Source organism: Bradyrhizobium sp. SBR1B, from assembly GCF_014198205.1.
Classification (GTDB): domain Bacteria; phylum Pseudomonadota; class Alphaproteobacteria; order Rhizobiales; family Xanthobacteraceae; genus Bradyrhizobium.
This window is the reverse complement of the sequence record NZ_JACIHC010000017.1, coordinates 1-57086: the sequence shown is the minus strand read 5'-3', so window position 1 is coordinate 57086 and position 57086 is coordinate 1. Positions and strand designations below refer to the sequence as shown.

Here is a 57086-nt window from a genome sequence, read left to right as displayed (position 1 = left end):
GGGCAGATCGCGGCGAAGTCTTCATGACGCAGAACGAATGGGCCAAGGCCGCAAATCTCGGCGAACGCTATTGGCTTTACGTTGTTCTCGGCTGTGCCTCACCTAAACCGAGTCTATTTCGGGTGCAGGATCCCTTCACTCGACTTCTTGGTGCAGCTAAGAGCGGCATGACATTTACTGCCGGGGACATTCGCGCCCTCGCGGAACAGGATTGAGACGAGCCAATGTCAGACAAACGATTGATCGAAACCGCGTTCCCGCTGGCGGAGGCATCGGCCGCTTCTCTGCATGAGAAGAATATGCGGCATGGCCACATTTCCACGCTGCATCTATGGCCGGCTCGAAGGCCGTTGGCGGCATCACGCGCGGCAATCGCTGCATCGCTACTTCCCGATCCTGTTGATGACGAGGCACGAAATCAACTGGTCCGTCGGCTAGGCGGCCGACTCAAGCTGAAGAAGCAAACCAAGACTGAAGCCGCCGGTAAGGTTGAGGCTGCGAAGGTCGAAGCGGATGGTGGAATTTTATGGTGGGGGCAGGAATTCTCGCCTGATGTCGCTTGGTTTCGCGAAAAGATTTCCGCTGCAAGCGGCGGACGGCGTCCCCGTGTTCTTGACCCTTTCGCTGGAGGCGGCGCCATCCCATTGGAGGCAATGAGGCTCGGTTGTGACGTCGTGGCTAACGACCTCAATCCTGTTGCGTGGCTTATCCTAAAGTGCACTCTTGATTATCCACAGCGGTTGGCGGGTCAGAAGCTTCCGTTGCCGAAACACGCCATGCGAGACCCGGAGTTCGCTACAACCTTCTTGAAGGCTCTGGATCTTAAGGGCACCAGACTTGAACAAGCAGTGGAAGCGATGTCCGCAGCTGGACGTGGTGAAACGATACAGCATGGTCTGCTAGACGATCATCCTTGGGAAGAGGCACCCCTAGGGTGGCATATCCGCGCTTGGGGCGGATGGGTTTTAACGGAAGCTCGGCGGCAACTCGCTGCACGCTATCCTACGTTCGCAGAGTGGCAAGCGTTGGATAGTGAGACGGCCGTTGAACCGAAATTACTCAAGCCTCTGCCACCAGATACTGAAAATTCAGTTGCGATAGACGAACTTAATAGGGACCTCACCGGCTCAGAGCTTCGTGATGCTCGCACTCCACGATGGGTTTCTAAACCGACCGTAGCATACCTTTGGGCTCGCACTCTTTGCTGTCCCGCTTGCCGCGCAGTTTTCCCGCTCCTCAAAACGAGGTGGCTCTGCCAAAAGCGGAATAAGCGGGCGTTATTGAAAATGGAGCCAAATGGAGAACGAGACGGAGTAAACCTCAGTGTCTATTCCGAAGTTCCTCAGCCATCTGGCACCGCTAACCAGCGCAATGAGATAGATCGGATCGCGGGTCAAGGGACGTTGTCGCGGGCTGGCGCAACGTGTCCGTGCTGCAATCACATCACAGCACTAGAAAATTTGAAGTACGAATCGGTAGCGGGGCGACTAGGAACGAAGATGACCGCCGTGATCGTCGAAGGGCATCACGGCAAAGAGTACCGGAGTCCTCAACCTGAGGAAGAACAGGCCGCAGCCTCGGCGGTCGCGGACCTACCCGAAGTATTCCAGACCGTTCCATTCGGTATGCCAACAGAGCTTATACCCCTGGGTGGCAGTCGAGGTGGCGGCGGTACTCGGTTCTCAACGCCGCCATATGGATTGACGCGTTGGGAGCATCTCTTTCTGCCGCGCCAACTAGTTTCTTTGGGTACGTTTGTTAGCATCATACGACGCGCCCCCACTGTGCTCCGCGACCACGGGTATCCACCTGCTTGGATTGAGATCCTGACGGCATATCTCGCCCTTGCAATTGACCGATTGGCTGATTACGGAAGCGTGATTTGCAGCTGGAATAACAAACGAGAAACGCTTCGCGGAACGTTTGCACGCTATGCGATTCCGATTGTGTGGGACTTTACCGAAACGAGCCCGCTATCGAGTAGTACCGGGAACTATCTCGGCGGTATCGATTGGATATCGAAAGTCGTTCTCCGTAACTCCGAATCTCTCCAATGTGCATCACCGCCTAAAGTTCTGTGCAGTAGTGCGACTCAAGTAGATGGCGAATTCGACGCGATTATTACCGACCCGCCTTATTACGATGCGATTCCTTATTCCGACCTGATGGATTTCTTCTACGTCTGGCTGCGGCGATCGTTGGTCGGCCTATCTCCCGAAATCGATGCGGCATTCAGAGCGCCAACAGGCCCAAAGTGGAATCACGCAGAAGGCGATGGTGAGCTGATTGATGAGGCGAGCCGCTTCGGCGGTAGTAAGGAGGCTTCGAAACGAAATTTCGAAGACGGGATGGCTGCTGTATTTCGGAAATGCAGCTCGTGCTTACGTCCAGACGGCATATTCGTTATTGTCTTTGCCAATAAGAATCCTGATGCCTGGGAAACCCTTGTCAACGCAGTTATTCGGGCAGGGTTTGTTGTTGAAGGAAGTCTGCCTATTCAAACGGAACGATCTAGTCGTCCGAACGCGCTATCCGCGGCCGCGCTATCTTCTTCCGTTTGGCTCGTATGTCGCAAACGTCCAGCTGTTGCGCGTCCGGGTTTCGCTGGTCCTGTGTTATCGCAAATGCGAGAAAAGATCCGTACACAGATGCATCGATTCTGGGACGCTGGAATCCGTGGCCCTGATTTTCTTTGGGCTGCCACGGGGCCGGCACTCGAAGCGTTCAGCCGTCATCCAGTAGTCTACCGCGAAACGTCTAACTCTGGTCAACGCGAGCAAATGCCAGTGTCTGAGTTTCTTCGCGAGGTGCGTCGCCTTGTGGTAGAATTTGCTGTTGGTCGCGTACTTAAGCCTGCTACCGGGTCTGACGAGGACGTGCAGCGTGTCGGCATGGACGACATCACAACTTACTACGTTTTGCACCGCGACAGCTTCGGTATGACTGAAGCTCCGATTGGCGCTTGTATTCTTTATGCGTTGTCCTGCGGGCTTTCGGACGCAGATCTTGCTGACCGTTTCGATATACTCGCGCGCGCTGGCGGCAAGGGTACAACCGAATCTAGTGACGCGGACGTGGAGCAGGACGAGGATTCAGAGGACGAAGAAGCGGCGGATGCTGAGAGCGGCGGCACTGGGAGCAAAGTGCGGCTTCGGCGTTGGGATCAGCGCAAACGTAAGTCTCTGGGTTTGGAGGGAGTCGGTGGCCTTCCGGTGCCCATGATAGATCGCGTGCACCGGCTCATGCAATTGTGGAAAGTCGGGGACCTATCGAAGGTAAATGGATATCTCGACCAAAACGGATTAGCGCGCGACACAATTTTCGCCCAACTCGTGCAGGCCTTGATCGAACTCGCTCGCCGCGATGACAAGGGTGATGAAGCGCCAATTCTGGAGTCTATTAGCAATCATCTGAGGTCGCGCGCTGGCATTTCCATGCTTGCACAAGCGCCCCTTATTTTTTGACAACCCAGGAGAAAGACCATGTCGGCGAATACCGTTAAATCCTGGGCCCAAATTGTTAAGGTCCGCGAAGATGTGCGAACTGGACAACTTTCCTTGCAAGAATTTGCGGCGGATCTGTTTGACGTTGTTAATCGCACGGGCAAACGTCCGCTCTATGAAGATCCAACTAAATTCTTCTCGCTCAGCTACGCCACGGGCGCACAACGTGACATCGCGGCTGCCACCGCTGAACGCCTTCGCGGGAAGAGCGATAAGGCGATACGTCAGTTGGAGTTGACCTACGGCGGTGGCAAGACGCATACGCTAGTCACGTTAACCCATCTCTTTCGAGAGTCCGCGGCTCTTCCGGAATTACCTGCCGTGAAGGAGTTTGTGAGCGCGATGGGTGGAGAGTTGCCTAAAGCACGGGTGGCGGCCGTGTGCTTCGACAAACTCGACCCGGAGCTTGGCGTGCCTGCGCGGAGTCCGTCGGGTGAGCAGCGCACCCTGAAGCATCCGTGGAGCATTATCGCCTTTCAGATCGCCGGCGCTGACGGCTTGCGGGTCCTACGCGCCGATGGAAAGGACGAAGAACGAGACACTCCTCCGCGTGACTTGGCATTGGAAAAGCTACTTGAGATGCCTGGCAAGGAAGGCCTCGCTACACTTATTCTTTTCGATGAAGTGCTCATGTATGCGGGCGAGATGGCGAAGGATCCAATTCGGGGTGAGCAGTTTCGTGAGCAGTTCTTGAATTTTCTCCAGTCGTTGACCCAGGCTGTAGCAAAGGTGAGCACTGCTTCGATGATCGTTTCGCTCCTTGCGTCAGACCCTAAGCGCGATGATCCGTTAGGACGTCAGCTTCTTTCCGATATGTCGAACATTATGGGACGCAAGGAGGATGAGCCGTTTCAACCGGTCGGAAAAGATGACGTCGCTGAGATACTTCGACGCCGTCTCCTTGACCCAGACACAATAAAAGACCAAGAGGCATTTCGCGCGAACGTTGTTGCCGTAGTAAAGGCTTTGTCTGCAACCGATCCGGAGTTTGCCAAAACAGCAAAACAACGTGACGACAGAGAGAAACAGTACCTCGCGAGTTTTCCATTCGATCCGGCAATGATGGAGATCTTCTACACAAAGTGGACAAGTGGCCTACCGTTGTTCCAGCGCACTCGAGGTGTGCTTCGTAGTTTCGCCGTCGCGTTGCGTGATGCCGAGACTTGGAACACCGCACCGATCGCGGGGGCGTCCATTCTTTTGGCGCAGCCGGGAGAAGACAAGCTTTCACCGGCGCTCAGCGACCTAGCGGGGGTAGCACGGGTCGATCAGGTAGACGGCCCCCCGCAAGATTGGGTTGCGATTTTGCAGGGAGAATTACGATTTGCTCGGGAGGCTCAAGAGCAGTTACCGGCGCTCAAGGGGCGTGAGGTCGAGCAGGCTGTAGCCGGTACTTTCCTGCATTCGCAGCCTCAGGGCGCTAACCACGCGCGCATCACAGATCTTTATTCACTTGTGGGCGTATCGAAACCAGACAAAATTGCGCTAGAGAAAGGTCTGCAGAGTTGGGCCACTCGTTCTTGGTTCTTGGATGAAATGCATCTCGACAGCGCCGATAAGCGCGCAGACGGATCTCGGGGCGTTCCAAAAACCTGGAGACTCGGCTTCCAACCCAATCTCAAGCAGATGCATGATGACGCGCGAGTGAATCGAGTCGGCAAATCTGCTGTCGACGAGATGCTTCTTGATGAAATAAAGACTGCTAAGTGGCTGGATGCCGGAGCGTCAACGCTAGGCGCGCGTGTTCACAAGCTGCCGACTGGTCCGGATCAAGTGCCGAACGATGGTGAATTTCGGTATGTTATTCTCGGTCCGAATTCACAGTCCGAATCCGGAAAACCGTCTGCATCAGCGGTACGCTTCTGCGAGGAGGTAACTGGTCCTCACAATCCGCGTTCTGCCAAGAATGCCATAGTGATTGCCGCGCCGGATCGTGCGGGAATGGCCCAGGCTCAGGAAAGGGTGAAAGATTATCTGGCTTGGCTAGAGGTGAAAGCGCAGCTTTCGTCCCAGGCAGTTGATCCGGTTCGATCTTCAATGTTGGACAGTGCCATCTCTGGGGCGAAGAAAGACATCGCCGACGCTATTAGGCAGGCATATTGCATCGTGGTTACAAGAGGCAGTGACGATTCAGTCATTGCTTTCAAGGTAACAGTAGATCCGGCCAAGCCGCTGTTCACCACGATCAAGGAAGATTCGAAATCTCGCATTACTGACGTAGCTTTGGCGCCCGATGCACTACTACCCGGTTCGGGAAGTGGTTTCGATCTGTGGCGCGAAGATGAGGATAGGCGGAGAGTAAAAACCATCGTGGGTGCTTTTGCCGAACAGCCAAAGCTTCCAAAAATGCTTCGCCGTAAAGATTTGCTGGATACTGTGGCAAACGGTTGCGAGCAGGGCCTGTTTGTACTTTCGCTTCAACGGCCCGATGGAAGCGCGCGCACCTGGTGGCGCACACAGATCGACGAGGAGGCGCTCAACGACGATGCATTGGAAGCCGTGCAGAACCCCGCGGCAATCCTTGATAGTTTGGATTCCAACCTACTGGCGCCATCGAAGCTGGAAGGCCTCGACTGGAAAAATGGAGTCAAGATCGCTGATCTTATTTCTTATTTTGATGGTTACGTGCTTACGATTGATCACCCGGAAGAAGGCTGGACCGAACAAAAGGCCATTCCGCGCTGCCCTGAGGGCAAAATTTTTGAGGCTGTTGGAATTGCGGTTAAGGCAGGTTCCGCTTGGTTGACGAGCGGAACTGCTTCAATTTGGGGCGAACTACCACCGCCGGGCATTGTTTCAAAAACAGCTGTCCTTCGCACTCCCCCGCAGCCAATAGACGTTTCTTCACTTACCCCTGAGGCGCTGCCTGATGCATGGAGCGGGGGAAGGGCCACAGCGCATTCAATCGAGCAGGCAGTCGCTGCGCAGCGTGGCGTGACATCGATGCCTTGGAAGTTAGTCGAGGCGGCCATTACCGGTGCGCTAAATAGTGGCTTTCTGCGTATACGTCCGGGGGCGGCATCATGGCCATGTCAGTCTCATGAGGCAGCAGCTGTCGTACTTGGGTTACCTGAGGTTGCGCCCGCTGGCGGGCCAAATTCACCGGGGATGCAAGAGGCGGTTCCAAATTCGACTTATAGCCAAGCCGGATTTCGATCTGGGGTGCTGGATAGCAGCCAGCTGACAGAGCTGGTCGAAGCGATGGGAGACGTCTTGGCCGCGGCGGGCAATCTGACGCTCCGATTCAAAGTGACGGTGGAGTTCGCCGAGGATGAAACGCCAACTCCGGAGGTAGCCGCGAAGCTTGGGGCTGCTTTAAACAAGGCAACCGAAGCGTTCGGTTAACCTGACGCCGAACTTGCGCGCTTCGTAGCTAGTCGCCGCCATGACGCTCCCGGGATCCGCCGACGGCCACCGGCTTGCCGCGGAGATCCGGATTGTCCCGCTGCTCGACGGACGCAGAGAAGGCGTCCATGTCAACGTGAGATCTTGCGTTGGCGGGGCGAGGGCTCTGCCTGGTCGTCGTCCTCGTCAGTCACGTTGTTTGCCCGGCTGGGTCTTCCTTGACGCCGCTGGCCACGATCCGGAGGCTGCCGTCCGGAAGCGGCCGCTGTAGCTTCAGGGCCTCGTCTCCGGTGGCGGTCATCCAGGTCTCAACCTCGTCCGGCGTCGTCAAGATCACGGGCATCGCCTTCGGGTGGATGGCAGCGACCTCAGCGTTGGGCTCCGTCGTAAGAAACGCGAAGATGTCGTTGGTGGTTTCGCCTTCCTTGACCTTCCTGACCGACGTCCAATTGGTCCAGATGCCGGCGAAACAGGCGAGGGGACGGGATTCGTCGAGCGCGAACCAGATGTCGCCGCCTTCCGCCTTGTTGAACTCACTAAACGAGTTGAACGGCACCACGCAACGGTTCTCGACGCCGAGCCACCGGGACCAGTGTTTGCTTTTCACGTTGCGGATGTTGGTCGTGCCGCCGTCCGGCTCCATTCTGAGCAATTCCTTGAAATCCACTGCCTTGCCTTTGGCCTGCAGCTTTTCGGCTCGTTTCTTGGTGGCGTCCATCAGCGCCTTTGACGACGATGGCATTCCCCACCGCGCAGTAGCGAGTGCGCGGCCCTCGGCTCCGTTCCGCACGATCGGTGCCTTGTAGTCGGGAAAAACCCCCGGCATCGGCGCCAGATTGCCGACATATCGGTTCACGACGCGGAATAGCGCGCTGATCGCGGCTTGGTTGGTCGTAATCGAATAAAGATTGCACATCGGTCAGGATTCGGTTCGAGGGTGGCGCGGCTGCCACGTCAACTGTAGCAGAGTCGCGGATGGACGCCGGCCCGCCTTGGCGCATTTGCGGCAGCGCAGTCGGCTGGCGAGATCGTGCACGAAGGTGGTCGGCGGGTGCTTCATCGCTGCGAGGTCCACGTCGCTCGGCGTCTTGCAGCGCGCGCATCTGATCTCCAGCCAGGGGAAGCCTCCGTTCACGGCCTGGTCGATGGTAGGCGACGGATCGATCGGTTCGCCGTCACTCCACATCCGCTCGTTCCAGCTTTCGCAAAGCAGCCTGTCGGCTTGCTGGATCATCGCCTCGCCTTTGGCCCGGATCTCCGCCGATTGGGCAGCAAGCATGTTGGCCATCGCGCGTGCCTTGCCGAGCTCCTTTGCCAGAGCCTTGCGGTCGCCGCCCGACAGGGGCGTAGGGTGATACTTCGGGGCCATCCGGATATCCAGGCGCAAAGAGATCGGATCGGCAAATGCAGAGCGCTACGGCGTCTCGAATGCTGGCCAGCACCCATCTTCTTCATGCCTGCCGGTGCGCTGCTGGCAGGTGTTGTCGAGCAACCGCTTCGCCACGTCCTTCCAGACTGCGTTTGTGCCATACAAGCGGACGGCATCGGCGGTCTGGATTTCCACGGTCCGCTCGCAGCGGCGGCAGGAGACGCGCAGAACGTGCGCCTTGATTTCCGAAAGGCGTCGCTGTCGGGCCTGGGCCACGGTCGCGCCGGCTCGAGGGTCTTTGAGGACCGATTCCCAATATTCGGCCGGGAGCGGGGCATCCGGACCCGCAGCGGACGGCGCTCGTCTAACGTCGGCTTCAGCGGCCAGTTTTTCCATCTGCTTCGGGGTCGGCATGCGCCAGCTCGCGGGTCGGTCGGTCATGCCCGAATTAGAACATAACAAGAACAAATGTCGAGTCCGACCAAGCCGGCGCTGAGAAAAATTCCCTCTGGGGAGACGGGGGCGCGATGTCGGAACCAAGCCCGGTCGTTCGTCTTGAATCCGGTATCAGTATCGGAGTTCCCCCGGCATGGCCCCCCGCGCTAACTGGAAAGGGTTTCTGCGTCTTTCCCTCGTCACCTGTCCGGTCGCGCTCTATCCGGCCACCTCGGAATCCGAAAGGTCTCGTTCAACCAGCTGAACCGAAAGACCGGCCACCGGATCAAGTACGCCAAGGTCGATGCCGACACCGGCGAGGAGGTCGACAGCGAGGACATCGTCAAGGGCTACAAGGTCGATACCGATACCTTCATCGAGGTGACCAAGGAGGAGCTTGAGAACGTCGCGCTGGAATCCACGCGAACCATCGAGATCGACGAGTTCGTCGACCGGAGTGAGATCGACCCACGGTATCTGATCCGCCCCTACTATCTGTGCCCGGATGGCAAGGTTGGGCACGACGCCTTCGCAGTCATCCGCGAAACCATCCGCGAGATGAACAAGGTCGCAATTGGTCGTGTGGTGCTGACCAATCGCGAGCACATCATCGCGCTCGAGCCGCTCGACAAGGGGTTGATGGGCACATTGCTGCGCTACCCCTACGAAGTCCGTTCAGCTGATGAGTATTTCGACGATATCCAGGATGTCAAAGTCACCAAGGACATGCTCGACCTCGCCAAGCACATCGTCAATCAAAAGGCGGGTCACTTCGAGCCGGACAAGTTCGAAGACCAGTACGAAACTGCCCTCATCGATCTCATCAATCAGAAGCGCGCCGGCAAACCAATCACCGCGAAAGCGCGTCCCCGCGGCGAGAACGTGGTGGATCTGATGGACGCGCTGCGCAAGAGCATCGGAAGAGAGGGCGCGGCCGCGACAGAGGCACCCAAGAAATCAGGAAAAAAGCCGCGCAAGGCGGCGGCCGGGCAGAAGGAAATGCTGATGCCGATCGCAGGCAAGAAGCCGGCGAAAGAGACCGCGGCGAAGAAGCCGGCGGCCAAGCCGCAGCGGAAGTCGGCTTAGGTGTCGTGAAGCATCCGGCGACGCCGGACGTCCACTCCTTCGTCGTCCGCGGCAGGCTCTGGCGAATGGCAAATCCCATCTCGACGAGGTCACGCGAGATCATCTCGTCGGCCGTCCAATGGCGGCCCGGCGGGTCGGTGCGCGCCAGGAAGGCGGCCGACCGCGAGGCCGAAGTAGGTGCATTGGGCCGTGGACGAGGCTAAGCAGGCGCTCGGCGAGCGCGGTCCGGTATAGCGGGACGACGGCTGGCCGGCTCTCGATTGCTCTGCAAAGTAGGAGCGATATGGCTGCGGTGAAGAAAACTTCCAGCAGATCGGCCTTGAGCGCGGGCATTCTCGCATACCGCAAGGGCGCTCGTGGGCTCGAGGTACTGCTGGTTCATCCCGGCGGTCCGTTCTGGCGCAAGAAGGATTATGGCGCCTGGTCCATTCCAAAGGGCGAAATCGATGCCAATGATGCTCCGGAGCACGTCGCGCGGCGCGAGTTTGCCGAAGAGCTCGGCCCGAGCGCGTCAATTGGTTCACTCCAGGCGCTGGGGGAAGTCCGGCAGCGAGGAGGGAAGCGCGTCATCGCATTCGCCGGCGAGGGCCACTTTGATCCGGCAGCGCTAACCAGCAATACCTTCGATATCGAATGGCCGCCCCGAAGCGGTCGACGGCAGAGCTTTCCCGAAGTCGACCGCGCGGAATGGTTTGATATCGAGCTCGCGCGGACCAAGATGCTGTCCGCTCAGGTAGAGTTCCTCGATCGTCTTTTGGCAATCGCGATTGGGAACGCCGTCAAATGATGTTCAGGATCGGAATCATTTCGGACACGCACGGCCTGTTGAGGCCCCAAGCGGAACGAGGCCTGACGGGCGTCGATCACATCATCCATGCCGGCGACATCGGGCGCCCCGAGATCGTCAACGCGCTTCGTCGAATCGCGCCCGTCACGGCCATTCGTGGAAACGTGGACAGTGGCGAGTGGGCTCGCAACTACCCCGACACGAACCTTGTGCGCCTGGCGGGAAAGTCGATCTACGTTCTGCACGACTTGAAGACGCTGAAGGCCGACATCAGCGCCGGCATCGACGTCATCGTGTCAGGGCATTCCCACGTGCCGAAGATCGACACGGTCGGCGGCGTTCTCTACCTGAATCCCGGCAGCGCGGGGCGGCGACGCTTCAAGCTGCCAATCACGGTTGCGACGCTCGAAATCACGCATGAGGGGATGCGATCGGAGATCCACGACCTTGGAGGCGATTGAACGCACCGTCGCGGAAGGGAGTTCGGCGGCAATGTGCGCGAAGCATACATAGCCGTTCCTCCACACGAGGACCGGAAGCAAGAGATTCGAGACGCGGGCGATACTGATGTGGTGACAAACGCACTGCGCCAACGCGGTGGCTTCATTGTGCTCGCTACCGAAGCCAAGGTGGCCGCGAACAAGAAAGGCTAAAACGACGCCGGGATAGGGGGGCGGTGAACCGTCGCCAACGTTGTCACTTTCCGCTCCTCAGGAAACCGCTCCAGCGTCATCAACGCCAGCTCGACGAGGCGAGGCAGCGGCTCGGTCGACTTCTCCCAGTTGATGATGGTCTGGCGCGATTTGACGCCCAGCGCCATCCGCAACGTGTCTTGGGTGAATCGGTTACGGCTACGCCATCCCGGGAGCTCAGTGCCGAACATCGGTCGGCTCCACAGTGGTGACGGTTTCCTCGGCGGCGACATGGCCGCTCCACCAATTCAGCTTGACCTTACGAGTGCGCACGACCATGCGGTGAAGGCCAGTGGCCATCGCCTTGCGAATGACGTCCAATGTTTGGACGTCAATTTTTTGGACATTCCTTGGTGATTCGCTCATCGATACCTCTGAAACTGCAGGTGAAACGGGAATTTGGCACCCTCACCATAGGGGTAGATGGTTAACTTCAACTTAAACGCCGAGAACTTAATTTCTTGCGAACATCCGGCTTCAGCCGCTTGCCTGACACGTAGGCAGCAGCAAGCTCGCCCGCGACCAAAAGGACGAGCGCTCCGAAGGAGTAGGCATCGTGAACGGTGTAAATAATTGCAGCCCAGCCGATGGTCTTCATAGGACAATCCCCACGTGCCCAGGCTTTCGCCAAGGCGAGTTACGTGTTGGGATCATCCCTGTGCAATCGAGGCCCATTGCGCGTGGTGCACAGCGTGCGCACCAGGAAGATCATTCTAGAGCCGGCCGCGTGCCGGTAGCCATTGTTGGGATCGCTAGTCCCTATTCTCCCCGTATTACGATCCGAGGTGCGAGCAATCGTCGCCACCGGGCTGTGGGTCTGACTATGCTCTGATGCGGACTTCTATGTCCGACCGATTCATGGCGGATTCGCGGCGCCTCGCGCTACGCCGACTCAATTCGTTCCTCTCGCCGGTTAGGCACGAAGGAATCGCTATTTGCGCGAACGTTCTCGTTCGCGCACGACATCCTTCGCCCGCTTGTCGGACCTGAGGCCAAGGTAGACGGGCTGGCGCAATTCGCCCTTACTAGTCCACTCCGCGAATTTGACCTCGGCAACCAACGAAGGCCTGACCCAGGTCGTGGCGGCCTCGTCCTTCACTTTGGCAGGGAACGGTGATTTAGGGATCGTCAGCTTCACGAGCTTGGCATGGAGGTCTTCCAGGACCTTGTGGCTGAATCCGGTGCCGACATGTCCGATGTAGAGCCATGCTTCGTCTTTCCGCACGGCGAGGACCAGGGCGCCGAAGAACGGCCTGGTGCGCCTCGGCGCGGTGAAGCCCGCGATCACCACTTCCTGCCGCTTTGCTGTCTTGATCTTCAGCCAATCCGCCGTTCGGCTTCCGGAGGCATACGTGCTGTCGGCGCGCTTCGCCATGACGCCTTCCAGGCCCTTCCGCTCGGCTTCAGCGAAAAATTTCGTGCCGTTCGCTTTGCGGTGACGGCTGAAGGCGATCAGCCGGTGACGCGGCAGGATCGCTTTCAGCCGCTCCTTGCGCTCGAGCAGAGGCTGTTTGCGCAGGTCCTCTGCGTTCTGAAACATGAGATCGAAGGCGCAGTACAGAAGTTTCGCTTCATGGCGCAGCGCGTTCTGAAGCAGTTGGAAATGCGAGACGCCGTCCTTTCCGATCGCGACGAGCTCGCCGTCGATCACGGCGTCGCCCTTCACGCCCTCCAGCGCTTTGGCGACTTCGATATAGCTGCGGCTGATGATCTTGCCGTTGCGGCTATAGAGCAAAACCTTGCCCCGGCGAATTTCCGCGATCATCCGGAAGCCATCGTATTTATCCTCGAAAACCCAGTCGGAGTCGTCGAACGGCGCGTCGGTGAGCGTAGCGAGCATTGGCTGTAAGCGCTTGGGCAGGGTCGACGTCCGGCTCATTCAATGGCCAATCCTTCAGTGGTGTTGCGTAATGCAGGGACGGCACCTTATTGCTCGAGGTGGCCAGGGACCGGTTCGATGAAGCCGGGGAGAAGCGCCTTGACGCCGATACCTGCCAGCCTTTACGCGCGAAACGCCACTGAAGAACTCCACGCTACAGCCGATTCAAATTGGCACAGTTCGAATCGTTCCGGAACCTGCGAATCCCTGTCGCGTTGCTTCGATGTCACAACAGGAGGCACCGATGGCGGTAGCGAAGAAGAGCAAGACGGCGCGCGGACGAAAACAGGACCGGGCGCGGGTGGCTGGCGGGCAGGACTACGAAGTGCAGTACGAGGCAAAGAAGACAGGAAAGTCGGCACCTGCGGTGAAAAAGGCCGTCAAAAAGGTCGGCAACGCGCGCAAGCGTGTGGAGAAGCGGCTGAGCCGCTGAATAGGAGAGGCGGGCTAGCGTCCAAGGGTAGCGGCCGTCCTTCTAGCCAGAGGGGCATTCAGGGCAGGTGTCACCGATCGAGTCCAGCACGTCGCGAAGCGCGGCCTCCGCTGCTTGAGGGGAGACTCCTTCCGGCAGGTCTCGACGGGCGATATCAAAGGCCCGCTCTCGGGCATGCGGATCGGTGCGGTCCTGCATCCAACCGTGCTCCTCGCACTCGCGGATGGCGCCGGCTTCGTTCAGCACGTTGATCGCCCAACCGCGCAGGGTGCGGATCGCTGGCCGTCTCTGCTTGGTCATCAGCATTGAAAGGTTCTCCCACGCTGGCACGAATCGTTTAGTCGCGCAGACGTTCCCCATCGCTAACACAGGACTGGGATTCCGGATCGTGGGATCTCGTGGTCCTTCAAAGGCCGAGTTTCCAGCCAGTCAGGTGCTAGGGTGGGCGAGAACGAACCGAAGAATCCGTTTGCCGATACTTCTGACGTCTTATCCGTTTTGCGCGTGCGGCTGTCGCCGCACCGGGCTCTCGTGAACCGAGCCGCGCAGCGTCTCGGCCCTGCGGCTGTTATCCCTCGCGCACGAGCAGGTCACGCCCTCCGCGGGGGCAGAAAAAAACCGGACCTTTATGCAGCAGCCACCTGCACAAAGGTCCGGCCTTATCTTAGCGTGCCGCGATACCGAACGGCTGCAAAGGACGTTTCACATCCTTTGGGAGGTCTCGCTTTTCATCCGAGTTGCGACCGGAGGCGGCAATCGATCAGGTGCTGATACGACTACTTCTTTTTCTTTGAAGTCTTCTTTGCCACCTTCTTGGTAGCTGCCTTCGCGGTCTTCTTTGCCTTCTTCGCTTTCTTGGCCATGTCGTCCTCTGTAAGAATTGGCTCTCATTGAACATGCCCACGCCGTGCATAGACATGCGCACGCGTGAGACGATATCACAAAAGCAAAATTGATACCAAGCCGACGTGCATTCGTATTGAGTCGCTCGCCGGAGGCACTCGCCCTCGGGCCCGCCGTCATTGCATGCCGGCGTCGCTATCACTGCCCTTCGGGTCGGGTGCCTTCTTAACCGGTCTCGCGACTGCACTCGGTCCCGGGTCCCGCCGCTACGCGTCGGCGCTATGCTTGACCCTCCTGCGGGTGCCTCTTTGCTGCGTCCCGCGAGTGGTCTTCGCTTTCGCTCCGCCCACAGGATTGCGAGACTCCTGTGAAAATGCCGGGCGGTTTTCGTAACATTGCCTGCATCCCGTTCGCTCAGGTTTTGGCGCGTGCGGCAAGAGCCGCACCGGGCTCTCGTGAACCGAGCCGCGCAGCGTCTCGGCCTTGCGGCTTCGATCTCTCGCGCTAGAGTTTTGGTGCTCCTCGCCGGGGGCACTCGGGAAAGGGGCTCGCCTGCGGCGATCGCTATCACTGCCCCGTTCCCGGGTGCCGCTATTGAACCGGTCTCGTCGCTGCACTCGGACCCGCGTGCCCCTTCGGGTCTCTATGCTCACGCTCTCCGGGTGCCATTTTCCGTTGAGGCGATGCGCCCGGCGCACGCCTGATCGGGCCTGCGGCCCTAAAGCAGATTGCACAAGAGGCTGAGAGTAAGAGTGCAGGCTGGTTTTTCCGTGACGGGTTACAAGCTGCGAGAGAGGCTCGCGGTGCCCGTCGCGGAGACCCGCGATGTCAAACCCTACTGCGTGTGCGCGCGCCGGCCAGGACCGGGCGAACCTCTACAGCGAAATCACCGACAGGATCATTGCCGAGCTTGAGGCCGGACGCGTCCCCTGGGTTCAGCCCTGGGGTACTGCCGCGGCGAAAGCGCCGCTGGCGATACCGAAAAACGCGTCGACCAACCGGCAATACAGTGGGGTGAACATCCTCATCCTCTGGGGAGCCGCGATCGAACGCGGATTTACGGGTCAAAGTTGGCTCACCTTTCGTCAGGCCCTCTCGCTCGGTGGCCACGTTCGCAAGGGAGAGCGCGGCACCACAGTCGTCTACGCTGATCGTTTCGTGCCGAATGACGAAAAGCGACGCGCCGCCGAGAACGGCGAAGACGCGCAGGCGATTCCATACCTCAAACGATTTACCGTTTTCAACACCGATCAGTGCGAGGAGCTGCCCGACGGCATTGCCAGCGCTGCGCCGCCACCGCCGCCTGGCCTCATCGAACCCACCGTCGACGCTCTGATCAAGGCCAGCAAAATTCCATTTCGGATTGGTGGAGATCGCGCATTCTATGCAACAGCCGACGACTATGTTCAGGTCCCGCCGCCGCAGGCCTATTTCGAACCGATCAACTGGCACCGCACGGCGTTGCATGAACTCGGTCACGCGACCGGGCATCCCTCGCGCCTCAATCGCGACCAGAGCGGATCCTACGGTACGAGGAAATATGCCTTCGAAGAACTCGTCGCCGAGTTGAGTTCAGCGTTCAGCTGCGCGTCACTCGGGATCGTGCCGACCGTGCGCCATGCCGACTATATCGGCTCCTGGCTCGAAGTCTTGCGCGAAGACAATCGGGCCATCTTGCGTGCTGCCTCGCAGGCGAGCAAGGCCGCGGACTATTTGCTCGACTTCGCTCCCGGGTCCGTTGAGCCCGCGTCCGTGGATTCGGTTGTCGCCGATCACGGGGCGGCGTGATGCTCGGCCTCGTGGCCGCGCGAGAGTGAGAGGAGGGGAGGCTGTTCGCGACGGGTTGGAAGCCGAGAGAGAGTCTCACGGCCGCCCGTCGTGGAGAGCCAAAATGACGAAAGCCGTACAAAAGATCACGCTGTCGCCTTCCCGGGACATTCCCTTTAGCAAGCTCGTGCTCAGCCAGTCGAACGTTCGCCGCGTCAAGGCCGGTGTCTCGATCGAGCAGCTAGCCGAGAGCATCGCGCAGCGGACGCTTCTGCAAAGTCTGAGCGTCCGGGCCGTCCTTGATGCAGATGGCAACGAGACCGGCATGTTCGAGGTGCCGGCGGGCGGCAGGCGATATCGTGCCCTCGAGCTCCTGGTGAAACAGAAGCGCATGTCGAAGACGCAAGCGGTGCCGTGTGTCGTTCGCGAAGGGGGCATTGCCGCTGACGATTCGGTGGCGGAGAACGATGAGCGGGTCGGCCTGCATCCGCTTGATCAGTTTCTGGCCTTCCAGACACTCCGCGATCTCGGCATGAGCGAGGAAGACATTGCCGCCCGGCACTTCGTGAACCCTGCGATCGTGAAGCAGCGGCTGCGGCTGGCGTCGGTGTCGCCGAAGCTACATGACGTCTATGCCGAAGACGGCATGACGCTCGAGCAGCTCATGGCGTTCTCGGTCACGGCCGATCACGCCCGCCAGGAGCAAGTCTGGGAGAATGTCAGCCGTTCCGGATATGACGAGCCATACCAGATCCGCCGCATGCTGACCGAGAATACCGTGCGCGGGTCCGATCGGCGGGCCCAGTTTGTGGGCCTCGATGCCTATCAGCACGCGGGTGGCGGCGTTCTGCGGGACCTGTTCGAGCACGACGACGGCGGCTGGCTTCAGGACGTCGTGCTGCTCGACCGCCTAGTAACCGAAAAGCTCAAGGCCGAAGCTGAGACCATTGCCGCCGAAGGCTGGAAGTGGATCTCAATCGCCGTAGAGTTCTCCTACGGTCACACTCAAGGCCTACGAGAAATCGAGGGCAAACCTGTCGATCTCTCGCCCGAGGAGCAGGCCACCATCGATGCGCTGAACGCTGAGCAGGCCAAGCTTGAATCGGATTACCAGGATGCCGACGAGTTGCCGGACGAGGTCGATCAGCGTCTCGGCGAAATCGAGTCGGCGTTGGCGGCGTTCGAAGACCGACCGATGCTTTACGAGCCGACGGAGATCGCCCGAGCCGGTGTCTTCATCAGCATCGATTCCGAAGGACGCCTCTCGGTTGACCGAGGTTACGTCCGGCCAGAGGATGAGGTGCCGGCAACTGATGCTGATGTCGGGCGGGGCGTCGATGCGTCGTCGACCGAAGGTCAAGGAGAGGGCTCTTCCGTCCAACGCACGGTGATCGCGGTCGCGGGAAGTGCTCCCGATGCTGAAGAAGATGATGGCGACGCGGCCCGGCCTTTGCCGGATCGGCTGATCATCGAGCTCACAGCGCACCGCACGCTGGCACTACGCGATGCGCTGGCAGAAAATCCAGCGGTCGCGTTCCAGGCAGTGCTGCATAACTTCGTGCTGACGGCCTTTTACCGGTTTGCGTCGTCGGGGAGCTGTCTTGAGATCGGCCTTCGCACACCGAACTTTCCCGCCCAAGCTCCGGGGCTGAGGGAAAGCGTCTCGGCCAAAGCAGTCGAGGCGCGGCATAAGGCTTGGAAGGCGCGGTTGCCGAAGAGCGAGAACGATCTCTGGGATGCGCTGACGGCTCTCGATGGTGGTGCACAGGCATCGCTGTTCGCCCACTGTGCATCATTTGCGGCCAATGCCGTCTATGAGCCGGCCAACCGCTACAACCAAGGCCGTGTCTCCGCTCAGGGTGTCCGCACGCGTCTAGACCAAGCTGACGTGCTGGCGCGCGCGGTCGGGCTTGACATGGTGCAGGCTGGCTGGCGACCGACCGTCGACAACTATCTCGGCCGGGTCACCAAGCCGCGTATTCTGGAGGCGGTGCGGGAAGCCAAGGGCGAGCCGTCGGTCCAACTGATCGACCATCTGAAGAAGGCCGACATGGCCAAGGAGGCCGAGCGTCTTCTCGATGGCTCGGGCTGGTTGCCGGAGCCGCTGCGTCTCGCCGATCTCAATGCGGCGCCAGTGGAGCAGGAGGGTGAAGCGGGCCCGCTGCCCGAATTCCTCGCCGACGAGGAGGATGCGGAAAACGTCAGCGATGATGATCCGCGACAACTCGATGCGGCTGAGTGACATCATGCGGCGGGACGGCTGAGGCTGTCCTGCGATTATTCGGGGACCGGTGCACAGCGCCGGTCCCCATTCTTATGGGCGAGCGCTGAGAGGGAGAGTCGGGCCGGGAAGGGTTTGAGCCGTCGGGGTCAGAGGAGAGCGCCTGGTGGTTCGACCCATTCCTGCTCTCCGAAAGAAATCCTGCCATGACCGAATCTCTCGCCGGCGGCGCTGCCGCCGCGCCGCTCTCGATGCGTGCCGCTGCAAGTCTCACTTCCGCTGCTGTCAGGGCCGCGCGACAGCTCTTGACCGATCTCGAACGGGGCCGTCGCATTGATGCCGCTGCCCTGCGTTGCGCCATGGAGGCTGCCTTCGGCGCCTCGGATACAGCCGGGGTCTGGAACTGGAAGACCGCCTACGACGTCTGCGAGGCGGCAACAATTCTGTTCCTTCGCAAGTTCGGCCCGGCCATGCGGGCCAAGGCTGGTTCGACGGCCGCCATGCTGCCGATGATCGTGCGAGTAGCTGGCCTTCTGCCGACACATACGCGGCGGTCCGAGGACAGCCAGGCATTCCAGCAATTCTCGACGCCGATCCCGCTCGGGCTGGCGGCATGTACCGCAGCCGGAATTACGCCTGCCGATCGCGTTCTGGAGCCATCCGCGGGGACAGGCCTGCTCGCCGTCTTTGCAGAGCTCGCCGGCGGCGCCTTGCTGTTGAACGAGTTGGCCGATGCCCGCTCAGAGCTGCTCGGCCATCTTTTCGCCAACGTTCAGGTCACGCGGTTCGACGGCGCCCAGATCGATGACCACCTCGATGCGAGTGTCGCACCGAGCGTCGTCCTGATGAACCCGCCGTTCTCCGCGGTGGCGAATGTCGATCGACGGATGGCGGATACGGCTCTCCGCCACGTCGCTTCGGCGCTCGCGCGTCTTTGCGACGGTGGACGCCTCGTCGCTATCGCCGGCGCAAGCTTCGCGCCGGACAACCCGGCATGGCGAGACGCCTTTGTGCGGCTCCAGGAACGCGGGCGGGTGGTGTTTTCCGCCGCGATCGACGGCACCGTTTACGCGAAACACGGAACGCAAACGGACACGAGGTTGCTTGTGATCGACAAGCTGCCCGCCCTCGATCCAACGGCTTTTCCGGCGTCGCCAGGCATGGCGGCCGACGTCGCTACATTGCTCGACTGGGTGAACCAACATGTGCCTCCAAGGCTGTCCGTCGTTATGCCACCGGAGATCGTTGTTATCGAGCGGCCGGCTATATCGCGATCGCTCGGCGCCGTTGCACCACGCTCATCGTCTTCTTCGATAAGCGCAGCGCCCGAAGGTATCGAGCTTGCGTACGAGGCGGTCGAATGGTCGCCGCCGGAATGTGCTCGGCTTACCGACGCGCTCTATGAGGAATACGGATTGCAGTCGATCCGTATTGCCGGATCGTGCGCACACCCGACAAAACTCGTGCAGTCCGCGGCGATGGCGTCCGTTGCGCCACCGAAGCCATCCTATCGTCCGCACCTGCCGGCCGATGTTATGGTGGACGGAGTTCTGTCGGACGCCCAGCTCGAGAGCATCATCTATGCCGGCGAAGCGCATTCCGAGTTTCTAGCGGGCTCTTGGACGGTCGATGCGACCTTTGATGTCGTGGCGGCCGCGCGCGACGACGCAGAAAATGCCGTCCCCTTTCGCCGCGGTTGGTTTTTGGGTGATGGCACTGGCGCAGGCAAAGGGCGGCAGGTCGTAGGCATTCTGCTCGACAACTGGCTCAAGGGCCGTCGGCGTGCCGTCTGGGTCAGCAAGTCCGACAAGCTGATCGAAGATGCGCAGCGCGATTGGTCCGCGTTCGGCATGGAGCGGTTGCTGGTCACGCCCTTGTCTCGGTTTCGCCAGGGCACCCCGATCCGGCTCTCGGAAGGCATCCTTTTTACCACCTACGCCACGCTACGGACCGACGAGCGCGGCGAAAAGCTTTCGCGTGTCAGGCAGATCGTTGAATGGTTGGGCTCGGACTTCGACGGAGTGATCGTCTTCGACGAGAGCCACGCCATGCAGAACGCGGTCGGGGGCAAGGGCGAGCGCGGTGAACAGGCGGCCTCTCAGCAGGGGCGCGCTGGCCTAAGGCTCCAGCACGCTTTGCCGAATGCCCGCGTGGTTTATGTGTCGGCGACGGGCGCCACCACGGTCCATAACCTCGCCTATGCTCAACGCCTCGGCCTTTGGGGCGGTGCCGATTTCCCGTTCGCCACTCGCGCCGAGTTCGTCGAAGCGATCGAGGAAGGTGGGGTCGCGGCCATGGAGGTGCTGGCGCGCGACCTCAAGGCGCTCGGTCTCTACGCAGCCCGCTCGCTCTCTTACGAGGGCGTCGAGTACGATCTCGTTGAGCACCAGCTGACGCCGGAGCAGGTTCGCATCTACGATGCCTATGCCGGTGCGTTCAGCGTCATCCATAACAACCTCGATGCGGCGATGCGAGCCGCCAACATCACCGGCGCAACGGGAACGCTGAACGGGCAGGCCAAGTCCGCGGCACGCTCCGCCTTCGAAAGCGCGAAGCAGCGCTTCTTCGGCCACCTCCTGACTTCGATGAAGACCCCGTCGCTGGTGCGATCGATCGAGCGCGACCTTGACGCTGGCCACGCCGCTGTTATCCAGATCGTGTCGACGGGCGAAGCGCTGATGGAGCGCCGGCTCGCCGTGATCCCGACCGAGGAGTGGGGCGACGTCCAGGTCGATATCACGCCGCGCGAGTATGTCCTCGACTATCTCGCCCACTCCTTTCCGGTCCAGCTCTACGAGCCCTTCACCGACTCGGAGGGCAACCTCTGCTCCCGGCCTGTCCATCGCGACGGCCAGCCGGTCGAGAGCCGGGAAGCCGTCGCACGGCGCGACCGCCTCATCGAGAAGCTTGCATCACTACCGCCGGTACCTGGGGCACTGGATCAGGTCATTCAGCACTTCGGCACCGAACTGGTCGCGGAGGTGACGGGCCGCTCGCGTCGCATCGTTCGCAAGGGCGACCGGCTGGTGGTCGAAAATCGCGCCGGTTCAGCCAACCTCGCCGAGACCTCAGCCTTCATGGACGACGTCAAGCGCATCCTCGTTTTCTCCGACGCCGGCGGCACGGGGAGGAGCTACCACGCCGAACTGTCGGCCCGGAATCGCCGGTTGCGCGTCCACTACCTGCTCGAGCCCGGCTGGAAGGCCGATGCCGCGATCCAGGGCCTCGGCCGCACAAACCGGACCAATCAAGCGCAGCCACCGTTGTTTCGTCCCATCGCGACCGACGTGAAGGCCGAAAAGCGCTTTCTCAGCACCATTGCGCGCCGGCTCGACACGTTAGGGGCCATTACGCGCGGCCAGCGCCAGACCGGAGGACAGGGCCTGTTCCGGCCCGAGGACAATCTCGAAAGCCAGTACGGACGTGATGCGTTGCGTCAGCTCTACACGCTGCTCGCGCGAGGCAAGGTCGACGGCTGCTCACTTGGGAGGTTCGAGGATGCGACCGGTCTGAAGCTTATGGATGCCAATGGGCTCAGGGATGACCTGCCGCCGATCACGACGTTTCTGAACAGGTTATTGGCGCTCACCATCGACCTACAGAATGTGCTGTTCACCGCCTTCGAGCAGCTCTTGACCGCTCGGATCGAAGGCGCGGTTGCATCCGGCACCTACGACGTGGGATTAGAAACCCTCCGTGCCGAGAGCTTTGTCGTCACCGACCGGCGGATGATCTATGACCATCCGGGGACCGGCGCCGAGACCCGGCTGCTCACGGTCGCCCAGCGCCAGCGCAACCATCCGGTGAGTCTGGATGATGCTCTTGCTCGTCTTTCCGATCGTCAGACCGTCCTGCTCGTCAATGAGCGCTCGGGACGAGCCGCCGTGCAGGTCCCCGCGGCGAGCGTCATGCTCGATGACGGCGAGATCGAGCGGCGCGTCCGCCTGATCCGGCCGATGGATCAGCACACGGTCCCCTTGACCATCATGGCCGAAAGTCATTGGGGCCAAGCGGATCGAGAACGCTTCGCCGCGGCCTGGCGGGCGGAACTTGCGGAGGTGCCCGAGTTCACGGAAAGCACGATCCACATCGTGGCGGGCTTGCTGCTTCCCATCTGGAAGCGGCTGCCGAACGAATCGACTCGTGTCTACCGGATTCAGACCGACGCGGGCGAACGCATCATCGGCCGCAGGGTTTCGGCCGCGTGGGTCGCAAACGTCCTTGCGACCGACGCGCCTTCGCTGACGCCGGACGCTGCGTTTGCCGCGCTGATGGAGGGACGCACCGTCCTCGAACTCGCGGAGGGACTTCAGCTTCGCCGCGTCCGGGCGTTGGGTGCACATCGCATCGAGCTGTCGGGATTCAACGATACGATACGCGATCGCCTCCGCGCTTACGGCCTCTTTGGGGAGATCATCTCCTGGAAGCTGCGCATGTTCGTGCCCACGGACGCGAGCGGTGTCGAGATTCTGTCGAAGGTGCTCGACACCTATCCGGTGGCGCGCATCAATGAGCGGGAGGCTGCGTGATGTCACGCGACGCCTCCGAACTGGCACGCCGCCTCGCCCGCGAGGCGGAGGCGGTGTGCCGGCACTATCTCTCCCATGGCAAACGGGCGGGGCGGTACTGGGTGGTCGGCGACGTCCACAACACCCCGGGCCGCTCATTGTTCGTGCGCCTCCAGGAATCGCCAAAGGGGCCCGCGGGCAAGTGGACCGATGCCGCGACTGGGGAACATGGCGATCTCCTCGACATCATCCGCGAAAGCCTGGCCTTGCGAGACTTCCGCGAGGTCGCGGAGGAGGCGAGGCGCTTTCTGAAGCTGCCTCGTCATGAGCCCCAGCCGGTCGCAAAACCCCTTCGTTCGATGGCGCCCGCTGGTTCGCAGGAAGCTGCTCGTCGGCTCTTTGCGATGTCCGGTCCGATCGAAGGGACGGTGGTGGAAACGTATTTGCAACGTCGTGGAATAAGCCAGATCCACCATGGTGGTAGCCTGCGCTTCCACCCACGTTGCTACTACCGACCGGACGAGCATTTTCCGACCGAAACCTGGCCGGCGATGATAGGCCCTGTCACGGACCTTGAGGGGCGGATCACCGGTGTTCATCGCACCTGGCTCGATCCACACGGCTTTGATCGCGTGCGGCTCGGCAAGGCCCCGATCGACACGCCACGACGGGCCATGGGCGACTTGCTTGGTAACGCCGTTCGCTTCGGCGTGGTGGACGACGTGCTCGCTGCGGGCGAGGGGATCGAGACCATGCTGTCGCTGCGTTATGTACTGCCGACTTTGCCCATGACCGCTGCTCTCTCGGCCAATCACCTCTCAGCCATGTTGCTGCCGTCTGGCCTACGCCGACTCTATATCGCCCGTGACGCAGATGCCGCCGGGGATGCCGTACAGGCTATTCTCACCCAGCGCGCAGAAGCCGCCGGCATTGAAGCGATCGCATTGTCGCCCCGGCTGGGCGACTTCAACGAAGATCTGCACACCTTCGGGATCGAGGCCCTCCGAGCAGCGTTGCTACTTCAACTCGTACCGGAGGACGTCGTCCGTTTCCTGCATTCGTCGATGGCAACCGCCGAATAGCCCCGGCAATTCGATAGGCGTCGACAGGTCGGCGGGGCGGTGCGGCCACTGCCGGAAGAGGACGCGACCACGGCCTTCTAGAGGGCGATCGGACGGCAAGCGGCTCGGGCCGGCAATGGCTGCGTCCGGCTATTTTCCGCCGCGCGCCGGCGACGAGAAGACACATTAGCCATCTGGCGAGCGCGCTTTGCATCGCGAAGCAAAATAGCCGGCCTCCGCCATCCTCCGCTGCGCTTCGGCCCTCCGCTCTGCTCCGGGTTCTGGCCCGTTCCGCCTGCCGTCTGAGTGATCGCCACGAAGGCCGCGATGGTCGCGGCCGATCCGGCAAAGGATCGCCTCCATGACCGACCACGATGACATCGAACCGCCGCACGCCGCATCCGCGACCGAACACGTTCTTACCGAATTGCAGCTCTTCGGCTACCGTCCCTTCGACGACGAGCCCGATCCACGACCGCTTCCCGAGGGCAAGATCATCGCCGGCGCCGTCGCTGACATCTTCGATGCTCTGGTCGCGACGTTGAGTGAAACTCGGCTCGAGCCGGACCTTAACGACTTGCTCTGGTCGACCGTCAACCTGTTTCATCGAGCCGTCGACCGCGTCGGACGCCAACTCGACGACAACGAACAGGCGCAGCAGAAGAGCCAGCGCGAGCAGGATGGCTCCGAAATTCGATCGGTCGAACTCGAGCGCGTGACAGCGGAAGGCATCTCGCTGATCGAGCGCCGCAACTGCCTGGAGCTCTTCCGTGACCAGGCCATCGAGCGCTTCGAGACTCACACCGGCTCATTCTGGCGCCCCCGATCTGGATCGCTAGTGAACCACCGTACCCTGACCGCAGCGATGATCGACTCCCGCGACTTCATGGCCGCCAAGCGCCGCGCCGAGACCGAGGTCATGCTGCCCGCCGGACCAAAGATCGCGTTCACCGGAGGGCTCGACTTCAACGACCACCACCTCATCTGGGATCGTCTCGACAAGGTTCATGCCAAGCATCCCGACATGGTCCTGCTCCATGGCGGCTCCCCGAAGGGCGCCGAACTGATCGCCTCCAAATGGGCGACGATCCGCAAGGTGCCTCAGATCGCCTTCAAGCCTGATTGGACCAAACATGCCAAGGCAGCACCGTTCAAGCGCAACGATGCCATGCTCGAAATCCTGCCGATCGGCGTCATGCACTTCCCGGGCACTGGAATCCAGGACAACCTGGCCGATAAGGCGAAGCGGCTCGGCATCCCGGTCTGGATGTTCGGCGGCGCGTGAGCGCCGTCTGTTCGACTGAAGCCTTGAGGCGAAATTGCTCACGCCGCAACTCCGCCTCGTTTCGGTCTCATATCCAGAGTTGCGCCGTGGTGGTGGTGGAAGGCGCGACTGGTACATCTATGCAGATGGAGCCACCACCATGCTCGCTATTGGGCTTGTTCTCAACACGCTCGGCATCGGCCTATTCTGCTGGGCGATTTTCGCGCTCGCAGTGTATGCCCTGCCGTTTTTCGTCGCACTGAGTATCGGGATGACTGCGTTTCAGGGCGGCGCCGGCCTCATCGGCGCGCTGCTTCTCGGAACGGCCGGCGGTGCGCTGACGCTCGTCCTCGGCCAGGTCGCCTTTGCTGTTACTCGGTCCCCGGCCTTGCGCATCGTGATCGCGACAGTATTCGCCGTTCCCGCCGCCGTCACCGGCTATCATGTGGTGTTCGCCGTGTCCCATATCGGGGTGCCTTCGCTGGCTTGGCGTGAGGTCTTCGCTTGCCTAGGCGCAGTTTGCATCGGCGTTACCTCATGGACGCGCTTGATGGTTTTGGCGAAGACCCGCCCGTTGGAGCCGGGCGGGGCGGTGGAGAGTGCGTCTTAAGCAGTTCTTACGGCCGCACGGCCCGACAGATGACCGTTTCTCGCCTTCATCCTCGAACAGGTTCGCGTAGATCGGCGCGTTGAACGAGGATGATCGAAACCTGAGCGCGGGAGAGGCTCCTCCTCAGAACTCCTCAATCAAGCTGCCGGCATTCGGTCTGGCCCACCCAGCTGCGGCAGAGCGATGTTACCTCGATCGGCTCTTGGGAGACGATGCCGCCTTTTGCAGGAGATTGTTTCTCTTTGTGCGCTGAATCGTTCCGACCTCTTGTTTAGCAAAACCGAGATAAGCCACCTCTTTCTCCCGAGATTGTGGTTCAGCACGCGGACGCACGTGGCCTCGTTGATGGCTTGATCTGGCCGAAGACCGGCTTCGCCTCGATCGTCTGAGCCGCAACGCCGTTGATGCGACTTTCTTCCCCTGGGCTTCGCCCATTCCTCGCGAGACAAGAAAGTCGCCACAACGACGTCCTCCGCTGCGCTCCGGCCCGAGCGGGTGCGTCGCCGATCGTCCTCGGCCCTAGATCGCCATCGAGGCCGCGGTGGTCGCGGGCTCGAAACACAACAGGAGAAGTGACATGGCTAACATCGGTTCCTTCAAGAAGGTCGGCAATGATTTCCAGGGCGAGATCGTCACCCTGAGCCTGCAAGCCAAGGGCGTCCGCATCGTCGCCGAGACCAACCGGTCCAACGACAACGCTCCGAGCCACCGCATCTATGTGGGTCGCGCGGAGATCGGCGCAGCCTGGTCGAAGCGTTCCGAGGAAGGCCGCGACTACCTCTCACTCAAGCTCGACGACCCCTCGTTCAACGCGCCGATCTACGCGAACCTGTTCGATGACGAGGGCGGTGAGGGCTACACCCTTCTGTGGTCGCGGCCGCGCAAGACCGGCGAGTAAGAGCGCTCAATCAAGCCCCGTCCGAACAGATCGGACGGGGCTTCTAAATACCCGCCTACAGTCTTTACGTCGTGCACCGAGGCATGCAGCCCTTGCTCAGGATACCGGGACATACAAAGTGGACGAGACCACCAAAACGATCCACAAAACGAGTTCGTTTCCAAATTTGGTCGCAACGCCAGATGAGGCATTTTCCATGAGCCGGCCCTGCAGCAGCCCGCTCTGCTTCGAGCAGGCCATCGAGCCAGGGGCAACGCGCGATGGAAGGTGAAAGCCGCAGGGCGACTTTCACTCCGATAGCTGCAAGAGCGAGGCGCCGGATCCGCGCTTAGGATCGATCCATCGTCGCCAACAAGACCTCAGCGTACTGCTCTGCGCCGGCCTTCACCCAGGCGTCGGTGACAGCGAAGGCCCAGGCGAGGCAAGCCAGAAGGTCAAAGATAATCGAGCCCCAGATTGCCGGATTGGCCGCCTCACGGAGCTGCGTCACGAAGGGCCGCAGGTCGCCCAGAGTGTGGGGCCAGGACTCGATCTGCAGCCCTATGGACGCCAGCGAGGCAAGCAAGGCGATGACGGCGCCGAGAAGACCAAATGCCTTCATTCCTCGCATATTGCGCCGAAAGCCGTATTGGGCGTTTTCCTTGTCGACCAGCGGCGCCTTCCCGCGGACATGCTCTTTCAACCATTTGATAGCCGAGGCGTAGGCTGCATCAGCCGCATCTGGGTTGGAGCGCTCAGCGGCCGGAGAAGGCAGCACCAGATTGGGAGCGTGATGCCCGAGGTAACGGTGATACCGATCCCTCGTGTGGGGATCGAGCCGGCTCGCGTGACGCAGCAGATAGGTGGTCGGCCAGCCACCCCATTCCTGCAGCACGCGCTGCTCGACCTGCTTCCCACGGTTACGCGCGATTGAGCTCAGCCAGTACAACAGGCCGCATGATGTCGCGATCGTCAGCAATGTCGAGCCGATATGGGAGGTCAGGAGCTCGGGAAACCAGGCGAGTGCCGTCAACAGCGGCGCGAAGATCGTCAAGAGAGCAGGAAACAGCCGCGCCTGTCGGCTGTAGCTGTCGAAAAGGTTTTTGAGGTCCTCCATGTCGGCTCAGGCCTCTTGGTCTTCCGGATAAGCTACCGGAATGGCCGCCGACCAGCCCCGGTTCGGCGCTCCCTTGTGCGTCCGCTTTCCCTGGCCTTCTGTAGTAAGCACCTTTCCACCGCGATGAATCATCGCTCGGACAACCGACTTCCGTGGATGATCCGGGTCAGCGGCAGCGGAACTGATGATCGCAGTGAAAGTGCTCGGCTGACCGCTTGCGGGCAGACGTGGTCCCAGAAGCTCATCAAGAAGCTGTGTGGTTACATTGTGCCGACCGCCATGATGCGGCACCTGAAAGCGATCGATGCCGGGCAGGGCAAGCCCGATATAAGGCGCATAGTCAATCACCTCCCTCAGACCGGCGCGCCCGGTATCCCCGGTGAGCATGATGCGCTCGCCATTGAGCAGCGCATACTGAACCACACTCATGTCGTTCTCGGCGCTGGTGTCTGAGCCCGGAAAATATTCGTCGCCCCAAGCGGCACGCACCAGCGCCGTCGCCTGGCGTGCAGCATCGGCGATGAAGCTGGTAGCCTTCGCGAGCACGCCATTCTCGGCGCCTTCAGGCGTCTTGTTCGACTCGACGACCAGGTCCTTGAAGCGAGCCGGCGTCGGCGCCATCACATGGAAGGCGCCGATGAGAGCGCCTTGGAATGGCTCATAGATCGGGATGCCGCGCCTCGTCGCAATATCCTCGAGCGTGGCGAGATTGCTGTAAGCAGAACGGAGGCGGCTGCGGAGACGGTCGACATCGGTGTAGGTTGGAAAGCGCGGCAGCAATTCCTGGGCGTACATCCACGGCCGCAGCATCCAAAGAGCGCCGACATCGAAGCTCTCGAGCACGGACTGCAGCCCGCCGGCATGGTCGCCGTCATTGTGGGTGCAGACGACGTTGTCGATGAAGGACGGGTTGCCGTAATACTTGTTGATGTGGTCGACCACGGACTGGCCGGTCTTCTGATAGCCGCCGTCGACCACGTGGATGTAGGTCTCGCCGGCGAACTCGTAGCGCAGGCAGATGGCGTCGCCGCTGTCTTTGGCTTCGACGTCCAAAAAATCGATCTCAAAAAAATCCGGCAAAGGAGCCTCCGCGGCTGTGGACAGCCGGCAGCTGGAACAGCCGCCGCGCTGCGATGGGGAGCCTTTATAGGGTATAATCGGTCGTCTTTTCTTGCTTTGCGCAAAATTATATGATCAAAATCGTGTTATGTGCACGAATCGAGGAACCGCATGACCGCCCTTCTTCGCCTCCGGCTGCGCCGCGTGTTGCCGAGCTCTTTGATCCTTGATCTTGAGGATCGCATCAAAGCCGATGCGCTACACGCGCATGAGGTCGTTCGCGATGGCTTCGAAGGGCTGACGCCAGTGCGGGCTCGCGCCATCGAAGGGCAGGCCCGCTTCCGCATCTGCGAGCAGGGGTTCGAGGAAGTCTGCGCCGAACACGGCGGTCATCTGCTCGAAGGCGGCGTCATCCCGAAGACGGATTTGCGGGTGCACCAGCCGTTCATGCGCTTTGAGCATGAAGGGCAGGGAGTCATCTTGGCGCTGGCCAGCATGCCGGAGAGCGGCATGCTGCCGGCGAAGAACAAGTCACGCCTGGCAGGCGTGACGGTCAACTACGAGCTCTCGCTGCGGCTGGATTTCGACGGGAAGGGGCCGAAGATCGGCGACATCTTTGTCACCCTGTTGGTTGCCCGTGACCGTGAGCGCGCCGGCAAGATCGAAGAGATTGCGGTCGGTGTGATCGAGTCCAGCTACGAGGGATTCCTTTACTACGAGAGCGTAAACTCGTTCCTGGCGGGTGACGGCGATGTGGAACCCGATGCTCCGGCGCCGACGCCCATTGCGCCGCCGACGGTTGACCAACCGAAGGTTACGTTGAAGAAGGGTGTTAAACCGTTTGTGCCGCCTGAGGCACCCTCGGCCAACAATGAGGAGGGTGATGCCCAAGGCTGATTTCTCCTTAGGGCAAAGGCAACGTTCGACATTGGTGAATAAATGCGAGTAGGGACCCCCGGATTCGTGCCGGCGCGTCTGACCGAAATTCGGGCAGCGCGGCGGCTAACAAGTATGTCCGCGTTGGCGCGACGTCTTGGCGTTAATTCGAGCAGCGTCACGCGCTGGGAAGACGGCACAAGCGCGCCGGATGCCGACGCCATGGCCGCGTTGACGGAGACGCTCCAGGTTCGCCGGGAATTTTTCCTTCGTCCAACCTACGAGAACGACCACGCTCTCTTCTACCGTTCGTTGTCCTCGACGCTGGTTCGCGACATCAATTACCAGGAGTCGCAGCTGCGATGGTTGCTGGAAATCAGTTCCATCCTGCAGCACTATGTCGACTTCCCGGCGGTCGATATTCCCGATGTGCTCGCTGGCGCAAGCTACAAGCAGCTGCGCGACGAAGATATCGAACGTATCGCGCTTGATCTGCGCGGACATTGGAAGATCGGCGAGGGACCATGCACGGATATGGTCGCTTTGCTGGAACGAATCGGGGTTGTCGTCGGCTCGATTGAAATGGGCACCGCCAAGCTTGATGGCGTTTGCACCTGGTCTGCGTCAGAGGGACGGCCGCATATACTCTTGGCGACCGACAAGATGTCATTTCCGCGCCGCCAGATGGATGCGGCCCACGAGCTAGCGCATGCCGTTCTGCACAGGCACGTCTCTCCCGAAGAGCTACGCAAGGATCTCAAGCAGATCGAAGTGCAGGCTTTCCGTCTCGCAAGTGCCTTCTTGTTGCCGTCGACCACTTACCCGCGCGAAGTAAAGCGGCCGTCGCTCGCCGTGTTGGAGACCTTGAAGGAGCGATGGCGCGTTTCCATCAAGGCGCAGATCAAACGGCTCAAAGATCTCGAACTTATTCCCGAAGGATATGACGTCGATCTGTACAAACTCTATTCCGCCAAAGGCTGGAATCGAGAAGAGCCACTTGATGGTGCCTGGCCACTTACAGAGCCTCGCATTCTCGCAAATGCTTTGAATCTCATTGCGGATGCGGGCGTTCGGACGAAGTCTGATTTGCTTGCGGTCGAATTCACGATGTCCGCCGGCGACATCGAAAATTTGGCTTCGTTGCCTCCCGGTTGGTTTTCTGCGCCTGCGGCTGAAGTTGTTCAACTCAAAGCGCCAGCTGACCGTGAAGCGCCCTTCGAGCGAGGGCAAGGCATCGTCGTCCCCTTTGCACGGAAGTAGATCTCAGCCGATCAGTGAGTACACAGTCTCGCTAGCCCCATGTCGCGCTTCCATGCGCAACACTGCATTTGTACCCCGTCGCTAACACCTTCGAGCTGTTCCGAAGCGAAATAGTGGGCAGCTGCAAATCAATCATCGTCGTTTGCCCAGCCTTGGTCGCTCGTCTCGTGCCTCATCATCGGGCAGGACTAGATCGACATGACTAACGCCCAACGTGCTGGCGAGTTCGAATAGAGTGACGACAGTTGGATTGCGACGCCCACGCTCTAGGTCACTAATATACTGCTGGGTGAATCCGGACACTTCGGCGAATTTCTCCTGCGTGAAGCGCTTCTGCTTCCGCAGTCTAGCGAAATTCCGACCGACCAACTTGCGCATGTCCATTGGCGCAAATTGCGGCTTTACATACTATGAGGTTTATCTCCTATAGTATGTATTTCGATCTTGCCTGCTGGTCGACTAGTTCACAATGAGGCTAAAATTAGACGCGCGGACGATGTTGGCCAATCAGGGAGATTAGAATCATTCGCCGTTTGTTGGGATGCTTATGACAAAACCGCAACTAGATCCTGACGTCACGGATGTCGCGCCGAACGAGCCGGTGCTGACGGCTTACGACGAACAGCATGTCGTCACGTACGTTCGCCTTCTGCAGGCCGAAGGTGAGGGAGCGGACTGGCGCGAAGTTGCTCGAGTGGTCTTGCATATGGACCCCGAGCGAGAGCCGGAGCGTGCGCGGAGCGCATATCAGAGCCACCTTGCGCGTGCCAAATGGGTAACAGAGCAAGGGCGGCTCTTACGTAGCACCGGCTCGAAATAGAAGAAAATCGCCGGCTGACGACGTGCAGGCAGAACTATTTTCTTTTGCTAACGGGTGGTCATTCCGGGGCACCACGTGGTGCCAAACTGGGGGCTTCCTACAACCGCTTCGTTCATACCTATTGCGCCGCAATCGTTGTTAGCTGCGTGCAATGGGGCGGAAGCAATGCCTGAATTCGACTGGCGGTCGCCGGAATCCTACAAGACCCTACAAGACGCCGAAGTCACCGACATCGCCTGGGAATGTCTCCGCCGCAACGCGGACTATCGACGCGACTTTGAGGCGATGATCGCCAACAGTCCCGATGGCGAAGTGACACAAGAATTCAGGAGGAGGTGGGGTCTCTGCTTTCGCCCATGACCCGCAGAGGTCCTTCGACGAGCAGACGATCTTTTGGGCGCCGGAGGTTCTAGCCGCGGTCGTTCCGGTGATGGTTGCCTTGACGGCCGATCTCGGGTCGGCGTCTCAGCCATTGCTTGATCTTACAGCTGGCCAGGTGCGACGCGCCGTCGACGGGTGGCATGCTGTGCTGCGCATCGGTTCGGTGGACCACCGTGTCTGGTCCAAAGAGCCCCCGGTGCTCGGCGCGTCATACGCAGCCGAACTGCCGTTTGATGGCGATTTCGACGCGCGTGCGTATGCAGCCCGACGGCTGTGGCGCGCGATGAATGGACACGTGCCGGGTCCGGCATTTCACACGCTATCCAAACAGCGGCGCGAACGTCTGAGCGTCGCGATCCGCGCACTCGATGCGCATAGCGCCGGCGGCAGTTATCGCGTTGTCGCCGAAGCGCTATTCGGTAAAAAGCGCGTCCCCGATCGCGCCTGGAAGACGCATGACCTGCGCAATCGAACAATCCGCTTGGTGCAAGGCGGCCTCGCTTTGATGCGCGGTGGTTACCGCAAGCTCCTGCGCCCTGGGCGCAAGGACGAGTAGGGCAGTCCCCAGGGGTGCCGAAAATCGTAGCCCCAACATTCGGCATCCCCCTCCGAGATCTTGCTTCTCCATGATGACCGCACACACGCCGGCCTAGCCAGGCGTGGTGCGCTGTCCTCTTGGAGTTCTCAAATGCCCGATCCGATGGCCGGTCTTCCCCCGCGATTCCTGCGTACACCTGAGGCCGCCCGCTATCTTGGCCTGTCCGGCCGCACGCTGGAGAAGCACCGCACGTACGGTACTGGACCGACGTATCGGAAGATTGGCGGACGTGTTGTCTACGCCGTCGATGACCTGAAAGCGTGGGCCGACCGGGGCGCCAAAACGTCGACGTCCGATCCCGGCAAGGGAACGGTGCTGCCGGCCAAGAAGCATCCGGCCCTGCGTCCCTATGCAGGCCAGGAACGTCGCTGATTGCCGCGCGAGAGCAGTGACAATGCGGCGCAAACACCATTCCGAGCTCGACCAGCTCGAGCTCTTTCGGGCGCTGCCCGGCGATCTCGCGCCCCGCGATGCGCAGGATCTGATGGCATATCCGTTCTTCTCGCTAGCAAAAACAAAGCGGATCGTGCCGATCGATTTCCGTGCGGGTGCGATCGCAATTCGGGTCGAAGCCGTGCCGGAACACGGCATGGCGACCATCTGGGACGCGGACGTTCTGATCTGGGCCGCGTCCCAGATCGTGGAAGCGCGTGACGCCGGCCTGAAGACGTCCCGCCTGATGGCTGCAACGCCATACGAGATTCTAACGTTCGTCGGCCGCGGCACCAGCGCACGCGACTATGACAGGCTGAAGGCTGGTCTCGACAGACTTCAGTCGACGACCGTGCTGACGTCGATCCGCCAGCCGACGGAACGACGACGGCATCGCTTCTCCTGGATCAACGAGTGGAAGGAGACGGCCGATGCAAGCGGCCGCCCATTCGGAATCGAATTGATCCTGCCGGATTGGTTCTATGCCGGCGTCATCGATGACGCGCTCGTGCTGACGATCGACCGGGCCTATTTCGAGCTCACGGGCGGACTTGAGCGGTGGCTCTACCGCCTCGTGCGCAAGCACGGCGGACGCCAGGATGGCGGCTGGAGCTTTGACCTTGTGCACCTCCATGCCAAGTCCGGCATCATCTCGCCGCTCAAGCACTTTGCTTACGACATACGTCAGATCGTCCAGCGCCAGACATTGCCCGGCTATCAGCTCGTGCTCACGCGAGACCGGACCGGCAGCGAGCGACTGAACTTCGCCCCTCAGCCTGTTGATCCCTTAACGGCCCGCTTGCGCCGACGCGGTCTCATTCCAAATTCGGAGGACAATCTGTGAATCAGCTCGTGCTATCGGGGACCGCAACCCTCGTGCTATCGAGGACCCGACCCTCGTGCTATCGAGGACCGGAATCGAGCTTAAGAGCTTGTTTCTTCGTGATTTCCAGCCGCTCTAACTTTACTAACCAGAAATCCTTGGGATTTCTTCTAACGGAGCAGGCCGAAACCAGCGTTGGCGGCGTTCGGCAACGGCAGCCCGATAGGCCGTTCTGCCTTTGCAGGCCATACACACTCTCCACCCTGCCCCAAGCTCACGCCTGCCAGCTCCATCGTCATGGAGCCGCCGCATGAGCGATCTCACGGAAGTGGAAGTGTTGTGGCTCGAGGAGCGCATCGAAAACCGCATTCGGTTCGGTCGTATTGTCAAGGAACGGAAGCTTGATCGCCATCGGCGTGTCCTGTCATTCGCGCCAGGCAGCATCTTTGCCTTCGTCCGATGGACCTCCAATGACTTTGGCACGATCATTTCGCGGATCGACATCTTGCGCGCGGTCGCGCCGGGACAGCGCTGCTCGACTGTCCCGTATGTGACGCCCGGCGGAGAGATTTTGCTGCGTCTGTCCGGCTGGCCGAAGGCCGAACGGGTGTTGCAGATGATCGATGCCATTGAGGCGCTCGGCATCGATCCGGCTGATGTCGCTCCTGATCACTGGCATCACGTTCACAACCGTCTGTCCGTCAATGAAAACCCGCGCTCTTACACGAAAGCGCGCCATCAGGCCTGGCTCCATCGCCAAAGGGTGATGCGATGAATGGCACCCTGAAGATACTCATCGCGACGTTTGGAACTGCTGCTGCACTCGTCACGACGATCGTCCTGGAGCCGCTTCCGTTCTACATTTGGAACGCATCCGCGAGCGTCCCGATCGGTCTCTACCGCCTCCGACCGGCGGTCCAATTCCAAGTCACTGAATTGGTCGCAGTGCAGCCGCCGGATCCGCTCGCAACCTTCCTCGACCTTAACGGCTATTTGCCCATTGGCGTCCCCATGCTGAAGCGCGTGCTCGCCCTTCCGGGGCAAAGTGTTTGTAGAACCGGCCTCACGATTTCGGTCGACGACATCGCAGTGGGCGAGGCGAAGGATCACGACAGACGAGGCCGGCCGCTGCCGAAATGGCAGGGCTGCCGCGTCGTCGGTGACGGCGAGCTGTTTCTGATGAACTGGCAGTCGGACGACTCTCTTGACGGCCGGTATTTTGGAATTCTTCCGGCATCTAGCGTGATCGGCCGTGCGATGCCGGTGTTGACGTGGGAGGAGTGATCGTGCGTATCCGACGCGTTCTGGTCGCCATTCCCTTGTTCGATCGATTGCGGGATCGTTCGTCCGGCTCGATCGATGTTTGCAAGGCTGACGCGAGCCCGACCGCGTGCTTGGGGCGGTTGGACACGCGCGTTTGCGCTGTCGTGCCGCTGATGCTTCTTCTGACCGCGTTCGACGGTGCTGCTTTGGCCCAGAGCGGATCAGCCGCCCTGCCGGGGACCAGTCAGATCGCTTACTCATTTGCCGGCTTCATCAATGAAGCCTCACAACGCTTTGCGATTGCGCCGAACTGGATCCGATCAGTCCAACGCATCGAGAGCGCTGGTGACGTGCACGCCAGATCGCCAAAAGGCGCAACGGGCCTGATGCAAATCATGCCGGCGACTTGGGTGGAACTTCGTGAGCGCTACAATCTCGGAAACGACCCCTACGACCCGCACGACAACATTTTGGCCGGCACGGCTTACTTGCGCGAACTGCTCGATCGGTATGGCTCGCCTGGCGTGTTTGCCGCGTACAATGCGGGACCAGCTCGCTACGAAGAGCATCTCGGTGGCGGTTTTTTGCCAGAGGAGACGCGAGCATACGTCGCAAAACTTGCAAATCTGCTTGCCATCGAACTGCCGCCGAGTTGGACGTCCAGCGGACAGCCATCAGCAGCTGCGACGTTGTTCGTCACGCGATCCGAGCCAATGAAAACGCGCGATCGGTTGCTGGCGCTCATGCCGTCAAGCGGTGTCACGACCGCAATCTCGGCGCCCGATGTTTCGCCCATGGTTCCCCGGCCGATTGGCATGTTCGTCCCTCGATTGGATTCGGGGGTATCGCAATGACCAAGTGTACCGGTTCGCAGGCCATGGCGTGCTTCATCGAGCAGGTGACACGTGCTGAGGGCGTATGGGCGATGCCTTCGGCCCGCGCTCTACTCGTCGCTTCGCTCCTCACCGAGCCACCCTTCGGGTGTCTCGGCCCTTCGGGTAACGATCGCTATCGCAAGGGATCGGAAGCAGTGGGGGCTTCGCGAGTTGGCTGCCAAGTCGCGGCGGACCTTTTTGGAACCGGCGACTGGGAGACCACGACGTATGCGTCCGGGGGCTGCACATGACGTCATGGCTTGACGAGCCTAGCAGCCTCGGTCGTCAATGCGTCGACTCGGCGAGCTCCTACTCTGGGCGGGGCTCTGCCATGGCAGCTTCGGCCTTCGCGATCACTGCTTCGGCGCGCTCTATCGCGGCACGGAATTCCTCGCTCTTCCAAGTATCAACCGAATGGCCGTCGTCGAACGACTCGTCTGTGGCGTCTTGCGCGCGTGAGACCAACTCACGAAGCGCCGCAATGGCCTCGGAGAGCAGCTTGGCATCCGTCCCGTTTCGGGAAGACTGCGTCACCTCTATAACCCCATCACATCGCAATTTTGCAACGTCATGTAATATCGTTACAAAGAACGACAATTGCAACTGCCCGCGGTGTCATGTTCGTCGTTTAGCGAGAGTCTGGCTTTGCTCAGGCGCTGGCGCCGAGTCCCGCGGAGCTCCAATTCCACGGCAGAAGTTCATCCAGGCGGTTGATGGGATGTCCGTCGACCATGCGCTGCAGCACGTCGCGCAGGTATGCGTAAGGCTCGACGTCGTTGAGCTTGCACGTTTCGATGAGCGAACAGAGGATCGCCCATCGTTCCCCACCGCCATCGCTCCCGGCGAAGAGATGGTTCTTGCGGCCGAGAGCCACAGGTCGGATCGCCCGCTCGACGGGGTTCGTGTCGAGTTCGATGCGGCCGTCGTGCAGGAAGCGGGTCAATCCATCCCAGCGCGACAGCGCATACCGGATCGCTTCGGCGAGATTGCTGCGGCCGGGCAGTTGAGGGAGCTGCACCTCGAGCCAAAGGCGAAGGCTGTCAACGATCGGCTTGGCGAGTGTGCGCCGCGTAGCCAGCCGATGCGCCGGCGATTGACCACGCACCTGCGCTTCGACAGCATAGAGGCTGGCGATACGACGCAGGACCTCGTGCGCGATGGGCGTGTCCTCGGCTTGCGCAACCTCGTAGAACTTGCGCCTGGTGTGCGCCCAACAGGCGGCGAGAGTGATGTTCCCGCCGTCGGTCAGCCGCTCGAATCCCGCGTAACCGTCGACGTGCAGAACACCCCTGAAGTGCGACAGATGCGCCGCCGGGCGCTCCGCTTTCCGGTCGGGTGCGAACACATAAACCGCCGCCGGCGGCTCAGGCCCAGCCCAGCTCCGTTGATCGCGGGCGTACACCCACAGTCGTCCGGTTTTGGTGCGCCCGCGGCCCGGATCGAGCACGGGGATTGGAGTATCGTCGGCAAACAGGTGATCCGACGCGAACATGTGCTTGCACAGCCGATCGTGCAGGGCCGCAAACCACCAGCACGCGCCGCCGACCCATCCGGCCAATGTCGAGCGCTCCAGTTCGACGCCATGGCGGGCAAAAATCTGCGCTTGTCGATAGAGCGGTGTGTGGTCGCAGTACTTGCTGACCAGCACCTGCGCAAGCATGGCTGGCGTGGCCAAACCACCGGCGATCGGTCGTTCGGGCGCCGGAGCCTGGGTGATCGTTCCGCAGCTGCGGCAGGCATATTTCGGGCGGCAGACGCGTACCACCCGCAACTGTGCTGGCACCCAGTCCAGCATCTCGCTGACGCTCTCACCGACGGCGTGCAGTGCGCCGCCACAGCACGCGCACCTCTCACTATCGACGTTGAGCACGACTTCCTCGCGGGGCAGATGGTCCGGCAGCGGCTTGCGCTTTGGCTGCCGCTTCTGCGTAGACGCGGACGCCTCCGGCGAGGCTTGATCCGCCTCGACAGCCGACAAATCGATGTCCAAGTCTTCAAGTCCAAGGGCGAGTTGATCGGCGTCGAGACGCTCGGAACGACGCCCAAATTGTGCACGCTGAAGCTGTTTGATGATCGCCTGGAGACGCTGGATCTCGTTGTTCCGATGCGCGATGACCGAGGCAATGTCGCGCACCAGGCGATGCAGAAGCGCAGTATCCGACGGCAGATTGTCGAGGTCGAGCTGCATGACCGATTCTACTCGGACACGCTGATTCGACGAAGCAACTTCGCTATATTCTATGCGGATTTTTGCGATTCAACCCGCGATAGCCGGTCGCCATCGACGCTCGGGTGTGCGCCAATCGATGCCTTCGATCAGCATGGCAAGCTGTGCCGGGGACAGCGTCACCGTGCCGCCGGGATCGCTCATTCTCGGCCAGATGAAGCCGCCCTGGTCGAGCCGCTTGCTGAACAGGCAAAGCCCGTTGCCGTCCCAAAACAGGATCTTCAGCGTGCTTGCTTTCTTACCTCGGAAGGCAAACAGGTGGCCGGAGAACGGATCCTTCTTGAGGTGTTCCTGAACGAGCGCGGCGAGGCCATCCAGGCCCTTGCGCATGTCGGTATACCCCAAAGCCAGATGCACTTTCACGCCGGCTGGCACGATCATCATCGGGCCGTCTCCTGCTCAATGACGTGGCGACGGACTGCATCCGGATCGCTGCCGATCGGTGCGAAGATGCGACGCCCATCGTCCAGCTCGATAACCGTCATGCCGTCGGGCGGCTGCAACAGATCGTGCAGGACAACCGGTGTCGATGACCCGGCGGCTCCTGCGTCGGCCACCGCGACCGGCGCCAACTTGGCGCGCTTGCTCTTGCCGAACCCAAGCTCAGCTCGCCAGCGGAACAACATGCTAGTGACGATGCCGTGCCTTCGTGCAGCCGACGATACGGTCTCCCCACGTCGTTCAGTCTCCAACACGATGGCCAGCTTTTCCTTGTCGGTGAAGCTGCGCCGGCTCTGCTTCTCCGGTGTCGGAGGATCGTCATTCGGTGTCGCTGTCAAGCGGGATTCAGCCGCGCCATCCTTAGCACTAGTCTTAGCACTAGTGCTTAACAGTGGGCGGGCACTCGGATGAAGGTGCGTCCGCCAGTCGATTTCAACCTCATTGGCGTCGATCAAATCGCGCCATCGCCTCAGGCTGTGCTGCGATATGCCATGTGCCCGGGCATAGGCTTGCATGCTCAGACCGCACCACTTCATCGCTTCAACGTGCATCGTCCAGAACGCTTGCACGGCTCTGCAGCGGAGGTCCTTCGACACTGGAGCCCGCTTCTTGCGGAGCCGCTCCCGACGTTCCTCGCGACGCAATTCCGCACGTATTTTCAACGTTTCAGCGTCAATCAGATGGCGCAGCCAGCGATCGAATGTGCCGCCACTGAGACGATGCTGACGACAATATTTGCGCTTGCTGAGACCGCTTCGCCGCCACGCTTCGACGTGTACCGACCAAAAAGAACGGCGCGCTTCGTTCTTGAAATATTCCGTACCCACCGGAGATCCTCCAATGCAGCAAGGAACCCGATATGGAACGACAACGCACTCTCGGAAAGTCGTGCAGGATCCGGACGCTTACACCACGACGGCAGGACGGCGAGATAAAAGGGGCTCGCCGGTCGAACCGCAAGCCATTGGCATGGCTTGGGTTCTGGCGTGCCAGTCGGTCGGGGCGCGTGCCGCGCCTTGCATTTTGACGAATGCAATCAAGGAGGTTTTCGGCACCGTGCGTGCTTTTGATGCCTGGGAGGCCCTGCGGTGAGTGCGGGCGACAGCGATCTGCGTGTTCGGCCCGGGCGTATTCGCAGCACCCGCGCGCCGAAGCAAAAGAGCTTCATCAACCAGGTGCTGCGCGCGGCGAAGAAGGCCGGGCACACGTCGGGGCAGGCTGCGGCTGGCAGACGCTCTGCGGCCTATGGGCGCTCGACGTTTGGCCGCGGGCGGCTCGCCTTTAGCCGCGCCAGATTGTTCAACCCAAAGCGTCGCGTTGTGGTGAAGGCGCGCGTGGTTCGTCACAAAGGGCGAGCCTTCCGTTCAGCACCACTAACCGCCCACCTCTCATACCTAAAGCGCGACGGCGTGACCCGGAGTGCTGAGCAGGCCGAGATGTTCGATGAGCGCCGCGACCGCGCCGATAGCGCGGCTTTCGCGGAACGGTGCAAGGACGACCGTCACCATTTCAGGTTCATCGTCTCGCCCGAGGACGCCGGCGAGATGACAGACCTGAAGGCTTTCGCCCGCGACCTCGCCAGGCAGATGGAGGCCGATCTCGGTACCCCGCTCGACTGGGTGGCCGTTGATCATTGGAATACCGACAACCCACACGTCCATCTTCTCGTTCGGGGCGTGGACGAGGAAGGGGCGGATCTCGTGATCTCCCGCGACTACATCAGCCAGGGCCTGCGCTCACGCGCCGAGGAACTGGTCGGCATCGAACTTGGTCCAAAGCCGGAGCACGAGATCCGCAATTCGCTGGAGAGGGAAGTCACGGCGGAACGATGGACGCGGCTCGATCGGGAGATCCGGCTGGCAGCCGATGAGACCGGCGCTATCGATCTTCGCCCCGAGAATCCCGGCAAGTCTGATCCCGAGATCCGGCGTTTGATGGTCGGTCGCCTTCAACACCTGGAGAAGATGGGGCTTGCCGCATCCGCCGCACCAGGGGAATGGATGGTCGGCCTCGAGGCCGAGCGCAGCTTGCGCGATCTCGGTATGCGCGGCGACATCATCAAGACCATGCACCGCGCCTTTACCAAGCGTGGAGAAGCGCGCGGCATTGCCGACTTCGTCATCGAGGGCGGGCAGCCCACGTCGCAGATTATCGGACGGCTGGTTGACCGGGGACTGCATGACGAACTGACCGGCGAGGCCTATGCCCTGATCGACGGAACAGACGGACGCGCGCACCACGTACGCTTCCGAGGGCTCGAAGCTTTCGACCATGCACCGCCAATCGGCGGCATCGTCGAAATCCGACGCTTCGGTCAGGCAGGCGATCCGCGGCCGACCATGGTGCTGGCGATCCGCTCTGATCTCGATCTTGCCGAGCAGGTCGCCGCGAAGGGCGCGACCTGGCTTGACCACAGGCTGGTCGAACGCAACTCCATGCCGCTCGCCATGGGCGGATTTGGCCGCGAGACCCGCGACGCCATGGAGGCCCGCGCCGAGCATCTGATCGAGGAGGGCCTGGCGCGGCGGCAGGGCCAACGCATCATCTTGCAGCGCGACCTCCTGAACACGTTGCGCCAGCGTGAACTGGACCAGGTGGCCGCAAAAGTCTCGGCCGACACCAGCCTCCCTTACGTGAAGTCTGACTCCGGGGAGCATGTGGCGGGGACATATCGCCAACGTCTAACGCTCGCCTCGGGGCGCTTCGCCATGATCGACAATGGGCTCGGCTTCCAACTCGTGCCCTGGTCGCGCGAACTCGAAAGGAGGCTCGGCCAACACGTCACCGGCGTCGTGAAGGACGGCGGTGGCATCGAATGGGGCTTTGGTCGCAAGCGCGACCTCGGTCTCTAGCAATCTCACCAAACCAGTTGCGAAAGGGCGTTCGGGATGTCCGGAACCAAAATCCTGTGGGGACAAATATTCGTTGTCAGCCTAATCGTTTTGCTCGCCATCTGGGGAGCAACTGAGTGGACGGCTTGGCGGCTCGCCTGGCAACCGGAGCTTGGCCGGCCCTGGTTCGAACTATTGGGCTTCAAGGTCTATTACCCGCCCGTCTTCTTCTGGTGGTGGTTTGTCTACGACGCCTATGCGCCACAGGTCTTTGTCGAGGGGGCCTTCATCGCGGCGTCGGGGACCTTCGTTTCGATCGCGGTGGCGATCGGCATGTCGGTTTGGCGGGCGCGGGAAGCCAAGAATGTTGCGACCTATGGTTCGGCGCGCTGGGCCGGTCTGGAGGAGGTGAGGGCGGCTGGACTTCTCGGTCCGGATGGTGTGGTGCTCGGCAAGCTCGACCGCGACTACCTCCGCCATGATGGGCCGGAGCACGTATTGTGTTTTGCACCCACCCGGTCCGGCAAGGGTGTCGGCCTCGTCGTTCCTTCATTGCTGGCTTGGCCCGGCTCGGCCATCGTTCACGACATCAAGGGCGAGAACTGGCAGCTGACCGCCGGCTTCCGCTCGCGGCATGGACGCGTCCTCTTGTTCGACCCCACCAACCCAAAATCCTCAGCCTACAATCCGCTCCTCGAAATCCGGCGCGGGGAATGGGAGATTCGCGACGTTCAGAACGTGGCCGATGTCCTGGTCGATCCCGAAGGCTCGCTCGACAAGCGGAACCATTGGGAGAAGACCAGTCATTCGCTCCTGGTCGGCGCCATCCTGCATGTCCTCTATGCCGAGGCAGACAAGACCTTGGCTGGCGTGGCCGGCTTCCTGTCCGATCCGAAGCGGCCGATCGAGGTGACGCTGAAGGCGATGATGACGACGCCGCACCTCGGCGAGCACGGCGCCCATCCCGTGGTCGCATCGACCGCGCGCGAACTTCTCAACAAATCCGAGAATGAACGCTCAGGCGTCCTGTCCACCGCGATGTCGTTCCTCGGGCTCTACCGCGATCCCGTCGTGGCCCAGGTGACCTGTCGCTGTGACTGGCGGATTGCCGATCTGATCGCAGATAGTCGCCCGACGACGATTTACCTCGTGGTGCCGCCGTCGGATATTTCTCGGACCAAGCCGCTGATCCGACTGGTGCTCAATCAGATCGGCCGGCGCCTGACCGAGGACTTGCACGCCCGCGACCGCCGGCATCGCGTTCTGATGATGCTCGACGAGTTCCCGGCGCTCGGCCGGCTTGATTTCTTCGAGTCTGCGCTCGCCTTCATGGCGGGATACGGCATCAAGAGTTTCTTGATCGCACAATCGCTCAATCAGATCGAGAAGGCATACGGGCCCAACAACGCCATCCTCGACAACTGCCACGTTCGGGTCAGCTTCGCGACCAACGATGAGCGGACCGCCAAGCGGGTGTCCGATGCGCTGGGTACGGCGACCGAGATGCGGGCGATGAAGAACTATGCCGGTCACAGGTTGAACCCGTGGCTGGGGCACCTGATGGTCTCACGTCAAGAGACGGCGAGGCCGTTGCTGACCCCTGGCGAGGTCATGCAGCTTCCGCCGATGGACGAGATCGTCATGGTGGCAGGCACGCCGCCGATCCGGGCGAAGAAGGTCCGCTACTACGAGGATCGGCGGTTCACCGAGCGGGTTCTGCCGCCACCCGATCCGGCGAGCGCCAGCCGATCACAGCGAACGGACGGATGGTCAGCGCTCGGACCGCTGAAGCCGACGGTAGGTCCAACTGACAAAGCCCCGGAGGCCGAGGAGGACACGGCGAACAGCGGACTCCGTCGTGAGCCCGAACTCCCCGCTCACGTCGCGATCGCCAAGGAGACGACCGAACCGACACCGGCAGAAGAATTTGCTGCCGTTCTCGATGATGACGAGGATGCGGTCCGTCAGTCCCGGCTCATACGCCAACAGATGCGCGGTGTTGCCCGTCAAGTCGCCCTGGACCCGAATGACGGTATGGAGCTCTGAGACGATATGCGCGACCGGATGAACGTCTATTTCCCGCCAGAATTGCTGAAAAAGATCTCGGAACTCGCCGATCGCAAGAAGCTTTCCCGGTCCGCGATCGTGGAAGCTGCGGTTGCTTCGTTTCTGTCACCGGACGGCGCGGACAGGCGGGAGGCAGCGTTTACCCGTCGGCTGGATCGACTGTCGCGTCAGATGCAGAGACTGGAGCGCGACGTTGGTCTGACGGCCGAGACCATGGCCCTCTTCATTCGTTTCTGGCTGACGATCACGCCGCCGCTACCCAACGACGCGCAGGCGGCCGCGCAGGCAAAGGGTCGGGAGCGTTTTGAAGGATTTGTCGAGGCGCTCGGGCGCCGTTTGCAGAAAGGGCAAAGTTTTCTGCGCGAGATTCCAGAAGATATCCGCCGTCAGGAACCGGCCGAAGAAACTTGATTGAACCCTGAAGAAAGACCAATTCGCCGGTCCTTCTTTTTCTACGCCAGCCCACGATCGCATCGATTTAGCCGAACCGACAAAAGCTGGACGGGCTATCGGCTCAAGCGAGCTGAGAGCAAAGGGGCCAGCATGCAAATCTCAACAGCATGGCGTCGAATCGCGCGCGTTTTTCTCCCTTTTGTAGCTGGGTACTATCTCTCTTATCTGTTTCGAACGATCAACGCTCTGATCGCCAGCCATGTCAGCTCGGACACCGGGGTTGGGGATGCCGACCTCGGGTTGCTTACGTCAGTCTATTTTCTTGTTTTCGCGGCGGCTCAGATCCCGATCGGTATTCTATTGGACCGCTTTGGTCCGCGTCGCGTCCAGAGCGTTTTGCTCTTGCTCGCAGCAGTCGGCGCCGGACTGTTCGCGGTATCGAGCGGCTTCCTCTCCCTTTTGATCGCGCGCGCAATGATCGGGCTTGGTGTCGCGGCGTCGCTCACGGCAGGACTGAAGTCCATCATCGTTTGGTTCCCGAGGGAGCGAGTTGCCTTGCTCAATGGCTACATGATCATGTTGGGATCGCTTGGAGCAGTGACCGCCACGGCTCCCGTCGAATACCTGCTCGCCTGGATGGGCTGGCGGCAGCTCTTTGAGATCTTGGCGGCTGCCACCAGTGTTACGGCTATTCTCATCTACGTCGTAGTGCCCGAACGAGGCATTGTGCCATCAACAACGCGCGCCACCCTTGGCTCCGTTTTTGCCGATCGTCGCTTCTGGCGAATGGCCCCATTTTCGGCGACTTGCATCGGATCAGCCTGGTCTCTGCAGGGATTGTGGGCATCGCCGTGGCTGACCGACGTGGAGGGGCTTGATCGCGCAAGTCTCGTAAGACAGCTGTTCATAATGTCGATCGTTTTGAGCTGCGGCGCCTTGTTGTTCGGTATGACCGTCCATTACGTCAAACGAAGGGGCATCGGGGCGGAGACAGTATTAGCGACAGTTGCGGTGCTGTTTGTCGCAGCCGAGCTAGCTTTGATCCTGCGAGTGCCTCTGCCGTCCATCTTGCCCTGGTCCATTGTCGCAATTGCCGGAACGGCAACGGTGGTCAGCTTCGCGGTAATAGCAGATTACTTTCCGCCGGAGCTTGCCGGTCGTGCCAATGGTGCCTTGAATGTATTGCACTTTGGCTGGGCGTTTGTGGCGCAATACGTTACAGGCCTGATCCTTGAGCAATGGACCGCGATCGATGGTCATCGGACGCTCCAGGCTTATCAAGTCGCGTTCGGCCTCAACGTCGCACTGCAGATCGCGGCCTTGGCCTGGTTCGTGCTGCCTTGGCGCCGATCCGTCGCCTCATGGATGAGTTCAATTTCTTTCTTCATGCCTGCTAATATCTCCGACGCTGTGGAGTCAGTTGGCCTGTATGAGAGTTCAATCGTCCTCCTGCCTGCTGATGACGATGCGGAGTGGTAAACAGCAGCTCGCGGTGAGCCAATGCGATTGAGTAGGCGTGAAAATACCAGGTTTCAGTCTTTCTTTTTCTACGCCAGTCTACGATCACTGAACCCGCTTGTTGCGCCAGGTCCGTCGGTGCCTTTTCTAATCGTCCCCACATGAGGACGCTCGTTGGACGTCCTCATTCGGTGGGGGCGAACAGTGGTAATCCATTCCATTCAATCGGAAGCGAGTTCGCGCGGCGCGCGAATGCTGCGCAGCGCGCTTGGCCCGGCGATTGCCGGCTATCTCGAGGACGAAGCGATCATCGAGGTGATGCTCAATCCGGATGGGCGGCTGTGGATCGACCGGTTGTCGAATGGTCTGATCGACACAGGTGAAACTCTGTCGGCTGCGGATGGCGAGCGCATTGTTCGCCTGGTAGCGCATCACGTCGGTGCCGAGGTGCATGCGGGCGCGCCAAGGGTTTCGGCCGAACTCCCTGGAACCGGTGAGCGCTTCGAAGGTCTGTTGCCTCCAGTAGTCGCAGCACCGGCCTTTGCTATCCGCAAGCCTGCCGTCGCCGTGTTTACGCTCCACGACTACGTCGCCAGGGGGATCATGACCTCGGAGCAGGCCAAGGTTCTCAAGGACGCGGTCGCTGGGCGGAAGAACATCCTCGTGGCTGGCGGGACATCGACCGGCAAGACAACATTGACGAATGCGCTCCTGGCCGAAGTGGCAAAGAGCTCAGATCGGGTCGTGCTGATCGAAGATACGCGCGAGCTTCAGTGCAAGGCGCCCAATCTTGTGGCTTTGCGGACCAAAGATGGTGTGGCCACGCTATCGGATCTCGTTCGCTCCTCGCTGCGACTGCGTCCTGACCGTATTCCGGTCGGCGAGGTTCGCGGTGCCGAAGCGCTCGATCTGCTCAAGGCTTGGGGCACAGGCCATCCCGGCGGCATCGGCACCATTCATGCGGGCAGCGCGATTGGCGCGCTGCGGCGGCTCGAGCAACTCATCCAGGAAGCCGTCATCACGGTTCCGCGCGCCTTGATCGCCGAGACCATCAACCTCGTTGCTGTGCTTGCGGGGCGCGGCGCTGACCGTCGCCTCGCTGAACTTGCCCTCGTCACCGGGCTTGGGGCCGCCGGCGACTACAAACTTTCATCAGCAGGAGACTGACATGCGTCCGCAATTTCGTTTTCTTCGAGGTGCATCGTTAGCCGTATTCGCCATGGCGCTTTTGGGAGCGGCGCCGGCATGGGCGGCTGGCTCGAACATGCCGTGGGAGCAGCCACTCAATCAGATCCTGCAATCGGTGGAGGGGCCCGTCGCCAAGATCATCGCGGTTATCATCATCGTAGTGACCGGGCTAACGCTCGCATTCGGGGACTCGTCGGGTGGTTTCCGCAGGCTGATCCAGATCGTGTTCGGTCTATCGATCGCGTTTGCCGCCTCGAGCTTCTTCCTGTCGTTCTTCTCTTTCGGCGGCGGCGTGGTGATCTGATGGATGATCAGGTCACAGGCTTTGTCGTGCCCGTTCACCGCGCGCTCACTGAGCCAATCCTGATTGGCGGCGCGCCGCGGTCGGTTGCGATCGTCAACGGCACGCTCGCGGCAGCTCTGGGGCTCGGACTTCGGCTCTGGATTGCGGGGCTTGTCCTCTGGTTCATCGGCCACATGGCCGCTGTCTGGGCCGCCAAGCGCGATCCCGCCTTTGTCGATGTGGTGCGCCGACATCTGCGCATTCCCGGCCATCTCAACACCTGAGTTCTCGGTCATGATGAATCTCGCCGAATATCGTCATTCGAACGCGCATCTCGCCGACTTTCTGCCTTGGGCAGCCCTTGTCGACGAGGGAATCATCCTGAACAAGGACGGCTCGTTCCAGCGGACGGCAAAGTTCCGGGGGCCTGACCTCGACAGCGCGGTTCCGGCCGAACTTGTCGGCGTCGCCGGTCGCCTGAACAACGCCCTACGCCGTTTGGGATCGGGTTGGGCTGTATTCGTCGAGGCGCAGCGCCATTTTGCTGGAGCCTATCCGCCGAGTTCATTTCCGGATGTCGCGTCAGCGCTGGTCGATGCCGAGCGCAGGGCCCAGTTCGAAGAGGCGGGCGCTCACTATGAGTCCAGCTATTTTCTCACCTTCGTCTATCTACCGCCGGAGGAGGGAGCCGCCAGGGTGGAGCGGCTGCTCTATGAGGGCCGCGACCGGACTGTTGGCGCAAACGTGCGCGAGGTGCTGCGCGGGTTTATCGACCAAACCAACCGTGTGCTGCAGCTCGTCGAAGGGTTCATGCCGGAATGCGCCTGGCTCGATGATCAGGACACGCTGACCTACCTGCACTCGACGATCTCGACCAAGCGTCACCGCGTTCGCGTGCCGGAAATTCCGATGTACATCGATGCGCTCTTGGCCGACCAGCCGTTGACCGGCGGACTAGAGCCCATGTTGGGCTCAGCCAATCTTCGGGTCCTGACGGTTGTCGGCTTTCCGGGCGCCACGACCCCGGGAATCCTGGACGACCTGAATCGTCTGCCGTTCTCATATCGTTGGTCGACCCGGGCGGTAATGCTCGACAAGACCGATGCCACCAAGCTGCTGACCAAAATCCGCCGCCAGTGGTTCGCGAAGCGAAAATCCATCGGCGCCATCCTCAAGGAGGTCATGACCAACGAGGCCTCGACGTTGCTCGATACCGACGCCCACAACAAGGTGCTGGATGCCGACGCGGCGTTGCAAGAACTGGGGTCGGATCAGACCGGACAAGCCTTTGTTACGGCAACCATCACTGTCTGGGACCGCGATCCCAATGCTGCCGATGAAAAGCTAAGGCTGGTTGAGAAGGTCATTCAGGGGCGGGATTTCACCTGCATGATCGAGACTGTGAACGCCGTCGAAGCCTGGCTCGGCAGTCTGCCGGGGCATGTCTATGCGAATGTGCGTCAGCCACCGGTGTCGACCCTCAACCTCGCCCATATGATTCCGATGTCGGCCGTTTGGGCTGGTGAGGCGAGGGACCTCCACTTCAGGGGTCCGCCGCTTCTGTTCGGCAAGACCGAGGGATCAACGCCGTTCCGCTTTTCGCTCCACGTCGGCGACGTTGGTCATACACTTGTAGTGGGACCCACAGGCGCCGGAAAGTCAGTGCTGCTCGCGCTGATGGCACTACAGTTCAGGCGTTATCCGAACTCTCAGGTCTTTGCGTTTGACTTTGGTGGTTCGATCCGTGCGGCCGCGCTCGCCATGGGTGGCGACTGGCACGATTTAGGTGGCGCCTTGTCGGACGCGGACGAAAACGCCGTCGCCCTGCAGCCGCTGGCCTGGATCGACGATCCTTCCGAGCGGGGATGGGCCACCGAGTGGATCGGCGCGATCCTGGCACGGGAAAAGGTCGAGATCACTCCGGAGTTCAAGGATCATCTGTGGTCGGCGCTGACGTCACTCGCTTCGGCGCCGAGGGAGGAGCGCACCCTCACGGGCCTGTCAGTCCTGCTCCAATCGAACTCTCTGAAACGCGCCTTGCAACCATATTGCCTCGGCGGTCCGTCCGGGCGCCTGCTCGATGCTGAATTCGAACGTCTCGGTGAGGCGTCGGTCCAGGCGTTTGAGACCGAAGGCTTGATCGGAACGAGTGCGGCGCCGGCCGTGCTGGCGTATCTCTTTCATCGGATTGGTGATCGTCTCGATGGCCGGCCGACACTCCTGATTGTGGACGAGGGTTGGCTTGCCCTCGATGACGAGGATTTTGCGGGGCAACTCCGGGAATGGCTGAAGACGCTTCGGAAGAAGAACGCGTCCGTGATCTTCGCCACCCAGTCGCTATCTGACATCGATGGCTCCACGATAGCACCAGCGATCATCGAAAGCTGTCCAACTCGTTTGTTGCTGCCGAACGAACGGGCGATCGAACCGCAAATCACTGCCATCTATCGCCGGTTCGGCCTCAATGACCGACAGATCGAGCTACTGAGCCGAGCAACGCCAAAGCGCGACTACTATTGCCAGTCGCGTCGGGGCAACCGGATGTTCGAACTTGGGCTTGGTGACGTCGCGCTCGCCTTTACCGCAGCCTCTTCCAAGACAGATCAAGCCGCGATCGCGCAACTTCTCGCCGAACATGGACCTGATGGCTTCGTGCCAGCCTGGCTGCAGCGCCGTGACGTTGCCTGGGCGCTCGACCTGATCCCCAATCTCGTCAATCTGGAGAAATCACTATGAGGAGTCTTGGCTTATTGGCGGCTGCTAGCACAGTCGCGCTGTTCCTGGGCGCCACGGTGCCCGCGCGAGCGCAGTGGATCGTCTTTGATCCCAACAATTACGTCCAGAATGTCCTGACGGCTGCGCGGGAGCTCCAGCAGATCAACAATCAGATCACCTCGTTGCAGAACGAGGCTCAGATGCTGATCAATCAGGCGAAGAACCTAGCAAGCTTGCCGTATTCGTCGCTACAGCAACTACAATCGTCGATCCAACGGACTCAGCAATTGCTGGCCCAGGCCCAGCGCATCGCCTACGACGTCCAGCAGATCGATCGAGCCTTCTCGACGAGCTACGCGCCAGCGACCAGCGGCCAGTCGAACCAGTTGCTGATCTCGAACGCTCAATCGCGGTGGCAGAATTCCTATGCCGCGACGCAAGACGCGCTTCGCGTCCAAGCCGGCATTGTTGGCAACCTCGACACTAATCGTATCCAAACGTCCGCACTCGTAACGTCAAGCCAGGCTGCTAGCGGCGCGCTGCAGGCAACGCAGGCTGGCAATCAGATCCTTGCGCTGAACGCGCAGCAGCTCGCTGATCTTACCGCTGTCGTGACGGCGCAGGGCAGGGCGCAGAGCCTTGAAGCCGCTCAGCGCGCCTCGGCCCAGGACCAAGGCCGAGAACAGTTCCGGCGGTTCCTGACACTGGGGCAGGGTTATCAATCCTCCAACGTGCAGATGTTCCATTAATGACTGACATAGGGGCATTCAAGGCGCTGTCGCTGCTGACGACAATCGGCCTAGTGGCCGTCGCGGCCTGCACGATTCAGCTGCGTGGCCGAGACGAATCTGGGTCGGCGCCGAAGGCGGAGCAGAGGACCGATGCAGCCGACGCCGACCTCGTACACTGCCGCGGCGTCACTCCGGAGCAGACGGCAGGCTATCGTCACTGCCAGCAGATTTGGGCCGAAAACCGGCGCCGCTTCCTTGGCAAGATAGGTAGTGCCGCAGCTCCTGGCCACGACGATTCCGCCGCTGGCTTTGCTCTCGCTCCAAAGGACCAGAGCCGGATTCCACAGAGAAATCCGAACTCGGCGACACCTGAGGCGAGCAAGCCATGACTGGTATGGGGGTCATTGACCAATTCCTGGAAACGTTCACGCGTTATATCGACAACGGCTTCGGGCTGCTCGGTAGCGACGTTGGCTATCTCGCAGCGACCCTTGCCGCGATCGACATCACGCTTGCCGCGTTGTTCTGGAGTTGGGGGCCGGACGAGGACATCATCGCGCGCCTCGTCAAGAAGACGCTCTTCGTGGGGGTCTTCGCCTACCTCATCGGTAACTGGAACAACCTGGCGCGCATCGTCTTCGAGAGTTTTGCTGGTCTTGGGCTGAAAGCATCGGGCGCAAGCCTATCCGCGTCTGATTTCCTGAGACCTGGAAAGATCGCTCAAGTCGGACTCGACGCCGGCCGACCGTTGCTCGACTCGATCTCCAACCTGATGGGCTACATCAGTTTCTTCGAGAATTTCGTCCAGATCGTCGTCCTCCTGTTCGCCTGGGTCGTGGTGCTGCTCGCCTTTTTCATTCTAGCGATCCAGCTCTTTGTCACCCTGATCGAGTTCAAGCTCACGACGTTAGCCGGCTTCGTGCTCATTCCTTTTGGCTTGTTTGGCAAGACCGCCTTCGCAGCAGAGCGGGTCCTAGGCAATGTCATATCTTCCGGGATCAAGGTTTTGGTCCTGGCCGTCATCGTCGGCATTGGATCGACCCTGTTCTCGCAATTTACCGCCGGCTTTGGTGGCAATCAGCCAACCATTGAAGACGCGATGACGCTGGTGCTGGCGGCGCTCTCCTTGCTCGGCCTCGGTATCTTCGGTCCGGGTATCGCAAACGGCCTGGTGTCGGGCGGACCGCAACTCGGCGCCGGTGCCGCGATTGGAACAGGCCTTGCTGCCGGCGGGATTGTTGCGGCAGGCGCAGGCCTCGCCGCCGGCGGCGCCGGTCTCGCTGGTGGTGCGATAGCAGGCGCCGCGCGCGGTGGGGGGGCCGTCTTGAGCGGTGCGTCCGCTGCCTATCGAAGTGGAGGCGTGGCTGGCGTTGCGGAGGCTGGTGCGTCCGCCGCGATGAGCCCGTTGCGTCGTGCAGCGGCTGCGCTCGGCGGAGATGGGGAAGCCGGTGCGCAGACCGCGAGCGCTTCGGCCGAAGGGCAGCCCGATTGGGCGCGACGGATGAAGCGCGCCGAGACTATTCGGCATGGTGCCTCGGCCGCTAGCCAGGCCGTTCGCTCGGGCGATCATAGTGGCAGTGGCTCCTCCGTCGATTTGTCTGAAGAGCGCTGACACGCGGCCATCGCGCTTACGCCACCCGCTGTTCGGCAGCGCCTCAAACCCAGACACCGCACCAATTGAAGCCGTTCACTTATCTAAGGGGCAACCAGAAATGTTCAAGCGACCATCTGTTCACTATGGGCGTATGCCCGAGCCGGTTACGCCGTATCAGAAAGCAGCGCAGGTTTGGGACGAACGCATTGGATCGGCCCGCGTCCAAGCCAAAAATTGGCGCCTGATGGCCTTTGGCTGCCTCATGCTGTCAGCCGGTCTCGCTGGAGACCTTATCTGGCAATCGAGCCAGGGATCGATCACGCCGTGGGTGGTCGAGGTCGATCAACTCGGCAAGGCCCAAAGGGTCGCGCCGGCCAACATCGACTATCAACCAACTGATGCGCAGATCGCCTACCATCTGGCGCGCTTTATAGAGGATGTCAGAGGTCTGCCGGCGGACGGCATCGTTCTGCGACAAAACTGGCTCAGGGCCTATGATTTTACGACCGATCGCGGCGCCGCTGCGCTCAACGATTACGCGCGCAACAATGACCCCTTTGCCAAGCTGGGCAAGGCGCAAATCTCCGTCGACGTCTCGAGCGTCATTCGCGCGTCGTCGGAGAGCTTTCGCGTCGCGTGGACTCAGCGCACTTACGACAACGGTTCGTTGAGCTCGACTGAGCGTTGGACTGCAATTCTCTCGATCGTCATCGAGACGCCCCGCGACGCCGAACGCCTGCGCAAGAACCCCCTTGGAGTTTACGTTCGCGCCATCAACTGGTCAAAGGAGTTGAGTCAGTGACCAAGACGCCGTCTGACGTTCATTCGAAGCATGCCGTCCCGTGGAGCTGGATCAGTCCGACTCAGCCCGAATTCTTGATCGCGAGGCGAGCACTTTTATTTGCTATCCTGCTTGGTTCCTCGGCGATCGGTGGGTGCGCGACCTACATTCCGCCGGAGATCAGCTATGACGCTGAAGTGCCTCCGTTACTGGCGACGCCGGTGGCTCTCGACGATAGACCGCGACCGCTTCACGTTCCACCCATCTGGAAGCCGGCGTTCGGAGGCAAGTCGGGAGGGAAGGAAGACGCTGAACCCGTGAGCCGGGTTGAGACCGCAAACACCGCAGCCCGGGTCGAACCGCGTAAGCGGGGGTATTTCAACGCGGCGCAGATCTATGCTTACAGTCCGGGGGCGCTCTATCAGGTCTACGCGGCACCGGGGCAGATCACGGATATCGCGCTCGAGGAAGGAGAACAGCTGACTGGATCGGGGCCGATCGCGGCCGGAGATACCGTACGCTGGGTCGTCGGCGATACCGAGAGCGGGAGCGGCGACACACGGCGTGTCCATATCCTCGTCAAGCCGACCAGAGCTTCGATCGAGACCAACTTGGTGCTCAATACTGACCGGCGCACCTACCTGATCGAGCTCCGCTCTCGCGAACGGCCATACATGCCGTCTGTTGCCTGGTACTATCCGGAAACTGCACGGGAACGATCGCGTTCAGTGGCTCTAAAGCCTGTTCTACCCGACCCGGCGCAGCGCATCTCCCGCTATGCCATCGAGGGGGATAGTCCTCCATGGCGGCCACTCGCCGCATATGACGATGGCCGCAAGGTCTATGTCGAATTTCCGCAGGGCATCGTGCAAGGCGAGATGCCTCCTCTTTTCGTCATCGGTCCTGATGGCAAGACCGAACTCGTCAACTATCGCGCCTATGGCAACGTGTTGATCGTCGATCGGCTGTTTGCAGCCGCCGAACTCCGGCTCGGCGGTGAGCACCAGCAGAAAGTCAGGATTGTCCGGACCGACGGAAGGCCGTCGTCGTGAATACGCTGAACCAGAACGATCAGGTCCAAGCTCCATTGCAAACGCAAGGGGAGCAATCCGGGAGCTTCCGCCTGAGAGCAGAGCATCCGCGCGTAACGCGGCTGTCGCGGAAAGTGTTGGCCGGCGGGACCGCGGTTACTCTGCTTTTCATCGGCGGCGCGGTGCTGTGGTCCCTCCAGAGCAATCGCTCCCGCAACCAAGTGGTCGATGAGCTTTACAGTACCGACCATCACAATGTCGCCGACGGCGTTACGACGCTGCCGAAGGACTATGCTGGCATTCCGCGCCAGCCAATCCCGCAACTGGGGCCGCCGCTTCCCGGGGACCTCGGTCGCCCGATCCTTGCGGCTCAAGGCCGGCCGACGATCGGCGGTGATCCGGAGCAGCAGCGCCGGGATCAAGAGACCGAGGCAGCCCGAATCAGTCATCTCTTCGCTTCGACCAATGGGCGCGAAGTGCGCCCACCCTCCGCTGTGGCGGTTGCAAGCGATCGCGTCGTGCCGGCGAGCGCAACTAGCACCGGCGACGATGGATCTGCGCAGAACGGTCAAGACCGGAAACTTGCGTTCGTTAATGCTTCTGTAGATCGTCGCACGGTAAGCCCTGACCGCACCACGAGGCCGGCTTCACCATACATCGTGCAAGCCGGGACAGTGATTCCGGGAGCTCTGATCACGGGGATTCGGTCCGACCTGCCAGGTCAAATTACCGCGCAGGTGACCGAGAACGTCTACGACACGCCGACTGGCCGCTTTCTGCTTGTGCCTCAGGGAGCGCGTCTGATCGGGATCTACGATAGTCAGGTAAGTTTCGGCCAGTCCCGTGTCCTGCTCGTGTGGACGCGGCTGATCATGCCGAATGGACGCTCTATCGTTCTCGAGCGGCAGCCGGGCGCGGACACTGCTGGTTATGCGGGCCTTGAAGACCAAGTCGACAATCACTGGGGCGAGCTATTCAAGGCTGCGGCGCTATCGACGTTTCTAGCAGTCGGGACCGAGCTTGGGGCTGGCTCGGACAACAATAGCAACGACAGCGCGATCATCCAGGCATTGCGGCACGGCGCTTCGGACTCCCTGCGCCAGAACGGACAACAGGTAATTCGGCGCAGTCTCAACATCCAGCCCACGCTGACAGTCCGACCTGGTTTCCCGGTACGTGTCCTTGCCAATCGTGACCTGATACTTCCCCCGTATAGACGGTAACAACATGCCTAAGCTTAAACTAGGAAAACTTCCGGACGACAAGCCGATCAAAGTGAATGTGGAGCTGCCCGCGGCGGTGCATCGTGATCTCATTGTATATGCAGAAGCGCTTAACCGCCAGGGTGGTCAACCGATCGATCCGACTAAACTCATCGCCCCCATGTTGGCGCGCTTTATGGCCACTGATCGAGGATTTTCCAAAATGAAACGTGAAGGCCACCTACCGACCGCCGACGAAGGATAGTGATGCTCGAGGTTTGGTTTAAGCCGTTGTCGACGCACATAGTCGCCAGTAGGCCAAGCATTGCCGAGTTGGCGTTAAGAGATAGGGTCTGCATTTGCCCGAAACAACTCCGACTACCAATTTGTCCGCGTCTTAAGCCGGGAGAGTGGTGGGCGTCGGCGTGCTATTCGGTCACCTTCATGCGCGTTACACTGCTCCGACCGTCGACGCTGATGGGGACGTCACCCTCGATCGTGGTCCTATGTACGACGCGATGTTGGTCGCCGTAATCGTTGACCGCGTAATGCTGTGTTGCGCGGTTATCCCAAATCGCAATATCTCCCTGTAACCAATTCCATCGCACAGTGTTTTCAGGCGCGGCGATATGGGATTGGAGCAGGTCGAACAGCTTTTGTCCGTCGTGTTTGCGGATCCCAACAAAGTGCTTAACCAAGGCGCCAAGCACTAGCGTCCGCTCGCCTGTTTCGGGATGGACGCGTACAACTGGATGCTCGGTCTCAAAAACTGTCCTGGTGAACACCTCGTCAAAGTGTTTCTTGTCGATCTCGCGAACGCGCGCGATCCCGGCGTAATCGAAAACATTGCTGTGAACGGCCCAAAGATTTTCGGCAAGCCGTTGCAGCGGGGGCGGCAAGCCGTGATAGGCGGCAGCTGTATTCGACCACACGGTGTCGCCTCCGAAAGCCGGCATAATAACGGCCCGCAGGACCAAGATCTTGGGATAGGCATCGGCGAAGGTCCCATCCGCATGCCAAACGTCGGCGCGGCCGCCGCCGCGAGTTGAGTTCAATTCGAGGATCGAAGCCGTTCCTTTTGTAGCGCCGAGCATCGGATGTGGCACGAGCTTTCCGAGACGAGCTGAAAAGCGTTCCTGCTCGGCGTCATCGAGATGTCCTTGGTTGCGGAAGAAGATCACCTTGTGCTCTAGCAATAAGCGTTTGATCTCGGCAATCGCGTAATCCGGTAGATCGCCTGATAGCTTGATATTTCTGACTTCGGCGCCGATGCGCGCCGCACTTTTCACAACATCGTTGCCCGAAATGACGTCGCAGATGCTCATCTTGCTTTTCCAAGCCCTGGCAGGTCTCCCTCGCCCCTCGGGAGCTGATTAATGTCAGCAAGCATTGTGCCATTTAAAGACAAACATGTACTCGACAATGGCAGTGAACGATTTGGGGTTTGGCGCGAGTCCTCGAACCAAGCTAGTGGTTGGGCCGAGCAACGAAGGAACTGGATCACCGATGTTGACCTGTCGGAGCGCAAGGCGTGAACTGAATGAATTTTCTATGGCGTCGACGCTTGCTATGCGCGTGCACTGGTCCTGACACGAGATTCCGCCATTGTCAGAATACCGACAACTGATACAGCGCGGCGGTAATCCCGAGCCGACGGTCCCTTCGTAAATTTCGCGATGTAGTTGATTGCCCGACCTTTTGGAATCCTTGAGAGTTGAGCGACCATGTGGCGGGTTATGCACATTACCTCTTAGTCCTGAACTAAGATGACAGCAGCGGCTTCTTGGTGCCGCGCCAGTTACTCGATGCTAGTCTGGCATCAATGAGACCCAGTCCCGGGCCGGGTTTGGCTCGGCGTGACCCTCTAGGGTCTGTACCTAATTAGCGGGTTCTGATTCCCTCGCACCGAGTTGATTCGGCACGGGGGACTTCGATGCGCAAAGGACTGTTCTGGCTGAAC

Annotated in this window: 54 protein-coding genes and 2 pseudogenes (1 of these 56 running past the window's edge); 39 read left to right on the top strand and 17 right to left on the bottom strand. The window is 60.8% G+C overall.

Annotation, left to right across the window (positions count from 1 at the left end; genetic code table 11):
* The 3 genes in view from GGD61_RS31340 to GGD61_RS31330 are tightly spaced (at most 18 nt apart) and all read left to right on the top strand, a layout consistent with a single transcriptional unit that may run on beyond the window.
* A protein-coding gene (locus GGD61_RS31340; protein WP_183231815.1) for a helicase-related protein crosses the window boundary here: on the top strand, positions 1-215 show its final stretch. The gene continues 3322 nt to the left of window position 1, outside the view; 215 of the gene's 3537 nt are visible here — the last part of the coding sequence; the start codon falls outside the window, past its left edge; its stop codon occupies positions 213-215.
* A 9-nt stretch (positions 216-224) separates the two neighbouring features.
* On the top strand, positions 225-3464 hold the full coding sequence (locus GGD61_RS31335) for a DUF1156 domain-containing protein (RefSeq protein ID WP_183231814.1): 3240 nt from the start codon (positions 225-227) through the stop codon (positions 3462-3464).
* Between the two features lie 18 nt (positions 3465-3482).
* On the top strand, positions 3483-6848 hold the full coding sequence (locus GGD61_RS31330) for a DUF499 domain-containing protein (RefSeq protein ID WP_183231813.1): 3366 nt from the start codon (positions 3483-3485) through the stop codon (positions 6846-6848).
* Here the strand turns inward: GGD61_RS31330 and GGD61_RS31325 are convergent.
* The 4 genes and pseudogenes from GGD61_RS31325 to GGD61_RS31310 form a co-directional block, all read right to left on the bottom strand.
* Positions 6849-7042 (bottom strand): annotated as a pseudogene (locus GGD61_RS31325) (DNA polymerase IV); the annotation flags it as partial. It abuts the gene before it with no gap.
* Positions 7039-7764, bottom strand: a complete 726-nt coding sequence (locus tag GGD61_RS31320) for an SOS response-associated peptidase (RefSeq protein WP_183231812.1) — start codon at positions 7762-7764, stop codon at positions 7039-7041. The pseudogene GGD61_RS31325 and the gene GGD61_RS31320, both read right to left, overlap by 4 nt.
* A gap of 3 nt (positions 7765-7767) precedes the next feature.
* A complete protein-coding gene (locus tag GGD61_RS31315) occupies positions 7768-8217 on the bottom strand; it encodes a hypothetical protein (RefSeq protein WP_183231811.1) in 450 nt (149 codons plus the stop codon).
* Positions 8218-8262: 45 nt separating this feature from the next.
* Positions 8263-8658: a hypothetical protein gene (locus tag GGD61_RS31310; protein WP_183231810.1), complete on the bottom strand. Its 396-nt coding sequence runs from the start codon at positions 8656-8658 to the stop codon at positions 8263-8265.
* Between the two features lie 148 nt (positions 8659-8806).
* Here GGD61_RS31310 and GGD61_RS31305 point away from each other — a divergent pair.
* From GGD61_RS31305 to GGD61_RS31295, 3 genes and pseudogenes are all read left to right on the top strand, one after another.
* Positions 8807-9738, top strand: a pseudogene (locus GGD61_RS31305) (Ku protein).
* 283 nt (positions 9739-10021) lie between these two features.
* Positions 10022-10525: an NUDIX domain-containing protein gene (locus GGD61_RS31300; RefSeq protein ID WP_183231809.1), complete on the top strand. Its 504-nt coding sequence runs from the start codon at positions 10022-10024 to the stop codon at positions 10523-10525.
* Positions 10522-10986 (top strand): metallophosphoesterase family protein, encoded by a 465-nt coding sequence (locus GGD61_RS31295; RefSeq protein ID WP_183231808.1) that lies wholly within the window; start codon positions 10522-10524, stop codon positions 10984-10986. Before GGD61_RS31300 ends, GGD61_RS31295 begins: the two co-directional genes overlap by 4 nt.
* Before the next feature lie 188 nt (positions 10987-11174).
* Here GGD61_RS31295 and GGD61_RS31290 read toward each other — a convergent pair whose 3' ends face one another.
* The 4 genes from GGD61_RS31290 to ligD all read right to left on the bottom strand — a co-directional run bounded on the left by GGD61_RS31290 (position 11175) and on the right by ligD (position 13096).
* Complete coding sequence (locus tag GGD61_RS31290) at positions 11175-11408, bottom strand: hypothetical protein (protein WP_183231807.1); 234 nt, start codon at positions 11406-11408, stop codon at positions 11175-11177.
* Positions 11395-11583: a hypothetical protein gene (locus tag GGD61_RS31285; protein ID WP_183231806.1), complete on the bottom strand. Its 189-nt coding sequence runs from the start codon at positions 11581-11583 to the stop codon at positions 11395-11397. Before GGD61_RS31285 ends, GGD61_RS31290 begins: the two co-directional genes overlap by 14 nt.
* 67 nt (positions 11584-11650) lie before the next feature.
* Positions 11651-11815 (bottom strand): hypothetical protein, encoded by a 165-nt coding sequence (locus tag GGD61_RS31280; protein WP_183231805.1) that lies wholly within the window; start codon positions 11813-11815, stop codon positions 11651-11653.
* 333 nt (positions 11816-12148) lie between these two features.
* Positions 12149-13096, bottom strand: a complete 948-nt coding sequence (gene ligD / locus GGD61_RS31275; RefSeq protein ID WP_183231804.1) for a non-homologous end-joining DNA ligase — start codon at positions 13094-13096, stop codon at positions 12149-12151.
* Between the two features lie 244 nt (positions 13097-13340).
* Here ligD and GGD61_RS31270 point away from each other — a divergent pair, with 244 nt between their 5' ends.
* Positions 13341-13529: a DUF3606 domain-containing protein gene (locus GGD61_RS31270; RefSeq protein WP_183231803.1), complete on the top strand. Its 189-nt coding sequence runs from the start codon at positions 13341-13343 to the stop codon at positions 13527-13529.
* A gap of 42 nt (positions 13530-13571) precedes the next feature.
* Here GGD61_RS31270 and GGD61_RS31265 read toward each other — a convergent pair whose 3' ends face one another.
* The gene (locus GGD61_RS31265) at positions 13572-13835 is read right to left on the bottom strand and encodes a hypothetical protein (protein ID WP_183231802.1); all 264 of its coding nucleotides are present in this window, start codon (positions 13833-13835) and stop codon (positions 13572-13574) included.
* A gap of 1362 nt (positions 13836-15197) precedes the next feature.
* Between GGD61_RS31265 and GGD61_RS31260 the strand changes: the two genes are divergently transcribed.
* The 7 genes from GGD61_RS31260 (at position 15198) to GGD61_RS31230 (ending at position 26701) form a co-directional block, all read left to right on the top strand.
* On the top strand, positions 15198-16160 hold the full coding sequence (locus GGD61_RS31260) for an ArdC family protein (protein WP_183231801.1): 963 nt from the start codon (positions 15198-15200) through the stop codon (positions 16158-16160).
* A 103-nt stretch (positions 16161-16263) separates the two neighbouring features.
* Complete coding sequence (locus GGD61_RS31255; RefSeq protein WP_183231800.1) at positions 16264-18381, top strand: ParB/RepB/Spo0J family partition protein; 2118 nt, start codon at positions 16264-16266, stop codon at positions 18379-18381.
* 185 nt (positions 18382-18566) lie between these two features.
* Positions 18567-22889 carry a strawberry notch-like NTP hydrolase domain-containing protein gene (locus GGD61_RS31250; RefSeq protein ID WP_183231799.1) on the top strand — a complete coding sequence of 1441 codons (4323 nt, stop codon included), beginning with the start codon at positions 18567-18569 and terminating at the stop codon, positions 22887-22889.
* Positions 22889-23950 (top strand): toprim domain-containing protein, encoded by a 1062-nt coding sequence (locus GGD61_RS31245; RefSeq protein WP_183231798.1) that lies wholly within the window; start codon positions 22889-22891, stop codon positions 23948-23950. The genes GGD61_RS31250 and GGD61_RS31245 overlap by 1 nt, the downstream gene beginning before the upstream one ends.
* Before the next feature lie 340 nt (positions 23951-24290).
* A complete protein-coding gene (locus GGD61_RS31240; protein WP_183231797.1) occupies positions 24291-25214 on the top strand; it encodes a DUF2493 domain-containing protein in 924 nt (307 codons plus the stop codon).
* 139 nt (positions 25215-25353) lie between these two features.
* Positions 25354-25803, top strand: coding sequence for a hypothetical protein (locus GGD61_RS31235; protein ID WP_183231796.1), 450 nt, complete (start codon positions 25354-25356; stop codon positions 25801-25803).
* 577 nt (positions 25804-26380) lie between these two features.
* Positions 26381-26701, top strand: a complete 321-nt coding sequence (locus tag GGD61_RS31230) for a DUF736 domain-containing protein (protein ID WP_018457399.1) — start codon at positions 26381-26383, stop codon at positions 26699-26701.
* 328 nt (positions 26702-27029) lie between these two features.
* Here GGD61_RS31230 and GGD61_RS31225 read toward each other — a convergent pair whose 3' ends face one another.
* Both GGD61_RS31225 and GGD61_RS31220 read right to left on the bottom strand, forming a co-directional pair.
* On the bottom strand, positions 27030-27797 hold the full coding sequence (locus tag GGD61_RS31225) for a hypothetical protein (RefSeq protein ID WP_183231795.1): 768 nt from the start codon (positions 27795-27797) through the stop codon (positions 27030-27032).
* 6 nt (positions 27798-27803) lie between these two features.
* The gene (locus GGD61_RS31220) at positions 27804-28877 is read right to left on the bottom strand and encodes a ComEC/Rec2 family competence protein (RefSeq protein WP_183231794.1); all 1074 of its coding nucleotides are present in this window, start codon (positions 28875-28877) and stop codon (positions 27804-27806) included.
* Between the two features lie 150 nt (positions 28878-29027).
* Between GGD61_RS31220 and GGD61_RS31215 the strand changes: the two genes are divergently transcribed.
* Positions 29028-29753 carry a hypothetical protein gene (locus GGD61_RS31215; RefSeq protein WP_183231793.1) on the top strand — a complete coding sequence of 242 codons (726 nt, stop codon included), beginning with the start codon at positions 29028-29030 and terminating at the stop codon, positions 29751-29753.
* A 42-nt stretch (positions 29754-29795) separates the two neighbouring features.
* Positions 29796-30992 carry an XRE family transcriptional regulator gene (locus GGD61_RS31210; RefSeq protein ID WP_183231792.1) on the top strand — a complete coding sequence of 399 codons (1197 nt, stop codon included), beginning with the start codon at positions 29796-29798 and terminating at the stop codon, positions 30990-30992.
* A gap of 132 nt (positions 30993-31124) precedes the next feature.
* On the opposite strand, the gene GGD61_RS31205 is transcribed toward GGD61_RS31210, so the two are convergent.
* A complete protein-coding gene (locus GGD61_RS31205) occupies positions 31125-31370 on the bottom strand; it encodes a helix-turn-helix domain-containing protein (RefSeq protein WP_236840886.1) in 246 nt (81 codons plus the stop codon).
* A gap of 169 nt (positions 31371-31539) precedes the next feature.
* Here GGD61_RS31205 and GGD61_RS40795 point away from each other — a divergent pair, with 169 nt between their 5' ends.
* From GGD61_RS40795 to GGD61_RS31170, 8 genes are all read left to right on the top strand, one after another.
* Positions 31540-31812 carry a DUF2285 domain-containing protein gene (locus GGD61_RS40795; RefSeq protein ID WP_246786089.1) on the top strand — a complete coding sequence of 91 codons (273 nt, stop codon included), beginning with the start codon at positions 31540-31542 and terminating at the stop codon, positions 31810-31812.
* A gap of 165 nt (positions 31813-31977) precedes the next feature.
* Complete coding sequence (locus GGD61_RS31200; protein WP_183231791.1) at positions 31978-32172, top strand: transcriptional regulator domain-containing protein; 195 nt, start codon at positions 31978-31980, stop codon at positions 32170-32172.
* 70 nt (positions 32173-32242) lie between these two features.
* Positions 32243-32749: a DUF2285 domain-containing protein gene (locus GGD61_RS31195; protein WP_183231790.1), complete on the top strand. Its 507-nt coding sequence runs from the start codon at positions 32243-32245 to the stop codon at positions 32747-32749.
* A 132-nt stretch (positions 32750-32881) separates the two neighbouring features.
* Positions 32882-33163, top strand: coding sequence for an AlpA family transcriptional regulator (locus GGD61_RS31190; protein WP_008561544.1), 282 nt, complete (start codon positions 32882-32884; stop codon positions 33161-33163).
* 22 nt (positions 33164-33185) lie between these two features.
* Complete coding sequence (locus GGD61_RS31185) at positions 33186-34067, top strand: replication initiator protein A (protein ID WP_183231789.1); 882 nt, start codon at positions 33186-33188, stop codon at positions 34065-34067.
* A gap of 289 nt (positions 34068-34356) precedes the next feature.
* Complete coding sequence (locus GGD61_RS31180) at positions 34357-34821, top strand: DUF2840 domain-containing protein (protein ID WP_183231788.1); 465 nt, start codon at positions 34357-34359, stop codon at positions 34819-34821.
* On the top strand, positions 34818-35330 hold the full coding sequence (locus GGD61_RS31175) for a S26 family signal peptidase (protein ID WP_183231787.1): 513 nt from the start codon (positions 34818-34820) through the stop codon (positions 35328-35330). Before GGD61_RS31180 ends, GGD61_RS31175 begins: the two co-directional genes overlap by 4 nt.
* A 2-nt stretch (positions 35331-35332) precedes the next feature.
* Positions 35333-36163, top strand: coding sequence for a lytic transglycosylase domain-containing protein (locus tag GGD61_RS31170; RefSeq protein ID WP_183231786.1), 831 nt, complete (start codon positions 35333-35335; stop codon positions 36161-36163).
* Between the two features lie 330 nt (positions 36164-36493).
* Here the strand turns inward: GGD61_RS31170 and GGD61_RS31165 are convergent, their stop codons facing one another.
* The 4 genes from GGD61_RS31165 to tnpA form a co-directional block, all read right to left on the bottom strand.
* Positions 36494-36781 carry a hypothetical protein gene (locus GGD61_RS31165; RefSeq protein WP_246786087.1) on the bottom strand — a complete coding sequence of 96 codons (288 nt, stop codon included), beginning with the start codon at positions 36779-36781 and terminating at the stop codon, positions 36494-36496.
* Positions 36782-36833: 52 nt separating this feature from the next.
* Complete coding sequence (tnpC, locus tag GGD61_RS31160; RefSeq protein WP_183231785.1) at positions 36834-38372, bottom strand: IS66 family transposase; 1539 nt, start codon at positions 38370-38372, stop codon at positions 36834-36836.
* A 69-nt stretch (positions 38373-38441) separates the two neighbouring features.
* The gene (gene tnpB / locus GGD61_RS31155) at positions 38442-38795 is read right to left on the bottom strand and encodes an IS66 family insertion sequence element accessory protein TnpB (protein WP_074124987.1); all 354 of its coding nucleotides are present in this window, start codon (positions 38793-38795) and stop codon (positions 38442-38444) included.
* Positions 38792-39679 (bottom strand): IS66 family insertion sequence element accessory protein TnpA, encoded by an 888-nt coding sequence (gene tnpA, locus GGD61_RS31150; protein ID WP_183231784.1) that lies wholly within the window; start codon positions 39677-39679, stop codon positions 38792-38794. Before tnpA ends, tnpB begins: the two co-directional genes overlap by 4 nt.
* 261 nt (positions 39680-39940) lie before the next feature.
* Here tnpA and GGD61_RS31145 point away from each other — a divergent pair, with 261 nt between their 5' ends.
* The 15 genes from GGD61_RS31145 (at position 39941) to GGD61_RS31075 (ending at position 55391) form a co-directional block, all read left to right on the top strand.
* Complete coding sequence (locus GGD61_RS31145; RefSeq protein ID WP_183231783.1) at positions 39941-41704, top strand: DUF3363 domain-containing protein; 1764 nt, start codon at positions 39941-39943, stop codon at positions 41702-41704.
* Between the two features lie 36 nt (positions 41705-41740).
* Entirely contained in the window at positions 41741-43729 is a 1989-nt protein-coding gene (locus GGD61_RS31140; protein ID WP_183231782.1) for a conjugal transfer protein TraG, read from the top strand.
* 6 nt (positions 43730-43735) lie between these two features.
* Positions 43736-44161, top strand: coding sequence for a CopG family transcriptional regulator (locus tag GGD61_RS31135; RefSeq protein WP_183231781.1), 426 nt, complete (start codon positions 43736-43738; stop codon positions 44159-44161).
* A gap of 132 nt (positions 44162-44293) precedes the next feature.
* On the top strand, positions 44294-45622 hold the full coding sequence (locus GGD61_RS31130) for an MFS transporter (RefSeq protein WP_183231842.1): 1329 nt from the start codon (positions 44294-44296) through the stop codon (positions 45620-45622).
* A 231-nt stretch (positions 45623-45853) separates the two neighbouring features.
* Entirely contained in the window at positions 45854-46768 is a 915-nt protein-coding gene (trbB, locus tag GGD61_RS31125; protein ID WP_183231780.1) for a P-type conjugative transfer ATPase TrbB, read from the top strand.
* 1 nt (position 46769) lies between these two features.
* The gene (locus GGD61_RS31120) at positions 46770-47093 is read left to right on the top strand and encodes a TrbC/VirB2 family protein (protein WP_183231779.1); all 324 of its coding nucleotides are present in this window, start codon (positions 46770-46772) and stop codon (positions 47091-47093) included.
* A complete protein-coding gene (locus GGD61_RS31115) occupies positions 47093-47356 on the top strand; it encodes a VirB3 family type IV secretion system protein (protein ID WP_183231778.1) in 264 nt (87 codons plus the stop codon). The genes GGD61_RS31120 and GGD61_RS31115 overlap by 1 nt, the downstream gene beginning before the upstream one ends.
* A gap of 10 nt (positions 47357-47366) precedes the next feature.
* On the top strand, positions 47367-49808 hold the full coding sequence (trbE, locus tag GGD61_RS31110) for a conjugal transfer protein TrbE (RefSeq protein WP_183231777.1): 2442 nt from the start codon (positions 47367-47369) through the stop codon (positions 49806-49808).
* Entirely contained in the window at positions 49805-50536 is a 732-nt protein-coding gene (gene trbJ, locus GGD61_RS31105; protein WP_183231776.1) for a P-type conjugative transfer protein TrbJ, read from the top strand. Before trbE ends, trbJ begins: the two co-directional genes overlap by 4 nt.
* Positions 50536-50907, top strand: a complete 372-nt coding sequence (trbK-alt, locus tag GGD61_RS31100; protein WP_183231775.1) for a putative entry exclusion protein TrbK-alt — start codon at positions 50536-50538, stop codon at positions 50905-50907. Before trbJ ends, trbK-alt begins: the two co-directional genes overlap by 1 nt.
* Positions 50904-52130: a P-type conjugative transfer protein TrbL gene (gene trbL, locus GGD61_RS31095; protein ID WP_183231774.1), complete on the top strand. Its 1227-nt coding sequence runs from the start codon at positions 50904-50906 to the stop codon at positions 52128-52130. The genes trbK-alt and trbL overlap by 4 nt, the downstream gene beginning before the upstream one ends.
* Before the next feature lie 100 nt (positions 52131-52230).
* Complete coding sequence (gene trbF / locus GGD61_RS31090; protein ID WP_183231773.1) at positions 52231-52914, top strand: conjugal transfer protein TrbF; 684 nt, start codon at positions 52231-52233, stop codon at positions 52912-52914.
* Positions 52911-53945 (top strand): P-type conjugative transfer protein TrbG, encoded by a 1035-nt coding sequence (gene trbG / locus GGD61_RS31085; RefSeq protein ID WP_183231772.1) that lies wholly within the window; start codon positions 52911-52913, stop codon positions 53943-53945. Before trbF ends, trbG begins: the two co-directional genes overlap by 4 nt.
* On the top strand, positions 53942-55147 hold the full coding sequence (locus tag GGD61_RS31080; protein ID WP_183231771.1) for a TrbI/VirB10 family protein: 1206 nt from the start codon (positions 53942-53944) through the stop codon (positions 55145-55147). Before trbG ends, GGD61_RS31080 begins: the two co-directional genes overlap by 4 nt.
* Before the next feature lie 4 nt (positions 55148-55151).
* Positions 55152-55391, top strand: coding sequence for a DUF2274 domain-containing protein (locus GGD61_RS31075; RefSeq protein WP_183231770.1), 240 nt, complete (start codon positions 55152-55154; stop codon positions 55389-55391).
* A 163-nt stretch (positions 55392-55554) separates the two neighbouring features.
* Here the strand turns inward: GGD61_RS31075 and GGD61_RS31070 are convergent, their stop codons facing one another.
* Complete coding sequence (locus tag GGD61_RS31070) at positions 55555-56451, bottom strand: TauD/TfdA family dioxygenase (protein WP_210311249.1); 897 nt, start codon at positions 56449-56451, stop codon at positions 55555-55557.
* Between the last annotated feature and the right edge of the window lie 635 nt (positions 56452-57086).

Coding starts and splice junctions, on each gene's coding strand:
- GGD61_RS31335 (WP_183231814.1), top strand. CDS start 225: ATGTCAGACAAACGATTGATCGAAACCGCGTTCCCGCTGGCGGAGGCA.
- GGD61_RS31330 (WP_183231813.1), top strand. CDS start 3,483: ATGTCGGCGAATACCGTTAAATCCTGGGCCCAAATTGTTAAGGTCCGC.
- GGD61_RS31320 (WP_183231812.1), bottom strand. CDS start 7,764: ATGTGCAATCTTTATTCGATTACGACCAACCAAGCCGCGATCAGCGCG.
- GGD61_RS31315 (WP_183231811.1), bottom strand. CDS start 8,217: ATGGCCCCGAAGTATCACCCTACGCCCCTGTCGGGCGGCGACCGCAAG.
- GGD61_RS31310 (WP_183231810.1), bottom strand. CDS start 8,658: ATGACCGACCGACCCGCGAGCTGGCGCATGCCGACCCCGAAGCAGATG.
- GGD61_RS31300 (WP_183231809.1), top strand. CDS start 10,022: ATGGCTGCGGTGAAGAAAACTTCCAGCAGATCGGCCTTGAGCGCGGGC.
- GGD61_RS31295 (WP_183231808.1), top strand. CDS start 10,522: ATGATGTTCAGGATCGGAATCATTTCGGACACGCACGGCCTGTTGAGG.
- GGD61_RS31290 (WP_183231807.1), bottom strand. CDS start 11,408: ATGTTCGGCACTGAGCTCCCGGGATGGCGTAGCCGTAACCGATTCACC.
- GGD61_RS31285 (WP_183231806.1), bottom strand. CDS start 11,583: ATGAGCGAATCACCAAGGAATGTCCAAAAAATTGACGTCCAAACATTG.
- GGD61_RS31280 (WP_183231805.1), bottom strand. CDS start 11,815: ATGAAGACCATCGGCTGGGCTGCAATTATTTACACCGTTCACGATGCC.
- ligD (WP_183231804.1), bottom strand. CDS start 13,096: ATGAGCCGGACGTCGACCCTGCCCAAGCGCTTACAGCCAATGCTCGCT.
- GGD61_RS31270 (WP_183231803.1), top strand. CDS start 13,341: ATGGCGGTAGCGAAGAAGAGCAAGACGGCGCGCGGACGAAAACAGGAC.
- GGD61_RS31265 (WP_183231802.1), bottom strand. CDS start 13,835: ATGCTGATGACCAAGCAGAGACGGCCAGCGATCCGCACCCTGCGCGGT.
- GGD61_RS31260 (WP_183231801.1), top strand. CDS start 15,198: ATGTCAAACCCTACTGCGTGTGCGCGCGCCGGCCAGGACCGGGCGAAC.
- GGD61_RS31255 (WP_183231800.1), top strand. CDS start 16,264: ATGACGAAAGCCGTACAAAAGATCACGCTGTCGCCTTCCCGGGACATT.
- GGD61_RS31250 (WP_183231799.1), top strand. CDS start 18,567: ATGACCGAATCTCTCGCCGGCGGCGCTGCCGCCGCGCCGCTCTCGATG.
- GGD61_RS31245 (WP_183231798.1), top strand. CDS start 22,889: ATGTCACGCGACGCCTCCGAACTGGCACGCCGCCTCGCCCGCGAGGCG.
- GGD61_RS31240 (WP_183231797.1), top strand. CDS start 24,291: ATGACCGACCACGATGACATCGAACCGCCGCACGCCGCATCCGCGACC.
- GGD61_RS31235 (WP_183231796.1), top strand. CDS start 25,354: ATGCTCGCTATTGGGCTTGTTCTCAACACGCTCGGCATCGGCCTATTC.
- GGD61_RS31230 (WP_018457399.1), top strand. CDS start 26,381: ATGGCTAACATCGGTTCCTTCAAGAAGGTCGGCAATGATTTCCAGGGC.
- GGD61_RS31225 (WP_183231795.1), bottom strand. CDS start 27,797: ATGGAGGACCTCAAAAACCTTTTCGACAGCTACAGCCGACAGGCGCGG.
- GGD61_RS31215 (WP_183231793.1), top strand. CDS start 29,028: ATGACCGCCCTTCTTCGCCTCCGGCTGCGCCGCGTGTTGCCGAGCTCT.
- GGD61_RS31210 (WP_183231792.1), top strand. CDS start 29,796: ATGCGAGTAGGGACCCCCGGATTCGTGCCGGCGCGTCTGACCGAAATT.
- GGD61_RS31205 (WP_236840886.1), bottom strand. CDS start 31,370: ATGCGCAAGTTGGTCGGTCGGAATTTCGCTAGACTGCGGAAGCAGAAG.
- GGD61_RS40795 (WP_246786089.1), top strand. CDS start 31,540: ATGACAAAACCGCAACTAGATCCTGACGTCACGGATGTCGCGCCGAAC.
- GGD61_RS31200 (WP_183231791.1), top strand. CDS start 31,978: ATGCCTGAATTCGACTGGCGGTCGCCGGAATCCTACAAGACCCTACAA.
- GGD61_RS31195 (WP_183231790.1), top strand. CDS start 32,243: ATGGTTGCCTTGACGGCCGATCTCGGGTCGGCGTCTCAGCCATTGCTT.
- GGD61_RS31190 (WP_008561544.1), top strand. CDS start 32,882: ATGCCCGATCCGATGGCCGGTCTTCCCCCGCGATTCCTGCGTACACCT.
- GGD61_RS31185 (WP_183231789.1), top strand. CDS start 33,186: ATGCGGCGCAAACACCATTCCGAGCTCGACCAGCTCGAGCTCTTTCGG.
- GGD61_RS31180 (WP_183231788.1), top strand. CDS start 34,357: ATGAGCGATCTCACGGAAGTGGAAGTGTTGTGGCTCGAGGAGCGCATC.
- GGD61_RS31175 (WP_183231787.1), top strand. CDS start 34,818: ATGAATGGCACCCTGAAGATACTCATCGCGACGTTTGGAACTGCTGCT.
- tnpC (WP_183231785.1), bottom strand. CDS start 38,372: ATGCAGCTCGACCTCGACAATCTGCCGTCGGATACTGCGCTTCTGCAT.
- tnpB (WP_074124987.1), bottom strand. CDS start 38,795: ATGATGATCGTGCCAGCCGGCGTGAAAGTGCATCTGGCTTTGGGGTAT.
- GGD61_RS31140 (WP_183231782.1), top strand. CDS start 41,741: ATGTCCGGAACCAAAATCCTGTGGGGACAAATATTCGTTGTCAGCCTA.
- GGD61_RS31135 (WP_183231781.1), top strand. CDS start 43,736: ATGCGCGACCGGATGAACGTCTATTTCCCGCCAGAATTGCTGAAAAAG.
- GGD61_RS31130 (WP_183231842.1), top strand. CDS start 44,294: ATGCAAATCTCAACAGCATGGCGTCGAATCGCGCGCGTTTTTCTCCCT.
- trbB (WP_183231780.1), top strand. CDS start 45,854: ATGCTGCGCAGCGCGCTTGGCCCGGCGATTGCCGGCTATCTCGAGGAC.
- GGD61_RS31120 (WP_183231779.1), top strand. CDS start 46,770: ATGCGTCCGCAATTTCGTTTTCTTCGAGGTGCATCGTTAGCCGTATTC.
- GGD61_RS31115 (WP_183231778.1), top strand. CDS start 47,093: ATGGATGATCAGGTCACAGGCTTTGTCGTGCCCGTTCACCGCGCGCTC.
- trbE (WP_183231777.1), top strand. CDS start 47,367: ATGATGAATCTCGCCGAATATCGTCATTCGAACGCGCATCTCGCCGAC.
- trbJ (WP_183231776.1), top strand. CDS start 49,805: ATGAGGAGTCTTGGCTTATTGGCGGCTGCTAGCACAGTCGCGCTGTTC.
- trbK-alt (WP_183231775.1), top strand. CDS start 50,536: ATGACTGACATAGGGGCATTCAAGGCGCTGTCGCTGCTGACGACAATC.
- trbL (WP_183231774.1), top strand. CDS start 50,904: ATGACTGGTATGGGGGTCATTGACCAATTCCTGGAAACGTTCACGCGT.
- trbF (WP_183231773.1), top strand. CDS start 52,231: ATGTTCAAGCGACCATCTGTTCACTATGGGCGTATGCCCGAGCCGGTT.
- GGD61_RS31075 (WP_183231770.1), top strand. CDS start 55,152: ATGCCTAAGCTTAAACTAGGAAAACTTCCGGACGACAAGCCGATCAAA.
- GGD61_RS31070 (WP_210311249.1), bottom strand. CDS start 56,451: ATGAGCATCTGCGACGTCATTTCGGGCAACGATGTTGTGAAAAGTGCG.